This is a genomic window from Acetobacterium bakii (genome assembly GCF_001263355.1).
Taxonomy (GTDB): domain Bacteria; phylum Bacillota; class Clostridia; order Eubacteriales; family Eubacteriaceae; genus Acetobacterium; species Acetobacterium bakii.
Genome location: NZ_LGYO01000019.1, coordinates 43,177 through 100,847 on the forward strand (window position 1 = coordinate 43,177; position 57,671 = coordinate 100,847).

At 41.2% G+C, this 57,671-nt stretch carries 57 protein-coding genes (1 of these 57 running past the window's edge); 49 read left to right on the plus strand and 8 right to left on the minus strand.

Going from position 1 to position 57,671, the window contains the following annotated elements; all coding sequences use genetic code 11:
- Positions 1 to 335 precede the first annotated feature (335 nt).
- From hisB to AKG39_RS08090, 5 genes are read right to left on the minus strand one after another with little or no spacing between them, the layout of a single operon-like run.
- Complete coding sequence (gene hisB, locus AKG39_RS08070; protein WP_050739874.1) at positions 336 to 923, minus strand: imidazoleglycerol-phosphate dehydratase HisB; 588 nt, start codon at positions 921 to 923, stop codon at positions 336 to 338.
- Positions 913 to 1,977, minus strand: a complete 1,065-nt coding sequence (gene hisC, locus AKG39_RS08075; protein WP_050739875.1) for a histidinol-phosphate transaminase — start codon at positions 1,975 to 1,977, stop codon at positions 913 to 915. The genes hisB and hisC overlap by 11 nt, the downstream gene beginning before the upstream one ends.
- The gene (gene hisD, locus AKG39_RS08080; protein ID WP_050739876.1) at positions 1,977 to 3,257 is read right to left on the minus strand and encodes a histidinol dehydrogenase; all 1,281 of its coding nucleotides are present in this window, start codon (positions 3,255 to 3,257) and stop codon (positions 1,977 to 1,979) included. The genes hisC and hisD overlap by 1 nt, the downstream gene beginning before the upstream one ends.
- A gap of 12 nt (positions 3,258 to 3,269) precedes the next feature.
- Positions 3,270 to 3,890, minus strand: coding sequence for an ATP phosphoribosyltransferase (gene hisG, locus AKG39_RS08085; RefSeq protein WP_083439468.1), 621 nt, complete (start codon positions 3,888 to 3,890; stop codon positions 3,270 to 3,272).
- Positions 3,891 to 5,147 carry an ATP phosphoribosyltransferase regulatory subunit gene (locus tag AKG39_RS08090; RefSeq protein ID WP_050739877.1) on the minus strand — a complete coding sequence of 419 codons (1,257 nt, stop codon included), beginning with the start codon at positions 5,145 to 5,147 and terminating at the stop codon, positions 3,891 to 3,893.
- A 396-nt stretch (positions 5,148 to 5,543) separates the two neighbouring features.
- On the opposite strand from AKG39_RS08090, the gene AKG39_RS08095 reads away from it, so the two are divergent.
- From AKG39_RS08095 to AKG39_RS20675, 5 genes are all read left to right on the plus strand, one after another.
- Positions 5,544 to 6,191 (plus strand): HAD hydrolase-like protein, encoded by a 648-nt coding sequence (locus AKG39_RS08095; protein WP_050739878.1) that lies wholly within the window; start codon positions 5,544 to 5,546, stop codon positions 6,189 to 6,191.
- A 350-nt stretch (positions 6,192 to 6,541) separates the two neighbouring features.
- On the plus strand, positions 6,542 to 7,426 hold the full coding sequence (gene rsmA / locus AKG39_RS08100; protein WP_050739879.1) for a 16S rRNA (adenine(1518)-N(6)/adenine(1519)-N(6))-dimethyltransferase RsmA: 885 nt from the start codon (positions 6,542 to 6,544) through the stop codon (positions 7,424 to 7,426).
- A 178-nt stretch (positions 7,427 to 7,604) separates the two neighbouring features.
- Entirely contained in the window at positions 7,605 to 8,504 is a 900-nt protein-coding gene (locus tag AKG39_RS08105) for an ABC transporter ATP-binding protein (protein ID WP_050739880.1), read from the plus strand.
- Positions 8,501 to 9,301, plus strand: coding sequence for a hypothetical protein (locus tag AKG39_RS08110; protein ID WP_050739881.1), 801 nt, complete (start codon positions 8,501 to 8,503; stop codon positions 9,299 to 9,301). The genes AKG39_RS08105 and AKG39_RS08110 overlap by 4 nt, the downstream gene beginning before the upstream one ends.
- Positions 9,302 to 9,556: 255 nt before the next feature.
- Positions 9,557 to 9,688 (plus strand): hypothetical protein, encoded by a 132-nt coding sequence (locus tag AKG39_RS20675; RefSeq protein ID WP_278277927.1) that lies wholly within the window; start codon positions 9,557 to 9,559, stop codon positions 9,686 to 9,688.
- On the opposite strand, the gene AKG39_RS08115 is transcribed toward AKG39_RS20675, so the two are convergent.
- A complete protein-coding gene (locus AKG39_RS08115; protein ID WP_050739882.1) occupies positions 9,678 to 10,571 on the minus strand; it encodes a fumarylacetoacetate hydrolase family protein in 894 nt (297 codons plus the stop codon). The genes AKG39_RS20675 and AKG39_RS08115 overlap by 11 nt on opposite strands.
- A gap of 285 nt (positions 10,572 to 10,856) precedes the next feature.
- Between AKG39_RS08115 and pyrB the strand changes: the two genes are divergently transcribed.
- From pyrB to AKG39_RS08155, 8 genes are read left to right on the plus strand one after another with little or no spacing between them, the layout of a single operon-like run.
- Entirely contained in the window at positions 10,857 to 11,786 is a 930-nt protein-coding gene (gene pyrB, locus AKG39_RS08120; protein WP_050739883.1) for an aspartate carbamoyltransferase, read from the plus strand.
- Entirely contained in the window at positions 11,779 to 12,213 is a 435-nt protein-coding gene (locus AKG39_RS08125; RefSeq protein WP_050739884.1) for an aspartate carbamoyltransferase regulatory subunit, read from the plus strand. The genes pyrB and AKG39_RS08125 overlap by 8 nt, the downstream gene beginning before the upstream one ends.
- Positions 12,214 to 12,229: 16 nt before the next feature.
- A complete protein-coding gene (locus tag AKG39_RS08130) occupies positions 12,230 to 13,402 on the plus strand; it encodes a dihydroorotase (RefSeq protein WP_050739885.1) in 1,173 nt (390 codons plus the stop codon).
- Entirely contained in the window at positions 13,377 to 14,237 is an 861-nt protein-coding gene (gene pyrF, locus AKG39_RS08135; RefSeq protein ID WP_050739886.1) for an orotidine-5'-phosphate decarboxylase, read from the plus strand. Before AKG39_RS08130 ends, pyrF begins: the two co-directional genes overlap by 26 nt.
- A complete protein-coding gene (locus AKG39_RS08140; protein ID WP_050739887.1) occupies positions 14,228 to 14,929 on the plus strand; it encodes a dihydroorotate dehydrogenase electron transfer subunit in 702 nt (233 codons plus the stop codon). Before pyrF ends, AKG39_RS08140 begins: the two co-directional genes overlap by 10 nt.
- Positions 14,922 to 15,827, plus strand: a complete 906-nt coding sequence (locus tag AKG39_RS08145) for a dihydroorotate dehydrogenase (protein ID WP_050739888.1) — start codon at positions 14,922 to 14,924, stop codon at positions 15,825 to 15,827. The genes AKG39_RS08140 and AKG39_RS08145 overlap by 8 nt, the downstream gene beginning before the upstream one ends.
- Before the next feature lie 32 nt (positions 15,828 to 15,859).
- On the plus strand, positions 15,860 to 16,435 hold the full coding sequence (gene pyrE, locus AKG39_RS08150) for an orotate phosphoribosyltransferase (protein WP_050739889.1): 576 nt from the start codon (positions 15,860 to 15,862) through the stop codon (positions 16,433 to 16,435).
- Between the two features lie 49 nt (positions 16,436 to 16,484).
- Positions 16,485 to 17,006 carry a type 1 glutamine amidotransferase domain-containing protein gene (locus tag AKG39_RS08155; protein WP_050739890.1) on the plus strand — a complete coding sequence of 174 codons (522 nt, stop codon included), beginning with the start codon at positions 16,485 to 16,487 and terminating at the stop codon, positions 17,004 to 17,006.
- 58 nt (positions 17,007 to 17,064) lie between these two features.
- Here the strand turns inward: AKG39_RS08155 and AKG39_RS08160 are convergent, their stop codons facing one another.
- Positions 17,065 to 17,811, minus strand: coding sequence for a MerR family transcriptional regulator (locus tag AKG39_RS08160; protein ID WP_050739891.1), 747 nt, complete (start codon positions 17,809 to 17,811; stop codon positions 17,065 to 17,067).
- Positions 17,812 to 18,005: 194 nt separating this feature from the next.
- On the opposite strand from AKG39_RS08160, the gene AKG39_RS20010 reads away from it, so the two are divergent.
- Positions 18,006 to 18,173, plus strand: coding sequence for a hypothetical protein (locus AKG39_RS20010; protein ID WP_160316160.1), 168 nt, complete (start codon positions 18,006 to 18,008; stop codon positions 18,171 to 18,173).
- A gap of 205 nt (positions 18,174 to 18,378) precedes the next feature.
- Here AKG39_RS20010 and AKG39_RS08165 read toward each other — a convergent pair whose 3' ends face one another.
- Positions 18,379 to 19,134, minus strand: coding sequence for a peptidylprolyl isomerase (locus AKG39_RS08165; RefSeq protein ID WP_050739892.1), 756 nt, complete (start codon positions 19,132 to 19,134; stop codon positions 18,379 to 18,381).
- A gap of 273 nt (positions 19,135 to 19,407) precedes the next feature.
- Between AKG39_RS08165 and AKG39_RS08170 the strand changes: the two genes are divergently transcribed.
- The 35 genes from AKG39_RS08170 to secD all read left to right on the plus strand — a co-directional run.
- On the plus strand, positions 19,408 to 19,827 hold the full coding sequence (locus AKG39_RS08170; protein ID WP_050739893.1) for a MarR family winged helix-turn-helix transcriptional regulator: 420 nt from the start codon (positions 19,408 to 19,410) through the stop codon (positions 19,825 to 19,827).
- Between the two features lie 29 nt (positions 19,828 to 19,856).
- Positions 19,857 to 22,244, plus strand: a complete 2,388-nt coding sequence (lon, locus tag AKG39_RS08175; RefSeq protein ID WP_050739894.1) for an endopeptidase La — start codon at positions 19,857 to 19,859, stop codon at positions 22,242 to 22,244.
- Positions 22,245 to 22,562: 318 nt separating this feature from the next.
- Positions 22,563 to 24,464 carry a DNA mismatch repair endonuclease MutL gene (gene mutL / locus AKG39_RS08180; protein WP_050739895.1) on the plus strand — a complete coding sequence of 634 codons (1,902 nt, stop codon included), beginning with the start codon at positions 22,563 to 22,565 and terminating at the stop codon, positions 24,462 to 24,464.
- A 1-nt stretch (position 24,465) separates the two neighbouring features.
- Positions 24,466 to 25,434, plus strand: a complete 969-nt coding sequence (gene miaA, locus AKG39_RS08185; protein ID WP_050739896.1) for a tRNA (adenosine(37)-N6)-dimethylallyltransferase MiaA — start codon at positions 24,466 to 24,468, stop codon at positions 25,432 to 25,434.
- 36 nt (positions 25,435 to 25,470) lie between these two features.
- Complete coding sequence (locus AKG39_RS08190; protein WP_050739897.1) at positions 25,471 to 26,781, plus strand: methionine gamma-lyase family protein; 1,311 nt, start codon at positions 25,471 to 25,473, stop codon at positions 26,779 to 26,781.
- 25 nt (positions 26,782 to 26,806) lie between these two features.
- On the plus strand, positions 26,807 to 26,998 hold the full coding sequence (locus AKG39_RS08195) for a DUF896 domain-containing protein (RefSeq protein WP_050739898.1): 192 nt from the start codon (positions 26,807 to 26,809) through the stop codon (positions 26,996 to 26,998).
- 12 nt (positions 26,999 to 27,010) lie between these two features.
- Positions 27,011 to 27,421, plus strand: a complete 411-nt coding sequence (locus tag AKG39_RS08200) for a hypothetical protein (protein WP_050739899.1) — start codon at positions 27,011 to 27,013, stop codon at positions 27,419 to 27,421.
- A 12-nt stretch (positions 27,422 to 27,433) separates the two neighbouring features.
- Positions 27,434 to 28,867, plus strand: a complete 1,434-nt coding sequence (locus tag AKG39_RS08205; RefSeq protein WP_050739900.1) for an aminopeptidase — start codon at positions 27,434 to 27,436, stop codon at positions 28,865 to 28,867.
- Positions 28,868 to 29,140: 273 nt separating this feature from the next.
- Positions 29,141 to 30,472, plus strand: coding sequence for an electron transport complex subunit RsxC (gene rsxC / locus AKG39_RS08210; RefSeq protein ID WP_050739901.1), 1,332 nt, complete (start codon positions 29,141 to 29,143; stop codon positions 30,470 to 30,472).
- Between the two features lie 11 nt (positions 30,473 to 30,483).
- Entirely contained in the window at positions 30,484 to 31,437 is a 954-nt protein-coding gene (locus AKG39_RS08215; protein WP_050739902.1) for an RnfABCDGE type electron transport complex subunit D, read from the plus strand.
- Complete coding sequence (locus AKG39_RS08220; protein ID WP_050739903.1) at positions 31,437 to 32,054, plus strand: RnfABCDGE type electron transport complex subunit G; 618 nt, start codon at positions 31,437 to 31,439, stop codon at positions 32,052 to 32,054. The genes AKG39_RS08215 and AKG39_RS08220 overlap by 1 nt, the downstream gene beginning before the upstream one ends.
- 15 nt (positions 32,055 to 32,069) lie before the next feature.
- The gene (rsxE, locus tag AKG39_RS08225) at positions 32,070 to 32,663 is read left to right on the plus strand and encodes an electron transport complex subunit RsxE (RefSeq protein WP_050739904.1); all 594 of its coding nucleotides are present in this window, start codon (positions 32,070 to 32,072) and stop codon (positions 32,661 to 32,663) included.
- 12 nt (positions 32,664 to 32,675) lie between these two features.
- Complete coding sequence (gene rsxA, locus AKG39_RS08230; protein ID WP_050739905.1) at positions 32,676 to 33,254, plus strand: electron transport complex subunit RsxA; 579 nt, start codon at positions 32,676 to 32,678, stop codon at positions 33,252 to 33,254.
- Between the two features lie 12 nt (positions 33,255 to 33,266).
- On the plus strand, positions 33,267 to 34,268 hold the full coding sequence (locus tag AKG39_RS08235) for an RnfABCDGE type electron transport complex subunit B (RefSeq protein WP_050739906.1): 1,002 nt from the start codon (positions 33,267 to 33,269) through the stop codon (positions 34,266 to 34,268).
- 190 nt (positions 34,269 to 34,458) lie between these two features.
- Positions 34,459 to 35,127 (plus strand): RadC family protein, encoded by a 669-nt coding sequence (gene radC, locus AKG39_RS08240; RefSeq protein ID WP_050739944.1) that lies wholly within the window; start codon positions 34,459 to 34,461, stop codon positions 35,125 to 35,127.
- A gap of 74 nt (positions 35,128 to 35,201) precedes the next feature.
- The gene (gene mreC / locus AKG39_RS08245) at positions 35,202 to 36,014 is read left to right on the plus strand and encodes a rod shape-determining protein MreC (RefSeq protein WP_050739907.1); all 813 of its coding nucleotides are present in this window, start codon (positions 35,202 to 35,204) and stop codon (positions 36,012 to 36,014) included.
- Positions 36,015 to 36,521, plus strand: a complete 507-nt coding sequence (gene mreD, locus AKG39_RS08250; RefSeq protein ID WP_050739908.1) for a rod shape-determining protein MreD — start codon at positions 36,015 to 36,017, stop codon at positions 36,519 to 36,521.
- A gap of 28 nt (positions 36,522 to 36,549) precedes the next feature.
- Positions 36,550 to 38,610 carry a penicillin-binding transpeptidase domain-containing protein gene (locus tag AKG39_RS08255; protein ID WP_050739909.1) on the plus strand — a complete coding sequence of 687 codons (2,061 nt, stop codon included), beginning with the start codon at positions 36,550 to 36,552 and terminating at the stop codon, positions 38,608 to 38,610.
- 2 nt (positions 38,611 to 38,612) lie between these two features.
- Complete coding sequence (locus AKG39_RS08260) at positions 38,613 to 39,524, plus strand: RluA family pseudouridine synthase (RefSeq protein ID WP_242990247.1); 912 nt, start codon at positions 38,613 to 38,615, stop codon at positions 39,522 to 39,524.
- A complete protein-coding gene (locus AKG39_RS08265) occupies positions 39,521 to 41,731 on the plus strand; it encodes a transglycosylase domain-containing protein (protein WP_050739911.1) in 2,211 nt (736 codons plus the stop codon). Before AKG39_RS08260 ends, AKG39_RS08265 begins: the two co-directional genes overlap by 4 nt.
- 15 nt (positions 41,732 to 41,746) lie before the next feature.
- Positions 41,747 to 42,100, plus strand: a complete 354-nt coding sequence (locus tag AKG39_RS08270) for a cupin domain-containing protein (protein ID WP_050739912.1) — start codon at positions 41,747 to 41,749, stop codon at positions 42,098 to 42,100.
- Positions 42,097 to 42,738, plus strand: coding sequence for an endonuclease III (nth, locus tag AKG39_RS08275; RefSeq protein WP_050739913.1), 642 nt, complete (start codon positions 42,097 to 42,099; stop codon positions 42,736 to 42,738). The genes AKG39_RS08270 and nth overlap by 4 nt, the downstream gene beginning before the upstream one ends.
- A 101-nt stretch (positions 42,739 to 42,839) precedes the next feature.
- Positions 42,840 to 43,982 (plus strand): ABC transporter substrate-binding protein, encoded by a 1,143-nt coding sequence (locus tag AKG39_RS08280; protein WP_242852575.1) that lies wholly within the window; start codon positions 42,840 to 42,842, stop codon positions 43,980 to 43,982.
- 98 nt (positions 43,983 to 44,080) lie between these two features.
- Positions 44,081 to 44,962, plus strand: a complete 882-nt coding sequence (locus AKG39_RS08285) for a branched-chain amino acid ABC transporter permease (protein ID WP_050739914.1) — start codon at positions 44,081 to 44,083, stop codon at positions 44,960 to 44,962.
- A 3-nt stretch (positions 44,963 to 44,965) separates the two neighbouring features.
- On the plus strand, positions 44,966 to 45,970 hold the full coding sequence (locus AKG39_RS08290; RefSeq protein ID WP_050739915.1) for a branched-chain amino acid ABC transporter permease: 1,005 nt from the start codon (positions 44,966 to 44,968) through the stop codon (positions 45,968 to 45,970).
- Positions 45,970 to 46,728 carry an ABC transporter ATP-binding protein gene (locus AKG39_RS08295; RefSeq protein WP_050739916.1) on the plus strand — a complete coding sequence of 253 codons (759 nt, stop codon included), beginning with the start codon at positions 45,970 to 45,972 and terminating at the stop codon, positions 46,726 to 46,728. The genes AKG39_RS08290 and AKG39_RS08295 overlap by 1 nt, the downstream gene beginning before the upstream one ends.
- An 11-nt stretch (positions 46,729 to 46,739) precedes the next feature.
- Complete coding sequence (locus AKG39_RS08300) at positions 46,740 to 47,444, plus strand: ABC transporter ATP-binding protein (RefSeq protein WP_050739917.1); 705 nt, start codon at positions 46,740 to 46,742, stop codon at positions 47,442 to 47,444.
- Between the two features lie 193 nt (positions 47,445 to 47,637).
- Positions 47,638 to 48,930, plus strand: coding sequence for a trigger factor (gene tig / locus AKG39_RS08305; protein ID WP_050739918.1), 1,293 nt, complete (start codon positions 47,638 to 47,640; stop codon positions 48,928 to 48,930).
- A 33-nt stretch (positions 48,931 to 48,963) separates the two neighbouring features.
- Positions 48,964 to 49,581: an ATP-dependent Clp endopeptidase proteolytic subunit ClpP gene (clpP, locus tag AKG39_RS08310; protein ID WP_050739919.1), complete on the plus strand. Its 618-nt coding sequence runs from the start codon at positions 48,964 to 48,966 to the stop codon at positions 49,579 to 49,581.
- A gap of 11 nt (positions 49,582 to 49,592) precedes the next feature.
- Positions 49,593 to 50,861, plus strand: a complete 1,269-nt coding sequence (gene clpX, locus AKG39_RS08315; protein WP_050739920.1) for an ATP-dependent protease ATP-binding subunit ClpX — start codon at positions 49,593 to 49,595, stop codon at positions 50,859 to 50,861.
- Between the two features lie 144 nt (positions 50,862 to 51,005).
- Entirely contained in the window at positions 51,006 to 53,387 is a 2,382-nt protein-coding gene (gene lon, locus AKG39_RS08320) for an endopeptidase La (protein ID WP_050739946.1), read from the plus strand.
- A 212-nt stretch (positions 53,388 to 53,599) separates the two neighbouring features.
- The gene (yihA, locus tag AKG39_RS08325; protein ID WP_050739921.1) at positions 53,600 to 54,184 is read left to right on the plus strand and encodes a ribosome biogenesis GTP-binding protein YihA/YsxC; all 585 of its coding nucleotides are present in this window, start codon (positions 53,600 to 53,602) and stop codon (positions 54,182 to 54,184) included.
- Between the two features lie 60 nt (positions 54,185 to 54,244).
- On the plus strand, positions 54,245 to 55,180 hold the full coding sequence (queG, locus tag AKG39_RS08330) for a tRNA epoxyqueuosine(34) reductase QueG (RefSeq protein WP_050739922.1): 936 nt from the start codon (positions 54,245 to 54,247) through the stop codon (positions 55,178 to 55,180).
- Positions 55,181 to 55,261: 81 nt separating this feature from the next.
- Complete coding sequence (gene gltX / locus AKG39_RS08335) at positions 55,262 to 56,737, plus strand: glutamate--tRNA ligase (RefSeq protein ID WP_050739923.1); 1,476 nt, start codon at positions 55,262 to 55,264, stop codon at positions 56,735 to 56,737.
- A 54-nt stretch (positions 56,738 to 56,791) separates the two neighbouring features.
- Positions 56,792 to 57,671: the 5' portion of a protein translocase subunit SecD gene (gene secD / locus AKG39_RS08340; protein ID WP_050739924.1), read on the plus strand. Its footprint extends 383 nt past the window's final position; 880 of the gene's 1,263 nt are visible here — the first part of the coding sequence; the start codon lies at positions 56,792 to 56,794; its stop codon lies off the right edge, out of view.

Below are 57,671 nucleotides of genomic sequence, written 5' to 3' on the forward strand. Positions count from 1 at the left end.
TTGTGAAAACTGACATCAAAGCAGCATTTGTTCGATTTTTTGAGTTTCGTAATTATCTGTTTAATTTTGGTAATAGCAATTAGATTCGATGATCCGCGCTGTCGGTTGATATCAACCGACAGCATGGTATTGCAGTTTGTTTTAAAATGCATTTACTCGGCTTTTCGTGGGACAGTCTACACAAAACCTAAAGGCGCTTCGCCGACATGTATTACATCAAGTTGTGTGTATCAAGGCGAACTCCGAAGGTGTCCGATCTTGCGGCACACAACGATTAATACATGTCGGCGAAGCAAAACCGGGAGTAATTGGCTGTCCGGAGCTTCACGGGTTGTTTATTCGATGATTCCTTTGGTTGAAGGGATGCCCTTGTTTTCGGGGTTAATGGCACAGGCTTCTTTTAGGGTTCGGCCCAGAGATTTGAAAATCCCTTCCACAATATGGTGGTTGTTGGACCCGTAAAGGGAAGCAACATGAAGGGATATTTTGCTGTTGCTGGCAAAGGCCATGAAAAATTCTTCTAAAAGCTCGGTTTCAAAATCGCCGATGAACTCCCGGGTGAGGGGAACATCATAAACCAGGTAGCTGCGGCCGCTGATATCCACACAGACGCGGCACAGGGCTTCATCCATGGGGGTAAGCTGAAAAGCATAGCGGTTGATGCCGGCTTTATCTCCCAAAGCCTCATAAAAGGCCTTGCCCAGGAGAATGCCGATATCCTCGATGACGTGGTGGTTATCGGCGGTATCGCCGGTGGCCTTAATGGTTAAATCAAAACCGCCGTGCTTGGTGAAAAGGGTGAGCATATGGTCAAAAAAACCAACTTCGGTACTGACCTCGCACTGGCCGTTGCCATCAATGTTTAAAGATAATTGAATGGCGGTTTCAGCGGTTGTTCGGTTTAATGTTACTTTACGCTTCATTGTATACGACCTCCTTGATAATTGCCAGAATCTTCTGATTTTCCTGAGGTTTTCCCATGGAAAAGCGGATGCTTCCGGGTTGTCGATCGGACTCTTTAAAGTATTTAATGAGGATATCCTTTTTTATCAGGGCTTCATAGATTGCTTCGGCCTGGGGGGCTTCAAAATAAATGAAATTTGAGCCGGAGGGATAAATTTTAAAGGCGTTCAACGCTTTCAGGAAGGCCATGGCCTTTTCGCGCTCGGCTTTAAAAATTTCAAGGTTGCGTAAAATAGTGTCCCGATTTTTAAGGGCGATGACAGCTAGTTTTTGGGTCAGGACATTCAGATTATAGGGGCCTTTCACTTTATAGAGGATGTCAATGATGCTCTTGTTCCCAAGCGCATAACCACAGCGAATGCCAGCCAAACCAAAGGCTTTTGAAAGGGTTCGCAGGATTAAAAGGCGGGGATAGAATTTAATTAAATCCACCCCGGACTTGCCAAAAAATTCAATGTAGGCTTCATCTAAGATCACCAGCGAGGGCACCGCATCGAGTACTTTTATGATTTCTTCCCTGGAGAAGGTATAACCGGTAGGGTTGTTAGGGTTGCACATATACAGTAGTTTGGCATTGTGTTCACAGGCTTCGGCAATCATGGTGTCAATATCCGGTACATGCTCGGGTAGATCATCGACGCGAATATGTCTGGCATCGGCAATGGTTGCCCAGATATCATACATGGCAAAAGACGGGGAGTGGGAAACAATGACGTCACCGGGATTGACAAAGGCCTGATTAATCATGGCAATGAGTTCATCGGAACCGGATCCGCAGATGATCCCTTCTTCGGGAACACCGGTATAGGCATGGAGCTCTGTTAATAATTCGGGAAAACAGGCCTCGGGGTACCGATTTAAATCGGTATTGCATATTTCATCACAGAATTTGCGTTTTAACACCATTGGAAAGTCATAGGGACTTTCATTGGCATTCACAATTATTTCATACTGTGGGGCATCGACTTTATAAGCGTTAAGGTTTTTAATATTTTCTCTGATTAGTTTATCCATTATTTTTCAAACCGCCTTTCAACTGCTTTGGCATGGGCATCCAGACCTTCGGATCGGGCAAAGGTGGCTATTTTTTCATAGACATTCTCCAGGGCATCCTGACTATATGAAAGAATACTGGACTTCTTCATATAGTCATAAACACCCAGTGGGGATGAGAATTTTGCGGTGCCTGAGGTGGGCAGGGTATGATTTGGTCCGGCAAAGTAATCGCCCAGGGGCTCTGGTGTATAGGGCCCCATAAAAATAGCCCCGGCATTTTTTACCTTTTCCAGAGAATTCATGGGATTTTCGATGAGCAGTTCCAGATGTTCTGGGGCGATTTCATTGGAAAGTGAAAAAGCTTCATCCAGATTTTTAACAATAAAAACAAAACCAAAATCATCCACAGATTTTTTAGCTATAAGCTTGCGATTCAGGTCTTCTTCAATTTGTCGATAAACTTCTTCAATAACCTGTTCGCCAAGGACTTGTGATGTGGTGACCAAAATAGGCATGGCCAATTCATCATGTTCAGCCTGGGATAGCAGGTCGGCGGCTGCATAGACCGGGTTGGCATTTTCATCAGCAATAATGAGTACTTCACTGGGACCCGCAATCATATCAATGTCGACTTTCCCAAAAACTTCCTTTTTGGCCGTGGCCACGTAAATATTTCCAGGGCCGACAATTTTATTCACCGGTTTTATGGTTTCGCTGCCATAGGCCAGGGCAGCAATTGCCTGGGCCCCCCCAAGCTTATAAATTTCATGAACACCTGCAATTTTAGCGGCGGCTAAAATGGTCGGATTGATTTTTCCGTCCCGTCCGGGAGGGGTGACCATCACCAGGGATTGCACCCCGGCAACCAGGGCGGGAATGGCATCCATTAATACGGTGGAGGGGTAATTTGCTTTTCCGCCCGGCACGTAGAGGCCAACCCGTTCAATGGGAGTGATATGCTGCCCCAGAATAACCCCAGGCAGAGGGGCATAGGTCCAGGTTTTCTCCAGTTGCTTTTCATGGAAGGAGCGAATATTGATAGCAGCCTCTCGCATAATATCCAGCAGTGATTCAGGAACAGCATCATAGGCTTCTTGAATTTCTTCCTCAGTCACCTGAAGATGGGTAAGCTCGCACTTATCAAGGGCTTTGGTGTAATATAAAAGGGCGGAGTTGCCGTCTTTTTTTACGCCCTTGATGATTTCCAGGACCGCATTTCGGATATCATCCTGTTCTTCTTCATTGCGTTTCAGAAGTTTAATCAAGTTTGTGTTTTTATTGTAATTAATAAGTTTCATTTCTATTCCTTTCTAAAGCTGGGTTTCGAATGTCCGAATGATGGGATCAATCAGCTCTCGTTTGGTTTTTAAGCTTACCTGGTTCACAATCATTCGCGAACTGATGTCGCAGATTTCTTCAAGCACCACCAGTCCGTTCTCTTTGAGGGTATTTCCGCTTTCAACGATGTCAACAATACAATCCGATAAGCCGATAAGGGGTGCCAGTTCAACCGAACCATTTATTTTTATGATATCGACCAATTGATTTTTAGCGTTAAAGTAATTTTTGGCGATGGTGGGATACTTGGTGCCCACCACCATTTTTTTCCCATAGGGCAGAGGACGGTCTTCAAATCCCGCAACACACATTTTACAACGGCCTATGTTTAGGTTTAGCAGTTCATAAACCTGGGCAGGGTGTTCTAACAATACATCCTTACCGACAATTCCGATGTCCGCAGCGCCTTTTTCCACGTAAGTGGGAACATCCGGAGATTTCACCAGAAAAAACTCGATGGTACCGGTGGTATCCGTAAAAATAAGCTTTCTGCTTTTTTCTGAATATTCCTCAAAAATATAACCAAGAGCAATTAATAATTCGATGGCCTTTTTAGCAACACGACCCTTTGCCAGGGCAAACCGGATAACCATTTAGTTTACCTCGCTTTCGAAAGTTATGGCTTCCAGAGAAATGTATTGATCATTTTCAACAATACAAAGCTTTCCCTGGGATAAAAAGTAAATTTCTGCATTTTTATATAATGGGTTTTCTCTAATAGATATGACATGATAGCCCCAGTCGGATTTGATCATAAAGACTTCAGTAATCTCGCCCTTTGCTCTTAAATTATTGGCCAGATCATAGGCCGCTGATTTGTCATCATACCCATAAAAGATTACATGGTTCTTTTGAGTATCCATTGGTAACAGGTTTTCCTGTTCCATGTAATCAATCACCTTCATCAAGTCAATGGCAAAACCACAGGCAGGTCGGGGAATCCCGAATTTTTCCGAGAGGTTGTTATAACGGCCGCCGCTGATCACCGGTTCACCCCAGTTATTGATATAACCCTTAAAATTAATATCCGTATAGTAGTTCATCTGATTGGTAAAACCAAGGTCGAAGCTGACATAGCTGGCAAGGCCCATGACTTCCAGGTGACAATAAATTTCAGCGATCTTTTCGACAACCCCGGCCATGTTTTCGTTTAGACAAAGCGTTTTCATTTCTTTTAGCACCGCTTTCGGTTCGCCGTAGAGCGAGGGCAGCTTGATAATAATCGCTTTGGCCTCAGCGCTTAAATCAAGGGGTTTAAGAAAGCAGGCAATGTCATCGATGTTTTTATTTTCAATGTATTGAAAAAGCATTTCTCTTTCAAAGGAAGATAAAGCCAATTCCTCAAAAAGATAATTGATGAATCCCACATGGCCAAGATCAATATGAACATCCTTGACCCCATTCTCTAAAAGAGAAAGAATGGCAAGACCAATGACTTCGCCATCGCACTCGGGGCTGTCATTGCCAAAATATTCAATGCCGATTTGAGTGATTTCTTTTTTAATCATTTCAGGACTTGAAAAATTTCGGTAGATATTAGTTTGGTATGCAAATTTAATGACCTCATCAGCGTTGGGATGGTTCATCGCTGCCATTCGCGTCACCGGCAGGGTGGCATCGGGTTTTAAAACCAATACCTTTCCCTGATGATTCACGAGCTTAAACAGATCATCGCTGGGAATTGAATCTTCTCCGACATAGAGATCATAGGTTTCAAAGGTAGGTGTGGAAATTTGATGATACCCATAGAGACGATAGAGGGTGGTCAATTTATTAATAATTTTTTCAAGTGAATAATAATCCTGATGTTGAATATTTTCAAAGCCATCAATGGTAGAATTTAAAAGCATGAGCACCTCCAGCACTTCATTACGTTAGTTTGGTAAAGCGTTATTTATAGTTTACCACTAATTTTTAATTTGTCAAAGCATTTAATCGGTTTTTAATCCTTATTAATTATAGTATACTTATGATTTCAAGGCAAATAACTTTGTGTATATGGCTGTCCAGTTAAGATTGGACTTTTGAAATACCGGAATCGAACAAATTACTTAAGGGTGGGATTGATTTAGCAAAAAAAATCTATTGGACTAGGGAACTTTATAGTATACTATAAATGATATGAAATTAAATTGAATATTGGCCCATGTTTTTTTGAATGACTTTAAAATCATTGAGAATAAACTGATGGTATAAATCGAGGGTTATTAGTACAATCCCTAAATCAAAAAAAAGAGGAGTTATCTATGACCTACAAATGTGTGGTTTTTGACTTTGACGGCACACTTGCCGACACCGAAGAAAAAGCTTTCAATATATACAATAAACTTGCATCCAAATACAAATACAGCCCGGTGACCATGGAAGAGTTGCAGCACATCAAAAATCTTCATATGAAAGAAATTTTGGAGATTGTGGATATTCCTTTTTATCGGTTGCCCAGAGCTTTGAGCGAAGGACAAAAGCTTATGCGAGAAGAATCCAGTGAAATTTGGGCTTTTTCTTCGGATATTCATTCCTTTTTTACCGAACTGAAAAAAGATACCGATCATGTAGGTATATTAACCTCCAATATAAAAAAAACTGTGATTGAATTTTTAGATACTTATAATCTACGGGAAGAAATTGAATTTGTTATGTGTTCGGCGTTAATGTCTAAAAGCAAAAAAATAAAAAAGGTGCTGCGAAAATATGACCTTGATCCCTCAGAAATGTTATACATTGGGGACGAAACCCGCGACATCGATGCCTGTCATAAGGTGGGAGTTGATGTTGTTGCGGTGAAGTGGGGATATAATACACCCCTAGCTCTTGAACGCTGTCATCCAACTTATATGATTGAAAACCTGTGGGATGTCATTGACATTGTTAAAAAGAAAAATACATTCGCATAAATATTTTGATAAATTTCGGACTTTTATTAAGGTTATGTGCTGGAGGATTCAGGCGCATCCTTCGACTTGATGTGAATAACATGATGAAACAGCGTGACTCAAAGTCGTTTGTGATCCCCAGAGACATTTGTTTAACCGACAAATGTCTTTTTTAAGTGTTCCTAAAATTCACAATATTATGGATAATTCTTAATGTTTTAAACTGAAAAATCACTTCAAAAATTAAAAGAATTATGGACAATGAAAATAATCTGCTCCAAAAGACTTCACGCAATGGAGAATTAAGGGTATAATAAATCAATTGCGCCAGGTGCTATTTTAGGCATAGCGCATAAAAATGAAAGGATATTATGGAAAAATTAACATCACCACGTGTGATTGAAACTATTTTAAGAAAAAACGCATTGCATTTTAATAAACGTTTTGGACAAAATTTTCTTATTGATGAAAATATTGTCAGAAAAATTGTTGATGCCGGGGAAGTCGGGGAAGAGGATCTTGTTTTGGAAATAGGTTCCGGAATCGGAACTATGACCCAGGTTCTGAGTGAGTGTGCCAAAAAAGTTATTACGGTAGAAATTGATAAAAAACTTATTCCAGTACTTAAAGAAACATTGGCAGATTGTACCAATGTCGAAATTATCCAGGGTGATATATTAAAAACAAATATTCGTGAAATCCTAGGCGATGATTTAGGAAAGATGCCGCTTAAGATTATCGCAAACTTACCTTATTATGTGACTACTCCAATTATTATGGGTTTCCTGGAGTCGGATTTACCCTTTGAGGGAATGACCTTTATGATACAAAAGGAGGTAGGAGAACGTCTTTGCGGGAAACCGGGAACAAAAGCCTATGGTTCATTAAGCATTGCAGCTCAGTTTTACTCGGATGTAACCATTGATTTTAATGTGCCATCCCATGTTTTTATGCCCAAACCAAAAGTGGATTCAATTGTGGTTTCATTTAAGAAGCTGGCTGAACCAAGAATTCATTTAGAAAATCAGAAGCTGTTTTTCTCGGTGGTGAAAGCCAGTTTTTTGAATCGACGAAAGACTTTGATTAATGGTCTCTCAATGAACACGAATTATGAAAAGGAAATCATCCTTGAAGTGCTCAAGGAGTGTGCCATTGAACCAGGTATACGAGGAGAAATGTTAACAGGATCCGAGTTTGCAAAAATTGCAAATGGCCTTTATGCATATGGAATACCCGAAGAACCGGTTAGCAAGTAGGCATATTCTATTAAAAAAAATTAAGTGTTTTAAATTCAGGCAGTAGTGAAACTTACAAATACTAAACTATTTTGCTTTACTGTTGGTTTACAAAAATAATTCAGGTAAACTGACAGTAAAACTCAGAGCAGTTTCAAAATTACCTGAATATTTTAATTTTATGCGAGGAGAAAACAGTATGATAGAAGTGAAAGATACCACGCTCAAATATTCAAATGGAAAAGGCATATTTGACTTGAATTTTAAAGTCAAAAAGGGCGAGGTTTTTGGTTATATTGGACCAAATGGTGCAGGTAAAACCACAACGATTCGCATGTTGCTGGGATTCAGTCGTTCGAATAAAGGGGTTGCAACCATCAAGGGGCTTAATTGTGCAAAGCAAACCGCATCAATTCAAAAAATACTCGGATATGTTCCCGGAGAGATTGCATTTTTTGAAGAAATGCGGGGAAACGCATTTCTTAATTTTATGACACAGATGCGGGGAACAAAGCAAGCAAAGGGACTCAAAATAAGGGAATCTTTAATTGAGCGTTTTGAATTGGATACCCGGGAAAAAATTGAACGAATGTCAAGAGGAATGAAACAAAAGTTGGCTATTGTTGCTGCTTTCATGCATGACCCTGAGATATTGATTCTCGATGAACCCACAAGCGGCCTGGATCCCCTGATGCAAACGCGTTTTGTGGATTTGATTTTAGAGGAAAAAAGACGGGGAAAAACGATTTTAATGTCTTCACATCGATTTGAAGAGGTTGAGCGTACCTGTGACCGGGTTGGGATCATAAAAGAGGGACGAATTATTGAAGAAAATGATATCATTGCATTGAAGTCAGCGGAAACCAAGTCTTACCTGGTTAAATTTGGCACCCCTCCGAATCTTGAGGAATTAAGACGCTATGGTTTTAGTTTTAAACAATTTACTGAAAAGGATTTCGAAATTTTTTCGCCTGGAGATCGGATTGGTCTTCTGGTAAAGGTGCTTGCCAATGAAAAAGTTCTTGTTTTCAATTCAAACACTCAAACATTGGAAGAAATTTTTCTTAAACACTATGGCAAGGAGGCAAAAAAAGCATGAGTTTACCATTATTTTTAAAAGATATAAAAAATAATATTGTTTTGTTGCTTGTTTTTGGGATTTTAATGTCGATTTATCTGTCGGTTATTATTTACATGTATGATCCAAGCGGTGCAGGTGCCCTAATGGATATGTTGTCACTACTTCCCGTGAGGCTGGTAAATGCTCTGGGCTTTCCTACAGTTGATACCGGTTTAACCGGATTTATCGCCGGCTTGTACTATGGTTTTTTAATCTATCTTTTCCCCATGGTGTATTGTATTGTCCTGGGGAATCGTTTGGTTGCAAAATGGGTTTATGAGGGTTCATTTATAAGTTTGCTGTCAACACCAAATAGCCGTATTAAAATCATTGTAACCCAGGGTGCATATATGCTTTTTTCGATAATCTTACTTTTTTCGATTCTCTATTTTGTTGGAATAGGCGTCAGTGAAAATTTATTCAAAGGACTGTTGGATATTTCTGTTTTTGGAAAACTTAATTTTTCGGCCTGTCTCATGACTATGGCCATCGGAATGATTTGCTTTTTCTTTTCCTGTATTTTTAACGATACAAGACTGTCCCTGGCCTTTGGCGCGGGGATTCCCGTGTTATTCTTTTTACTGAATATGCTGGGTGGGCTTTCAGAAAGAACCGCATTTCTAAAAGATTACTCACTGTATAGTTCCTTTAACGGAATGAACCTTGTCAGCGGGACCGTAAATGCTGGAACGATTAATTCATTCTTTATAATGGTTATCCTGCTTCTGTTCGCCGGCAGCATCGCAATTTTCCAATTTAAACGCCTTCCGATTTAAGGGTGAAAAAATACGTCAGATTCTTCTGGTGGGTGAGTGGTGACAAACCTCGTTGCGGACATTTATTTATCGTTGTGTGCTACAAGGCGTACAGTCTAGCGACTGTTCGCCTTGATGCACACAACTGATGAAATAAAAATCCACAACGAGGTTTGTCAAATTACTTTGTCTTCAGTTTCAAAAGCCACTGAAATCTGGCGTTTGAGTTTGCAGATAAAGCTGAAAAGTAAGTCCTGGGGACAATCGTAACATCAGTTGTCGGCATCATGGCGAACAGGCTTTGCCTGTCCGATCATGCAGCCGACAACGATTTACCATTGTCCCCAGGACGAGTTTGTCAACGAACTCAGACGTCAGTGGAAGCTGGCGTTTTTTTTTATTCGATAATGTTTTTGAGGATGCCGATTTTTTCGATTTCGGTTTCGATCACATCGCCGTGCTGTAAAAACTGCGGAGGATTCTGGGCAATGCCGACGCCGGCAGGGGTGCCGGTGAGGATAATGTCACCGGGAAGCAGGGTCATCCCCTGGGAAAGATCACTGATAATGGTGGGAATGTCAAAAATCATATTGCCGGTGTGAGAATGTTGTCTTACTTCACCGTTGACACGACAGGTCAATTCAAGGTCAAAGGGAATGGGCAGGTTGTTTTTATGGACAATAACCGGGCCCAGGGGGCAAAAGGTATCCAGGCTTTTGCCTTTGTACCATTGGGAGTGCTTCTTTTGAAGATCTCTGGCAGTTATATCATTGGCGATGGTGTAACCGAAGATATAATCTTCAGCTTCATTTTTTGAAATATTTAACCCTTCCTTGCCGATGATGATGGCGAGTTCCGCTTCATAATCAATTTGCTTGGTGGTTTTGGCATGAGATAAAATCACCGTGTCAGGACCGGTAATCGAGGTTGGCAGCTTGGAGAAATAAATGGGACTTTCAGGAACATCACCCATGGAAGGGATGTTTTTGATTTCCTTGGCATGGTCAGCGTAGTTTTTACCAAGACAGAAAATATTCCGGGGCGGTTTAGGGATCGGTGCCAGCAGTTTTACCAAACCAAGATCGATACCCAGGTTTGGATTTTGAGCAATAATATTGGAAATCTTCGATAATAAGTCATCGGTGGCCAGGGGGATAAAATCGATTAAACGCTCGGGAAGCTTGATTCCCATGAGTTTGCCCAGGGTTGTTATGGGCAAAACTTTTTTTGTGTCTTCGGTGAGAATACCACCTTCACTAAAAGCGTTATACTGATACGTTACGAAATACATAATAAAATCCTCCTTGTTTTTTTTCATCATATCATTTTTTGAATTGGAATTCTACAGAAATTATCTGAATCTTCCACTTGCTTTTAGTTAAAGAGCATTGACAATTTCCGGGATTTAAATTATTATTAATGTAAATAAGTATGCTAACTTTTAAAGAGCGTGGCTTAAAGGGTATAAAAAAAAATACATTGAAGAAGGAAAAAATGCCTCTCACAAAGTATGCCGCTATTTTTTTAGGCGGCTTGTTTTTTGCCCATAAACAGAGAAAATGATAGGAGGAACACTATGTTAAAAGGAAGACATTTGATCGAACCTGGCGACTTCCAAATAGAAGAAATTGAATCGATAATGCAGCTGGCTGATAATATTATTACAAACCCAAAGGGTTATTCTTTGGTTTGTAAGGGGAAATTATTAGCCAGCCTTTTTTATGAGCCCTCCACCCGGACACGTTTCAGCTTTGAAGCTGCGATGCTGCGTTTGGGCGGAGAAATTATCGGATTTGATGATCCCAACAATTCATCGGTTTCAAAAGGCGAAAGTTTGGGGGATACCATTCGTACCATTGAATGCTATTCAGATATTGCGGTCATCAGACATCCCCGAGAAGGAACCGCTCGACTTGTTTCAAAGTTTGCCAAAGAAATGCCGATTATTAATGCCGGAGATGGGGGACATGAGCATCCGACCCAAACCTTAACGGATTTATTAACCATCCGAAAATACAAAGGCGGTTGCGATAACCATGTGGTAGGGGTTTGCGGTGACCTTCTTTTTGGGAGAACCATTCATTCCCTGGTAAAAACATTGAACCGCTATGAGGGGATTACGTTTATCTTTATATCACCAAAAGAATTGAAAATGCCGGAGAATATTCTTCATCAATTGAATCCCGATTCCTATCGGGAAACGACCAACCTGGATGATGTCATCGGAGAACTTGATATTCTCTACATGTCCAGGGTTCAGCGGGAACGTTTTGTGAGTGAGGAAGAATATCTGCGGTTGAAGGATTATTATATTCTCGATAAAAAGAAAATGAGAAAAGCCAAGGAAGATATGATTGTCATGCATCCTTTACCACGGGTAAATGAAATTGCCATCGAGGTGGATGATGATCCCAGGGCTGTTTACTTTAAACAGGCCAAGTGTGGGATGTACGTACGGATGGCCCTGATTGCAAAACTTTTAGGTGTGGAGGATAACAATGATTAATGTATCGAAGTTGAAAAAAGGCATTATTATTGATCATATTGAAGCAGGACATGGTTTCGAAATATATAAAGAGTTGCATCTTAATGATATTGATGATGTGGTGGTGCTTTTGAAAAATATTCCCAGTAAAAAAATGAAACAGAAAGACTTGATCAAAATTGAAACAGATCTGCCGATTGATATGAATGTGTTAGGCCTCATCGATCCCAATGTTACCATTAACTTTGTTAAGGATGGGGAAATGTACAAGAAAATCAAACTGACCCTGCCGAAGGTTGTTGAGGGAATTATGAAATGCAAAAATCCCAGGTGCATTACCCAGCACGAAGAGGTTAAGGAAATTAAGTTTTATCTGGTAAATGAAGATAAAAAACAATATCGCTGTGAATATTGCGACGCCTACACGACATTTATGGAAAAAGAATAATGAGAAGGAGGGTCAGATGAAAACACTGATCACGAATATTGAAATTATTGATGCCAATGGACAGAGGCCTGGAAAAGTTTTAATTGAAGACGGCAAAATTAAAAAAGTTTACAAAGAAAATGGCTCAGTACGATCAGCCTTTGATGAAGAAATCGATGGCGGTGGGAATGTTCTGATGCCAGGATTTATTGACATGCACTGCCACCTCAGAGACCCTGGTTATGAGTATAAGGAAACCATGGAAACTGGCATGAGAGCTGCTCTCAAAGGCGGATTTACTTCATTGGTTGCCATGGCCAACACCAATCCCATCATTGATAATTCCGAGGACCTGCGCAACAACCGTGTGAAAGCTGCCGGGCTAAACCTGTGTCAGCTTATTCAAGTATCGGCATTAACCAAGGGCTTTGGTGCTGAAGATATGGTGGATTTCGATGCCCTTAGGCCATTTACCAATGTTTTTTCCAACGACGGTGTTTCCATTTTAAATGAAGAGATTATGATAAACGGTCTGGAAGCGTCCATCGCCTATGATTTTATTCTGCTGACCCATTGCCAGCCGGAAACTTCTTTGGTGAAACGGGATGTAGCCCTTTTGCAAAAAGTGGGAGGACATCTCCATGTCTGTCACATCAGCAAAAAAGATACCCTGGACGTTATTCGTGATGCAAAAGCAAAGGGCTTGGATATCACCTGTGAGGTTACTCCGCACCACCTTTTTGCCTCAGCCATAGAATATAAGGTCAATCCGCCTTTTCGAACCTATCCGGATCGTCGTGCCTTAATCGATGGGATTAAGGAAGGCATTATTGATATGTGCGGCACCGACCATGCTCCTCATTCAGATGAAGACAAGATAAAAGGGGCTCCGGGAATCAATAATTTTGAAATCGCCTTTTCCATGTATTATACGGTCTTTAATCAAAACGGTATTGGTGTCGAAAAGCTCAGCGAGATGCTAAGCCTCGCACCGGCAACGCGGATGGGTTTAAAGGCCGGTCTGATTAAAGAACGGTATCCCGCGGATTTGGTTTTAGTTGATCTGAATTGGGAAGGCAAAATAAATCCCAAGGAATTTATTTCAAAAAGTAAAAACAATCCTTTTGGGGGTGAGACCCTAAAGGGAAAAATATTAATGACCATGGTGAAGGGAGACGTTAAATATGACAATTATGGATCGACTTTATAAAGAAAGCATAGCGAAGGGACCAATCTGTGTTGGTCTTGATACTACGTTAAAATTCTTACCACAGTATCTGATTTCCAAAGACTGGTCCGATGGCGAAAAAATAACCGAATTTAATAAGAAAATAATTGATGCCACCGAAGACTTGGCAGCTACCTACAAGGTGCAAATCGCCTGTTATGAAGCCTTGGGTCTGGATGGCCTAAGCGCCTACAGCGCAACAGTTAAATATGCACGCAACAAGGGTAAAATCGTGATTGGAGATGTGAAACGCGGGGATATTTCATCCACCGGGGATCAATACGCCAAGGGACATTTTAGCGGAGATTTTGAAGTGGACATTATGACGGTTAATGCCTATATGGGAGAGGATGCGGTGTCTCCTTATTATCCCTATTTGAGAGATCATAGCAAAGGACTTTTTGTCCTTCAACGCACCTCCAACCCGTCGGCAGTGGATGTTCAGAACCTCAAGGTCGGGGATCAATCCGTTTATCAGATCATGGGAGACAACATTGAAAAATGGGGGAAAGATTTTATGGGCGAAAGTGGTTTCAGTGCCATCGGCGCAGTGGTTGGTTTAACCCGGCCCGAAGAATTTGAAGCCATTCAGGATCAGTGTCCCCACACTTTCTTTTTGGTCCCCGGCTATGGCGCCCAGGGAGGCACCGGTGAGGATATTGCTGAAATTCTAAAAAGGTCCCGTTGTGCGGTAGTTAATTCATCAAGGGGACTGATAACCGGCCATCAAAAGGCCGGCTGTGAGGATGAAGGCTTTGCAGACTATGTCAGAAAAGCCACTCTTGCCATGAAGGAGGATATTCTTCAATGGCTATAATCCAAAGCAATGAATGCATTAGCCCTGATATTTATAAAATGAGCGTTACCTTCAGTGGTACTGTTTTACCCGGTCAATTTTTTATGCTCAGAGCCTGGGATAAGGATCCATTATTGTCACGACCCATCAGTGTTCATGATTATGTCCCCGGCAAAGTAACATTTTTATACCAGGTTGTCGGCAAGGGCACCAAAATATTGGCAAAACTGAAAACTGGTGATAATGTCGAAATCCAGGGTCCCTACGGCAATGGTTTTCCGGAAATCACCGGCGATCTTTGCGTGGTCGGTGGCGGGATTGGGGTAGCCCCTCTTTACTATCTGGTGAAGCACTACAAAGAAAAAAAACCAAATGGCAACTGTCGTGTTTATTTAGGCTTCAGAGAAAATGCTTATTGTGTGGAAGCCTATGAGGCCATTGCCGATGAAGTGATTTTGGACATTGGCGGGATTATCACCAACCAGCTCCGGGTGCAGCCCGACGAAGTCGTTATGACCTGCGGACCGGAAATTATGATGGCCTCGGTGGCCAAAACCGTCCCCCTTGAAAATGTGGTGTATGTCTCCATGGAGGCTCATATGGCCTGTGGCATTGGGGCCTGTTTGGGCTGTACCTGTGAGACAAAGTCCGGGAATAAAAAAGTTTGCAAGGATGGTCCGGTGTTTTTACGAGAAGAGGTGTTTTATGTCTAATTGTCTGGAAACAAAATTCAATGACATCCTCTTTAAAAATCCGGTGATTCCCGCATCCGGAACCTTTGGATTTGGCCGGGAATACGAAGCCTTTTATGATTTGAATAAATTAGGCGGACTTTGCAGCAAGGGCCTGACGCTGGAGCCAAAATCCGGGAACAGGGGCATTCGCCTGTGGGAAACCCCGGCCGGGCTGATGAATAGCATCGGTCTTGAAAATCCCGGTGTCGATGCCTTTATCAAAAATGAATGGCCCCATCTCAAGGACATAGATACGGTGACCATCATCAATGTGGGCGGTAAAGACGAAGAATCTTATCTGACTGCCATCAAAAAGCTCAATGCCATTGACGCCAAGCTCATCGAGCTGAACATATCCTGTCCCAATGTAAAAGCCGGCGGCATGGCCTATGGCATCAAGGCAGCCACAGCCGGGGAGATCACAAAAAAAGTTGTGGCAATTTCCCGGCACCCGGTGATGGTGAAACTGTCGCCAAATGGCGAGGCCATCGCAGACATTGCCAAAGCCTGTGAAGAAGCCGGAGCCCAGGGAATTTCTTTGATTAATACTCTCCAGGGTATGGCCATTGATTATAAAAAGAAGGCCGTTGTTTTTGACAACCTTTACGCCGGGCTGTCCGGCCCGGCAGTGAAGCCCATTGCTCTTAGAATGACCCATCAGGTGTGTCAGGCAGTGAGGATTCCGGTGATGGCCATGGGTGGCATCAGCAATTGGGAAGATGCCCTCGAATTTATAATGGCAGGCGCTACCTGTATTCAGGTTGGAACCATGAATTTCAATAATCCCCTGGCACCCATCGAAATGATTGAAGGACTGGAAGCCTATTGTCAAAAAGAAGGTTTAGCCAATATTTCAGAAATCCGTGGTATTATATAAATTACAAAATAAAATACGAAATGAGGAATCATATGAGTAACGAAGTATTAGACATATTAAAATCAACCGATGCCTTTTTAGAAGGACATTTTTTGTTGTCCTCGGGAAAACACAGCGACCAGTATGTACAATGTGCAAAGGTATTGCGTTTCCCGGATGAAGCGGCAAAGGTCCTGGCCCCGGTGGTTGAACAATTAAAAGCTCTGGACATTGATAAAGTGGTAGGACCCGCCATGGGCGGCGTCATTGTTTCCTACGAAATCGGCCGGCAATTGGGCAAAGAATCCATTTTCACCGAACGTAAAGATGGTGAAATGGAACTGCGCCGGGGTTTTGAAATTAAGCCCGGTGAAAAAGTGATTATTACCGAAGATGTTGTAACAACCGGAAAATCAACCATTGAAACAAAAAAAGTATTGGAAGCCATGGGCGCTGAAGTATTGGGGGTTGCCTGTATTGCCGATCGCCGTGCGGCAGGGGTTGAAATCAACATGCCCATTTATTCAGCCATTAAGCTTGAAATTACAGCATGGGAACCCGATGAATGCCCAATCTGCAAAGCCGGAAAAATTCCGGTTGTAAAGCCAGGCTCACGAGGAAATGCGTAAAATTTAGTTTAAGCTCTCAATGAATTCTAATTAACAGGAGGAAAAAATTATGAAAAACACAAAGATAATTGCATTAGTCAGTAACGATTTTGAAGACCTGGAATTATGGTATCCTGTCCTTCGTTTACGTGAAGAAGGGGTTACCGTTCATGTGGTTGGAGAAGTAGCAGGAAAAAAATATATTGGAAAATATGGCGTTCCCTGTGTTTCTGATCTGGCCTATACGGATATCAATCCTGAAGATTATGACGGTATACTGGTTCCTGGAGGCTGGGCACCTGATGCCATCAGACGTTTCCCGGTGGTACTTGATATGATACGAAACTTCGATGCGCGCAAGCGGGTGATTGGAGAGATTTGTCATGCTGGCTGGGTGCTTATTTCAGCAGGAATTCTTAAGGGAATCAATGTGACCAGCACCCCGGGAATTAAGGATGATATGACCAATGCCGGGGCAATCTGGCATGATACCCCTTCCATCATTGATGGCCATATTGTATCAAGTCGCCGTCCCCCAGATCTGCCAGAGTACATGAAGGATTACATCAAGGTATTAAGGCAACAGAAATAAAATACACTAAAATAATATGACCCTCTCGTCAAAACTTTGATGAGAGGGTCATATTATTTTATTTTGTTGATTTTGAACAATAAACCGTTATGGCGTCACTCATAAACGCAGCCAGCCCTTTTCCGCGTTCGTCAATGTTTTGGGTGAATCGTTCGTCTCCCACATACATAAGTCCTAATCCGGCTAAAATTTCATCCGAACAATCGTAATAATGCTTGCTGATGTGTTGCTGCCATTGAGCCACAAGATCCTGCACTTCAGGATCTTGTGGGGATTTACTTTTATTGGCGAGAAAATCCGCATAGATTTTTTCGGCTTCTTCATGAATTATTTGCCAATTTTCTGCTGTGTACCCATTAGTTTTTTTCTGGCTCTGGGTATATGCTTCAGTGTTCCCCCAGCGTTCATGCACTTCTTTGGCATATTTCTTTTTTGATTCTTCAATTTCGGCCATATCAAATGCTTTAAAACTCATATTTTCTTCTCCTTTTATTTTTTTATCTAATATTGTAATAAGATTATCCAGACGATTTCGCTTAAGTGTGAGCAGTTTACGTTGCTTTCTTAAAGCATCCTCTTGATCAAAATCAGGATTTTTAAGAATGCCTTTTATTTCGGCAATGGAAAAATCCAGTTCTCTGAGAAAGAGAATGTGCTGGAGTCTTTCAAGACAAGCTTCATCATAATAACGATAGCCATTGGGAGCAATTTCACTGGGTTCAAGAATTCCCTCACCATGATAATAGTGGAGGGTGCGCACACTGACTCCAGTAAGATTAGCCACTTCTTTAACGGTTGTTTTCACGGGATCATCTCCTTACAAAATCTATCATAAACCATGACCTAAGGTAAGAGTCAAGGATTATATCTGATTATACAATGAATTTTATTAAAATAATTAGACAGAATTAAGTGTGGATTAATGGATAAGTGGGTATAATCAAAAATAATGAGGTTGCCTTAAGGCAAATTTGAAATAAATTTCAGGAGGAAAAAAGAATGTTTTATCATGGAAAAAATGAAGAAGGTCAATGTTACATGTCCAGTCATAAAGAAAAAATCATACCCTGTATTGCGGTATTGATTGCGGTTACCTTTACGGTTGCCGGATTTATTTGCATGAAAAAGTGGGATGAATCAGGCTGCTGTAAAAAGATGGGCAAATAGAAGAATAGGAAAAAAAGACAGAGATGTGATCTCCGTCTAAACTTGTCGGCATGTCCGTCCTGGGGACAATGGTAAATCGTTGTCTGCTGCATAATCGTGCAAGCGATCGCCTGTTCGCAATGATGCAGACAACTGATGTTACGATTGTCCCCGGGACTACACGTTTACAGTCACAAACAGAGATGTGATCTCCGTCTTTTTAAATTTATATTCCGAATTGAACGTCAACCGTGTATTTTTTCTTAAGGTCTTCTACTTTACCGATAAATGCCTTGTTTTGTTTTTCGCGTAATAAAAAGCTGCGGGCATTATCTTTTATGGCATCATAGGGAATTGTTTGGGTTTCTTTTCGGTCAGTGAGTTTGATCACGTGATAGCCGAACTGAGTTTTAACTGGAACTTCAGTCATTTCGCCAATTTCCAAAGCAAATGCAGCTTCTTCAAATTCTGGCACCATTTGGCCTCTGGAGAAATAACTTAAATCCCCGGCATTGTCTTTTGAAGGGCATACAGAATATTCTTTGGCGGCATCTTCAAAGGATTTACCCGCTTTAATTTCTGCAATGATATCAATGGCCTGTTGTTCAGTCGGCAGGAGGATATGACTTGCGCGAACGCTGTCAGGTGCAATGAACTGTTCAGGATTTTCATTATAAAACTTCTCAACATCTTCATCCGGGATCGTGACATCCATCATAAACTTGGCGATCATATGGGTTTTAAGGAGCTTTTCTTCAGCGTCTTTGACCATTTTTTTAAATTCTTCGCTTTCATCGACTTTAGCTTCTTTAGCTTCTAAATAAAAAAGTTCCTGGGCGATGAGCTCTTCTAAAAGCTGGCGACGACCTTCACGGCTTAAAAACTGATTTGCCTGTTCCTGGGGTAATTGTTTGATTAAGGCATCTAAATCAGAGGAGTAAATAGTTTTTCCTTCAACAGTTGCCATAGGGGTTCTTTCCATAATAGTCTCCTTAATAATAGTTATTAAATTTCTTCTCTAAAGATCATAGCCTGAGTGTCGATTTTTGTCAATATCTACACAATAAAGGTTAGAATTTTGAGATATTTAAAAGATTATCTTAAGGCTGACTTAAAATTATTATTGAAGTTTTGGGATAAGCTTAATAAATAATTTAGTGATTGTCTTTCATCTTGACAATTGTAAAGGAGAAGACTATACTTATGACAAGTAGTTAGGTTGAAACTAACTAATAAAATTTGATTAGGTGATGTTATGGCATGTAAGAAATTTGAATTATACCAGGCCTATCTTAAATTGCTCCAAATGGAAGCAGAGTTTCATGATAATGAAGAATGCCAGTGTCAGGCGCAGGATATGACGTTGAAGCAGATTTACTACCTGCGAATCATCGATCAGAAGGACAGGGTGACTTTTAGCCAGCTAGCGTTGGAAACCCTTAATTCAAAGCCGACGATTACTGAATTGATCAGCAAGTTTATTTCAATGGACTGTGTTTACAGAGAACGTTCTGCTGAAGATCGCAGGGTCTACTATATTTGTCTCACACAAAAGGGCAAATCTATTGCCAGAGCACAGGAGCGAACCCAAATGCGCTTTGTAGATCGTATTAGAAACAGTCTTTCAGAAGCAGAACTCAATGAATTTATCACCCTATTAAACAAAATCCTTTAGCCAATAAGCTGAGGATAAGGAGGAAAAAAATGAATACTTTAGAAATTAAAAATGCACCACTCATCCCAATAACAGAAACCGTTATTTACCCCGGCATAGCCAATCGGATTTTCGTCAACGAGGATATTGGAAATAATATAAAAGAACTCATCGTAAAGGATAATACTCTTGCCATCGGATTGTCAACCAAAGACTATAGAGGGCTTGTACAATTAACAGCGGATTCATTTTACCGAATCGGTGTTTTGATGAAATTTGATAAAATACAAAAATCAGATAACGGTTTTATCATTGATATTACCACCATCAACCGTGTTAAGGTATTGGATTTTACCTTTGAAGAAAAACAAATTACCGCTAACTACACGATGCAGGAAGATATCTTAGATGTGAATGAAGATGAAGAACAGGAAATGATCATTTACATCAAGGGGTTAATGAAAGAACTCAGCCATAATTTTAAAGGTGCCGAATACTTTGTAAGTATCCTGGATGGGCTACAATCATTAGAAGAAATTATGGGATACACTGTTCCGATGATGGGCCTTCCCTTGAAAACCAAGCAAACATTACTTGAGATCGACTCTTTAAAAGAACGGACCCTTAGTTTTATTGACTATATTATCCGGGAAAAAGATTCGGTTCATTTGCAACTGGAAATCAGTAAGAAATATTCTCAGAGAAAAGATAAAAACTACCGGGAAGCCATGTTGCGTGAACAAATGAAAAATATTCAAGCCGAACTTGGCGAGCTGGAAGGTGATCTTGATGAAGAGATTGACTATCGCAAGCGTGTTCAGGACTCGGATATGCCGTCAGACATAAAGAAAATTGCTTTTAAAGAAGTACGCAAAATGGAAAATGCCCAACCCAATAGTGGCGAAAGCAACGTCATCATGAATTATTTAGATCTTTTGCTGGAACTCCCCTGGACCAGTGAAATCAAGGAAATTGATATTGAACATGCTCGTCAGGTATTGGATGCACACCATTTTGGCATCGACGATGTTAAGAAAAGAATCATCGAGCATTTAGCGGTTATGAAGCTCAAGGAAGACAAACAGGGATCGATCCTGCTGTTAGTCGGACCTCCGGGTACCGGAAAAACCAGCCTTGGCAAGAGTATTGCCGAAGCACTTAATCGAAAATACGTGAGAGTAAGCCTGGGTGGTGTTCGCGACGAAGCTGAAATTCGGGGACATCGAAAAACTTATCTGGGTGCCATGGCAGGCCGGATTATTAAAGGAATCAATAACGCGGAAGCCAAAAATCCGGTGTTCATTTTAGATGAAATTGATAAAATGGGAATGTCTTATAATGGCGACCCCGGATCAGCCTTACTTGAAGTACTGGATCCTGAACAAAATTGTACATTTACCGATCATTATCTGGAAGTGCCCTATGATTTGTCTGAAGTTTTCTTTATTGCAACAGCCAATGATTTAAGCACCATTCCGGCTCCATTGCTTGACCGAGCAGAAATCATTCAGCTTTCAAGTTACACCAACGGTGAAAAGAAGCGGATCGCGATTGATCATCTGTTGCCAAAGGTTCTGATGGATCATGGTTTAACCGATCAAATGCTGCAAATTGACGATACTGCCATTGAAGCCATTGTCGAAAATTATACTGCCGAAGCCGGCGTTCGTGGGTTAACCAAACAGTTATCAAAAATTGCTCGTGTGGTTTCCGCAAAAATTGTGTCAAAAGATGTGGAACTGCCGTTTGTTGTAACAACAGAAAATATTGGAGATGTGTTAGGAAACAAAACCCGTCGTCATGAAAAAGCAGGGGAAAATAATAAACCTGGTGTTGTTACCGGTATGGCATGGACCGCCGTTGGTGGAGAGATTCTCTTTACCGAAGCAAGTTTAATGCCAGGTAGCGGAAAATTGACGCTCACCGGACAACTGGGAGATGTTATGAAGGAAAGTGCAACCATCGCCATGAGTCTTATTCGGTCACGATTAGGAGATCTCACCAATGGTTTCGATTTCTTCAAGTATGACACCCATATTCATGTTCCTTCAGGTTCCACCCCGAAGGATGGTCCATCAGCAGGTGTTACATTAACCACTGCTTTAGCTTCCCTGATTTTAGGAAAAGCTGTGGATTCAAAACTTTCCATGACCGGTGAAATTACCCTGAGTGGACAGGTGCTTCCGGTTGGCGGGATTAAAGAAAAGGTTATTGCTGCACAACGCAGCGGTATTACAAAAATCCTTCTGCCTAAGGAAAATGAGAAAGATGTAGTGGATATTCCGGAAGAAGTTCGGGATGCTCTTACCATCATTCATGTTTCCACCATTGAAGAAGTTTTACGCGAAGCACTGGGCATTGAATTGCCTGAATGCAAAACAGTATTTAATCAACCTGATGGCGGCTCAAAAGTTCATTTGAACCTAAGCAAAAAATAAATATAAAACCCTAAAGGTGTTTGTCTTCGGACAACACCTTTTTTTAGCGGGAATTAATAGATGCAGATAGGAAGCCCTTAATAGGTAATTGAGAAATTCAGATGAATCGAACAATGGTTGCTTTGATGTCAGTTTTCACAAACAATTTTGTAACGTGTAGACGAACAGGCGATAGCCTGTACGTCGTACAGTGTAAAAATTGTTTCGTGTAAACTGGCAGCGAAGCTCACGGCAGTTTGGCAATTACCTAATACACATAAATAAAGGAGGCTAAAATTTCTTAGTGAAATTATTTTTCTAAGTGTTATAATATTAGTTATGAAAATTAAAATGTTAAATGCGGATACAATTAATAAAATAGCAGCAGGTGAGGTGATTATCCGGCCAGTTTCAGTCATTAAAGAACTGGTGGAAAATGCTATTGATGCGGGTGCAACCCGAGTTACTGTTGTTATTGAGGCCGGCGGGAAAAATTTGATGATCGTTAGGGATAATGGCTGCGGGATTGCCTACAATGAAGTACCTTTGGCTTTTAAACGCCATGCCACCAGTAAACTGATTTCGATCGATGATTTAGAGTCCATTGAATCCCTGGGATTTCGGGGAGAGGCTCTGTCCAGCGTTTCGGCAGTTGCCAGGGTCCAGGTAACCACCTGTAATGAAACTGATGAGGTTGGCAGCATGTCTCTTTTTGAAGGTGGGACACTCATCAATCAACGCGTGTGTTCATATGGTAAAGGCACAGAAATGAAGGTTTGGGATCTTTTTTATAACACGCCGGCCCGGCGAAAACATCTGGAAAAGGATAAAAAAGAAGAAGTGTTAATTCGGGATCTCCTTGAGAAACTGGCTCTATCCAATCCAGGAGTTGCTTTCCAGGTAAGCAGTAATGGCCGAAGTGTACTAAGTACAACAGGCTCTGGAAATATGCTGGATGTGGTAAGTATCCTTTATGGAGGGGAGGTCGCTGCGAAACTCATCCCCATTCATTTTGAGAATACTCCCATGAAACTGACCGGATTGATTGGCGATTTGACAACCATGAGAAGTCACCGGGATGATCAGATATTTTTCATAAATGGACGTTATGTGAAAAATCCAAAGCTATCTCAAGCCCTTGATGGTGCATATGAAGGTTACATTATGAGGCATCAACATCCCTTTGGCATCATTTTTTTAGAGCTTCCGGGACGGATGCTGGATGTAAACATTCATCCGGCAAAAACTGAAATTAAAATATTAAATGAAAGCCTGGTGATGCTTTTATTCAGACAGGGAATCCGGGAAACTTTGCGACATGCAAACTTAGTAGTGGACATTGCTGATGGTTCGAATGCAAGTTCTGAAATTGAGAAAACTGCAATTATAAAAAGCAGCGAAGAAAAAGAGCTGCAAGAAAAAATACTGATACCCAATCATTCATTAGAAAAGCGAACAAAGCCTATTGGTAAAGCGGTGGAAATTCCAGAGCAGATCCCAGACAAACGCCAAACTGAAATAGTGTTTTCAGAACCTGGGTCACAAAGAAAAATGAATGATCAAGTGGCTGAAAGAACCGAAGTTTTAAGAACCCATGATACCAAATCAGGGCCTGAAATTCGGATAGTGCGTCCCGATTTTAGAAAGATGAAGATTATCGGACAGCTTTTTAATACCTACATTCTTTTGGAAGGGATCAAGGAGATTTATCTCATCGATCAGCATGCTGCCCACGAGGCCTTTTTAACCCGGGAGTTGGAAAGCGTTTTTGATCACGGAGCACTTATTCCCAGTCAGGGTCTGATGGCAGCGGTAACATTGAAAATACGACCCAAAGATATGCCAAGGATTATAAATGTTTTGGATACCTACAAAAGACTAGGTTATGACTGTGATGTGTTCGGTGAGGACAGTTTGATTATTCGCAGTGTACCAGTGTTTTTGGGTGAACCTCAAAGCAGTAGACTGCTGGAAAGTCTTATTAATGAAGACCTTTTTGAAATTGAAGAGGATCATTCCGAAAAACAATGGCTTTATTCTTCGGCGATTAAAGATAAAATCATCCTTATGGCATGTAAAGCCGCCATAAAAGGCGGACAGCCTCTTAGTAACCAGGAGATTCATCGATTACTAGAGGATTTAATGGGTTTGGACAATCCTTTTACCTGTCCCCATGGCCGACCGGTTATTACAAAGCTTCAGGAATACGAATTAATGAAATTATTTAAGCGGGTGGTATGAAATGATTGAAAATAAAAAGCCTGAGGTGCTGGTTTTGGTGGGTCCCACAGCCAGTGGAAAAACGGCCCTTGGGATAGCACTGGCAAAGGCACTGAATGGAGAGATTGTTTCAGCCGACTCCATGCAAATTTACAAATACATGAGTATCGGAACAGCAAAGGTCACAATAGCTGAAATGGATGGGGTACCCCATCATTTGGTTGACTGTATTTTACCGGATGAAGAATTCAGTGTGGCGAAATTCAAGGAAGCGGCACTCACCTGGATACATGATATTTTATCCAGGGGAAAGCTTCCCATTGTTGTTGGCGGAACAGGTTTGTATATTAATGGACTTACTTTGCCCTGGGGATTTCGCGAAAAGGATGAAGACGAAGTGGTGCGTTGGCAATTGGCTGCGGAAGCGGAAATGCTTGGATGTGAAGCGTTGTTTGAACGGCTAAAGGAAGTTGATCCAAAAACAGCTCAGACAGTTCATCCCAATAACGTGAAACGGGTCATCCGTGCCCTTGAGATTTTTGAGGTTACCGGGAAACCAAAGTCTTTTTTTGACGAAAAAGCAAGTACCGAGGAGCTGCCTTATACCTATGAGATTATCGGTTTAAAATGGCCGCGTGACGTATTGTATGAGCGGATTAATCGTCGGGTGGACAATATGGTGACAAAAGGTTTGATCAAAGAAGCTCAGGATTTGTTGGAACGTGGATACAGTTGGAGTTTAGTGTCATTAAAAGCTATTGGATATAAAGAGTTAAGACCTTATTTAGAAGGTAAAGCAACCTTGGAAGAAATGTTAACCATTCTTAAACAGAATACCCGACATTTTGCCAAACGCCAAATGACCTGGTTTCGTAAGGATGACCGTATTCATTGGGTAGAAGCGAATGAAGAACGGGATGTGAACGATCTTACAAATGAATGTTTGGATATTTTAAAAAACTCCTGTTTTATGGATTTAACCAAGCAATAAAAGCTAAGAATTGTCGAAAGAAAGAGAGTACTATTTTTGAATAAGAAGCAGGACATAAAAGAATATCTGGAAAAAGAATTTAAGATAGAACCAGGGGTTATTGATTTTGTGAATTCAATGGAAAAACGATTCGCTAATTCGCTGGAAGCTTTGGATACAATGGGTGAGTTGCACCAGTACCGGGTCATAAAAGCCATGCAAAAGGCGGGTTTAAGTGATCGCCATTTTGCTGTAGCTACGGGCTATGGCTATGATGACATCGGCAGAGAAATCGTGGAAACTATTTTCGCCGATGTTTTTGGAGCAGAGGATGCATTGGTACGGCCCCATATTTCGTCGGGAACCCATGCTATTTCTCTGGCACTATATGGAGTTTTGAGACCGGGGGATCATTTATTGGCAATTTCAGGGTCGCCTTATGATACCATTCGCACAGTTATTGGATTGGGGAAAAAAAATTTGGGAGAAGGTACACTTAAGGATTTTGGAGTAACCTATGATCAAATTGAATTACTTGAAGATGGCAGCTTTGATGAGGCTGGAATACTAAAGGCCATTACCTCAAAAACAAAAATGATTTATCTACAGCGCTCTACGGGATACGGGTGGCGGAAGGCTTTAACTATGGATGCCATAAAGAAGATTATTTTAAAGATCCGATTGGTAAAAGCAGATGTGATTATTTTTGTTGATAATTGTTATGGTGAATTTTTAGATACTGTCGAACCGGTAGCCATCGGTGCAGATTTAATGGCGGGTTCGCTAATAAAAAATCCAGGTGGTGGATTGGCACCCACAGGTGGATATGTGGTTGGACGTTCAGATCTTGTTCATCTGGCCGCCTGCCGATTGGCCGCACCAGGAGTAGCAAGGGAAACAGGAGCAACACTGGGAATTAATCGAACCTTTCTACAGGGATTGTTTTTTGCCCCTACGGTGGTGGCCCAGGCGCTTAAAACCGCAGTACTTCTAGCAGCCTGTTATGAAAAGCTGGGCTTTTTAGTCTGTCCGGGTTCAATGGAATATCGCAGTGATATTATTCAAAGCATTAAATTGGGAAATCCAGAGGCAGTGAAAGTGTTTTGCAGAGCTGTGCAAGAAGCCGCACCGGTGGATAGCCATCTGACCCCTGAACCATGGGATATGCCCGGTTATGAGGATCCAATTATTATGGCCGCCGGAGCGTTTATCCAGGGTTCCTCCATCGAGCTTTCTGCAGATGCCCCCATGCGAGAACCCTATATTGTGTATTTTCAGGGTGGATTAACCCATTATCATGGAAAACTTGGAGTTTTATTAAGTATACAGAGATTATTAGATAGAAAGATGATTGAAATTAATATTTAAGGGAATATATGAAAGGTGATATGGTATGATAACTAAAGAAAAAATCGAACGAATCAATATACTAGCAAATAAGAAAAAGATAATGGGGTTAACTGAAGAAGAGCTCGATGAGCAACAATCCCTTCGTGCTGAATACCTTCAGGCTGTTCGTGAAAATTTCCGAGGACAGTTGGATTCAATTATTATTGTGGATGAACCACAATGTGATAATAAATAAGGAGGAAGAAAAATGGAAAAAGATGGTAGAGACGGAAGCTATGAACATGCTGAGGAATTAAGCAATCAAGAAAAAGGTGTCACCGACGGAGGTGTCACATCTTATCAAAGAGCTGAAAAATTAGGCGAGAAAAATGTGGGAGAACAACATGAATTTATGGCCGATTCAGAGAATTCAAAAGAACGTGTTCATGGAGACGAGCATCCTCATAAACGAGCAGCCGCTCATAATGATGCTTTTGTAACTGATGAAAAAGAAGGCATTTATGAAAAGGCTGAAGATTTGGCCAGCAAAGAAAAAACAATAGAAGCTGAGGGTTCAGGAATTTATCGAAATGCTGAAGAATTGGGAAAAGAAACGACGGAAGAAATCCATGAATTTATGGCAGACGATGGCGACGAAACTGAAAAGCAGACAAAATAAGGAGAACAATATATGATTGGTGAAGAAAAAGAAAAAAGCCCGGGTACACTGTTACAGGAACAATTGTCAAAAACATGGCAGAGTGCCTGGAAAGACCTCAGTGATGAGGATGTTCTGGGCACTAAGACAATCAGTGACGAGTACCTTGGTTACATTACCAATGGCAAAACTGAACGGCAATGTGCCCGGATCAGTGTTGAAATGGCTGAAGCCGCAGGTTTTAAATCCCTTGAACACTATTTAAAGATTGGAAAAATTGCTTCCGGAGATAAGGTCTATACTGTTCATAAGAAAAAAGCAGTGGTCTTATTTATCGCCGGATCGGATTCCATTGAAAATGGCATGGCGATTGTGGGTGCTCATATCGATGCGCCTCGTCTGGATTTAAAACCATCACCTTTATATGAATGTGAGGATATGGCTTATTTTAAAACTCACTACTATGGAGGTATTAAAAAATACCATTGGGTGACTATTCCACTAGCCATGCATGGCACCGTCGTAAAAAAGGACGGTGAAACCATTGATATTTCCATTGGTGAATCGATGAGTGATCCGGTCTTCTGTATTACCGATCTATTACCACATCTTTCTCAGGAACAAAATACGAAAAAAATGAATGAAGGTATTACCGGGGAAGGATTAAACATTATTGTTGGGACTTTGCCTTTTAATGAAAAAGAGATTAAAGAAGGCGTCAAGCTTAATGTTTTGAAATTTCTCCATGAGAAATATGGCATGGTCGAAGAAGATTTTGCAACAGCCGAGCTTGAAGTTGTCCCCGCTGGGGCTGCACGAAATGTGGGCTTTGATGAAAGCTTAGTCGGCGGATACGGACAGGATGATCGCATTTGCGCATTTACAGCACTTAAAGCTATCATCGATCGAGAAAATCCAAAACGGACCCTGTGTGTTATTTTAGCTGACAAGGAAGAAATTGGAAGTTACGGTAACACCGGTATGCAATCTCAGTTTTTTGAAAATGCCGTGGCGGAGGTCATTGACCTTATGGGCGTTAAGAAACCAGAACTGGCAATGCGACGTTGCTTTATGCATTCAGAAATGCTTTCTGCAGATGTCACCGCTGGTGTTGACCCTAATTTCACAGGAACACACGATAAATTCAATGCCCCGTATATTGGAAAAGGAATTGTTCTTTCCAAGTATGGTGGCGCCAGAGGAAAGTCAGGCTCCAATGATGCCCATGCAGAGTTTTTAGGTAAAATGAGAAAAACTCTTGATGATGTCGGAGTGGTGTGGCAAATGGGCGAGTTGGGTCGGGTCGATCTTGGCGGCGGAGGGACCATTGCTCATATATTAGCAGAATATGGCATGGATGTTCTCGATTGCGGTCCGGCCTTATTAAGTATGCATTCACCGTTTGAATTGGCATCTAAGGTTGACCTATATATGTGTTATAAAGGTTATAAGGCTTTTCTTGATTAGAATGAATCAAAATAAGGGCCATGCGATTTAGTATACGTTAGTTTTCACTTAAATAAGATGTTGTAGAGAATGGTAAAATGGTTACTAAAAATTATCTTTTAGTAACCATTTATTACCATTTTTTTATTTGTTTGATTATATAGAGTATTATTTTGAACAAATTTTTCTAATGGTATAGAAAAAAAATAAAATTTATGTTATGATACTGCCCATATATACAAGTATATCTATTTGTCTTGTGTAAAATCTTATTTAAGGGGTGTTTGACTTATAATGAATTTTAAACATGGAACCTTTAAGGGGGGAATCCACCCACCCTACAGGAAGGAAAGTACAGCCGATGTGCCATTGGGATTTGGAGTAAAGCCAGATACAGTTATCATACCCATGTCCATGCACATTGGAGCACCATGTACGCCGATCGTTAAAAAAGGCGATCAGGTTTACCTTGGTCAAAGAATTGGTGAGCCAAATGGCTTTGTATCGGTGCCGATACACGCAAGTGTTTCCGGAAAAGTAATCGCTGTCGAGGAAAGACCGCATGCCAATGGAGATCGTGTGATGGCTGTTGTGATTGAATCAGACGGTCTGGATACTGTTGATCCCAGTATTAAACCATATGGTTCGCTGGAAGAGCTTGATGCGGATGCCATTAAAAAAATGGTTGTAAATGCAGGAATCGTTGGACTTGGCGGAGCAACCTTCCCAACCCACGTAAAGCTGGCAATTCCACCGGATAAAAATGTGGATTGTGTGATCCTCAACGGTGCTGAATGTGAACCTTATTTAACAGCCGATCATCATTTGATGCTGGCGCATGCTGAAAAGGTTGTCATGGGGCTTAAAATTGCCATGAAATCTGTTGGCGTTAAAAAGGGCTTTATCGGTGTTGAAGATAATAAAACCGATGCCATTGAAGCACTGGGAAAAGCCATTGGAAATGATGCCAGCATTGAAGTCTATTCACTGCATACCAAGTATCCCCAGGGTGCTGAGAAACAACTCATTGCTGCGGTAACCGGCCGTGAAGTGCCTTCCGGTGGATTACCAGCCGATGCGGGTGTGGTGGTGATGAACGTTGGTACTGCAGCTCAGATTGCTGAAAGCATGACTACGGGAATGCCGCTTTATAAACGTATTCTTACCTGTACCGGGGATGCCATTAAAACCCCGCAAACCCTGGAAATTCGTGTTGGTGTTTCATTTCAATCCGTTATCGATCAGTGCGGAGGATTTACTTCCGAACCTGGAAAAGTTATATCAGGCGGGCCAATGATGGGCGTTTCTCAATTTGAGACGGTGGTTCCTGTTATGAAGGGAACTTCAGGAATTTTATGTTTAACAAAAGAATCTGCCAACATTGCAGAGCCATCCAATTGTATTCATTGCGGTAAGTGTGTTGGTGTCTGTCCAATTCATTTGCAGCCACTTATCATTGCAGAGTATTCGCTGCGAAATAAGTGGGATAAAAGTGAAGCAAATAATGCCATGGATTGTATTGAATGCGGAAGCTGTTCTTTCATTTGTCCTGCAAAAAGAACACTGGCTTCATCGATCCGTGTTGCAAAACGAGAAATAATCGCCCAAAGAAGAAAAGGAAATTAGGAGGAGTATTGATGAATGAATTAAACCTTACAGTGTCCTCATCCCCTCACATTCGTGCGAAGCATTCCACAGCGAGTATTATGCAAAATGTCATTATTGCTTTATTACCAGCTTTGGCAGTGGCCGGATATGTTTTTGGGGTATGGGCGTTAGCACTCGTTGCCATCTGTATTATTTCTTCTGTTGTAACAGAAGCAGTTATTCAAAAATTATTAAAAAAACCAATAACCATAAATGACTGGAGTGCGGTTGTTACCGGTGTTCTACTGGCTTTTAATTTACCGGTTAATGCACCCTGGTGGATTGCAGTCATCGGTTCTGTTTTTGCAATTGCTATTGTAAAACAGTGTTTTGGTGGTTTAGGACAAAACTTTATTAACCCTGCTTTGGCAGCGAGAGCTTTCTTATTAGCTTCCTGGCCGGGACATATGACAAGTACAGCCTTCATTCCATTGTCTGACACCGTTACAACGGCAACACCTTTGGCATTATTGAAAGCCGGAGACCTTGCCAATATGCCTTCTACCTTTGATCTATTCACAGGACTGAATATTACTGGCTGTATCGGTGAGATTTCAGCACTGGCATTGTTGCTCGGCGGCTTATATCTTATTTATAAAGGCATTATCAGTTGGAGAATTCCATTTATTTATATTGCAACTGTTGGTATTTTTGCTCTTTTATTGGGTCAGGATCCATTAGTGCATATCGCTTCAGGTGGTTTGATGTTGGGTGCTTTCTTTATGGCAACCGATTATGCATCATCACCGATCACGGTTAAAGGTCAGATCGCCTACGCCATCGGCTGTGGTTTGATTACTATGATTATCCGTCAGTATGGTGGGTATCCAGAAGGAGTGTCCTATTCCATCCTCCTGATGAATGTTGCCACACCTCTCATTGAACGCTTCACCAAGGAAAGAATCTATGGTGTGGCTAAGAAGAAAAAGGAGGTAAAAGCATAATGGCAAATATAGTGAAAATCGACTGGAAAGAAGTTATTAGACTCGGTTTAATTCTCCTTGCAATTTCAGCGGTGGCAGCCTGTCTTCTGGCTTTAACAAATTATGTGACCGCCGGGACCATTGAACAGATGAATGCCGATGCCAACACGGCAGCACGCCAGGAAGTGCTTGCAGAAGCCACCGATTTTGAGCAGGTCCCTGCAGAGGAATTGGCAAAAATAGGAACTGAAATCGGACTTGAAAAACCTGAGGAATTGATGGAAGCCTATATCGGAAAAAATGGCAGTGAAGTTGTTGGATATACTGTGAAAACGGCACCCTCAAATGGTTATGCTGGATCAGTAGAAATGTTAACCGGGATTTCAGCGGATGGTGTTATTCAGGCAATTACCATCTTAAAACAAAATGAAACTCCGGGCTTGGGCGCGAAATCAACCGAACCTGAGTTTAAAGATCAGTTCAAAGAAAAATCAGCATTAGAAGAAGTTACGGTTGTGAAAACCGCTCCTGCAACAGGGAATGCGATACAGGCAATTACCGGTGCAACCATTACATCTAAAGCTGTTACTTATGGGGTAAACATAGCAAATCAAGTTTATCAGATTCTGTCGAAATAGGAGGGGAAAGTAAAGATGAATTTTGTAAAAAATCTTACCAGAGGAATCATACGAGAAAACCCGACCTTTGTACTAGTTTTGGGAATGTGTCCAACCCTTGCGGTTACCACATCAGCCATTAATGGTATGGGTATGGGTTTGGCAACCTTGGTTGTACTTGTCGGTTCCAACGTGGTTATCTCGGCAATGCGAAAAATAATTCCCGATAATATCAGAATACCTGCCTTTGTTGTCATCATTGCTTCCTTTGTTACCATTATAGGAATGTTGATGAAGGCCTATGTGCCGGCACTGGATGCGGCTTTGGGAATATATATTCCATTGATTGTTGTTAACTGTATTATATTAGCCCGTGCGGAAGCGTTTGCTTTCTTTAACGGTGTAGCCGATTCATTTGCGGATGGACTTGGTATGGGTCTTGGTTTTACCCTGGCTCTGACGATTCTTGGCGGAGTACGTGAAATCCTTGGTGCCGGAAGCATTTTCGGATTTTCACTCTTTGGTGCCGCTTATGAACCAGTATTATTAATGATCCTTCCTCCCGGGGCTTTTTTAACCCTTGGTCTTATGATTGGCCTCATTAATTGGAAATCTAAGAAGAAGGCGTAGGGGGAGATAACAATGAGCTTAATATTTATTCTTATCAGTACAATTTTTGTAAACAACTTTATACTGTCACGTTTTTTAGGTATCTGTCCATTTCTGGGAGTTTCCAAACAAGTTGAAACTGCCATTGGTATGGGCGTTGCTGTAACCTTTGTTATGGCGCTGGCTTCGGCTATTACCTTTGTGGTTCAGTATGCCATTTTAGATCCACTAAATCTTGGGTATCTGCAGACCATTGCGTTTATTCTGGTTATTGCCGCATTGGTACAATTTGTGGAAATGATCATCAAAAAAATGAGCCCGTCCCTATATCAGGCACTGGGTGTTTATTTACCGCTGATTACAACAAACTGTGCAGTTCTTGGGGTTGCACTTTTGAATATTCAGTATGAATATAACTTTATTGAAACAATATTTAACGGCGTTGGTGCCGCTATCGGCTTCACCCTTGCAATTGTTCTCTTTGCAGGTATTCGTGAACGTCTTGAAACATCAGCAGTGCCAAAGGCTCTGGAAGGATTCCCGATTGCGTTAATAACCGCTGGTTTAATGGCGATTGCATTTTTGGGATTCTCCGGAATGCAATTGGGTTAGGAGGGTATGGAAATGTTAAATGCGATTTTAGTTCCAGTAGGTATCCTCGGTTTATTCGGTTTAGTTTTCGGTGTTGGCCTGGCCATAGCCGCTAAAGTATTTGAAGTGGATGTTGATCATCGTTTTCCTATCGTCAGAGCGGCTCTGCCCGGTGCAAACTGTGGCGGTTGTGGTCTGCCCGGCTGTGACGCATTGGCCCTGGCAATTATTAACGGCGAAGCAGGTGTTGATGCCTGTCCAGTCGGCGGCGCTTCGGCGGCTACTGCCATTGCTGAGATCATGGGCATGGAGGCCAGTACAGCTGCCAGACAAATAGCAACAGTTATTTGTCAGGGTACCTGTGAAACAGCGCCAAACCGTGCAGAATATTATGGCGAAATGGATTGTCGTGAAGCCATGATTGCTTCAGGCGGTTCAAAAGATTGTCGTTACGGTTGCATGGGTTATGGAACCTGTAAAGCTGTTTGTCCATTTGATGCCATTGTTATGGGAGAAGACGGCTTGCCAAAGGTTGATCCGGATAAATGTACTTCCTGTGGTAAATGTGTCGAAGCCTGTCCTAAGTCCATTATGGTTTTAGTACCGGCAACCCAGGACGTTATTGTTAAGTGCCACAGTGCGGCAAAAGGCAAGATTGCCAAGCAGGCTTGTTCAACTGCCTGCATTGCCTGTGGTGCCTGTGTAAAGGCATGTCGTTTTGATGCAATTAAGGTAGTTAACAATTGTGCAATCATTGACTATGATAAGTGTACTCAATGTTATGAATGTGTTGATAAATGTCCAATGAATACTATTTCAGGGGATGTTGAGTTTGGGAAAAAATCGGCTTATATCATTGATGAAAATTGTATCGGTTGTGGTCTTTGTGCTAAAAATTGTCCGGTTGAAGCAATCACCGGAGAAATAAAGAAATCGCCCTATATCATTGATCATGATAAGTGTATCGGCTGTGGTATTTGTTTTGAAAAATGCAAAAAAAATGCTATTGAAATGCGCCCTATTAATAAAAAATAAGAAGTGCATTAACCACTTTGAGTCATTATGACTCAAGGTGGTTTTTTTATTTTTAAAAAAAACTGTTTTTAATGAGAAATTTAGGAAATTAGTATAAAATAGTATGGCAATCTGGTAAAATAGTAGTAATGATCGACTATGGAGGTTTGCGTTGAAGGGAAAAGCTGAATATCATATTTGTATAAAAGAAATGCCGGAAAGTGAGCGGCCCCAGGAAAAAATGATGCATTATGGTGCGGAAACCTTAAGCAATGCAGAACTTATCGCTATCATTATTCGCACGGGAATACCCGATGCAACCTCCGTAGAGGTAGGACAACAGGTGTTGAAGTACTTTGAAAATGACCTGTCACAATTTTATAATATGGATATATTAGAGCTTGAAAGAAATAAAGATCTTCCGGGCATTGGAAAGGTCAAGGCATGTCAGATCAAGGCCGCCATCGAGCTTGGAATTCGGGTGAATCGAAAGAACCCCATGGAATTCAAGGTCACTTCACCCCAAAGTGTGGCAGACTTATTAATGGATGAAATGCAGTATTTGAAGCAGGAATGTTTTAAAATACTCTTACTGGACACTAAAAATAAGGTGCTTAAAGTTGAATGCATTAGCCAGGGGATTCTCAATGCGTCTCTGGTTCATCCAAGAGAGGTTTTTGTTAAAGCCATTAAGCAGCATTCTGCAGCCATTATCCTGGCGCACAATCATCCATCAGGAGATCCGGAGCCAAGTCCGGAAGATAAAAACATTACAAAAAGGCTACAGGAAGCCGGGGAACTTTTGGGGATTCCGGTATTGGATCATATTATTATTGGTAGGGGAACCTATATGAGCTTTAAACAGGAGAAAATTATTTAATTTCTTGCAAAATAAATGTTTTTAAAATACAATAAATAGGTTAAACGATAATTATTATAGTAGGGGGCGTTCCTTTGGGCTGGTTTTCAAAATATCGAATTGGTATCATCATTTTTGTAGTGTTTCTTGTTTTAGTCGTATTTATTGGTCTGCTGACCTCGAACCGTACTGTGACAACGCCTTTAGAAGGCAGTGTTTCCGCGGTGGTATCACCTTTTGAAAAGTTTACTTATGTGGTATCACTTAACTTAAAAAAATTTGTCAGTGATATTTCGGAATTTGGTCAGTTGAAAAATAAAAATGAAGAAGAGCAAATAAAAATTGATGAATTAGAAAAAAAGCTTGCGAATTATGAATTGACCATGAATGAAAATATTGCTTTGCGGGGAATGATTGGGTTTCAAAATGAGCATCCTCAATACAATGTACTGCCTGCAGAAGTGATCGCCATTGATCCGACAAATGGCATTTCATTTATGACCATCAATCGTGGCTCCAATGATGGACTGAGTGTTGATATGACTGTGATGTCGGGAAATGATTTAGTTGGTAAAATTACCGAGGTTTCTTTAACTACCTCAAAAGTAAAAACAATCATCGACCCAATGAGCACCATTAATGGTCGATCCACACGTTCTGGAACCTATGTTAGAATTGAAGGCGATTTAGATAATGGATTGATTGGTTATATTGAACCGGGAATGGATGTTGTTACCGGCGATTTGGTGGTAACATCAGGACTCTATGGCACTTATCCCGGGGATTTGTTTATTGGAACTGTACAAAAGGTTGAGAAACAGGATGGTTCTTTAGAACTTAAAGTATCAATAAATCCCGGTGTCGACCTTCGTACCATCAATGTCGTTTCAGTACTACGGCAGGTTTAAATGATGAAATATGCAGTTCTATTTTTAATATTGATTGTTGAACTTATTTTTAGCAGCACCGTACTTCAATTTTTTTCTTTTTTTGGGAGTGCGCCAGAGATGTTACTCATAACGATTATGCTTTATAGCATAATTTTTCGAGGCAAGGAAGGGCTTGTATTGGCAGTGATCATTGGTATCCTATCAGATATTCTTTATGGGCCATTCATAGGGGTAAATACCATTGCTTTTTCGTTGGTTGCAGTAAGCATTTATTGGGTTTCTTCTAAATTCAGTCAACAGTCAATACTTACGAGCGTCCTTTGCCTGGCTTTAACGTTGATTATTTACAATGGTTTAGTTTATATTTTGTTATTATTATTTCAGGGTGGGATACCCTGGATGATTTATTTAAGGCGATTTAATCTCCAATACTTAATTATTAATCTAATTGTTATGTTGATAATGCGTTATTTTATATTAAAGTTATCACAGCACCCGGATTTTACTTCGGATGTGCTGGTGTAAGAAAAGTGACCCATGAAATGGTGGATAAATGATAATAAGAAATGAAAAACTCCGATATATATTTTTAAAAATCCTGATTTTTATAATCAGTGGAATTTTTATTTTTCGTCTTGCCGATTTACAATTGGTCAACGGTGAAAAATATCGAAAGATAGCAGATAATAATATGGTTAAGCAAATTGAAACAGAAGCTCCCCGGGGTACGATTTACACCTCGGACATGCAAATTCTGGCATCAAATCGTATCGGTTATGCAGTTGATATAAGCTTCATAAATGTTGATGATAGTGTTTTAAATGCTTCGCTTTTGAACTTATCCGGAATTCTGCTAAGACATGGGGAAAAAATAAAAGACACATTTCCAATTAATATGGATAGCGATGGGAATTTTGCATTTTCTTTCGATGATGCTGATTCAGAAAAAAAATGGAAAGAAAAAAATGGATTTACTGCTGAACAAATGGGTTTTACAGCCAGAGAATGCTTTGATAAGCTATGCTTAGAATATGGTCTGACACCAGAGTATACTAATGAAGAGGCCAGACAGATCATTGTGTTTAGAGAAAAATTTCGTGATCACAGCTTTAGTTCCTGGGATCCAATACGAATCGCCACGGACATCAAGCGGGATACTGTTTACGAAATAGATGCCAATAAGGAATCTCTTGTTGGGGTATCCGTAATTGATGAACCGGTGCGAAGCTATCCGTTTGGAACAACCGCCGCTCATCTGCTTGGGTATGCTGGGAAGATCAGTGGAGATGAATATTTGGAAAATGAAGATTCAGATGAAAATTATAGCTTGGAAAGCACAATTGGTAAAACCGGTTTAGAGGTTGCCTTTGAGAATGAGCTTCGCGGCGAAACCGGTAAAGAAATGACTGTAATTGATTACCAGGGACGACCCCAATATGATATTATGGATACTAATATAGCGGCAATACCGGGAAACAGTGTTGTTACCACCATTGACCTGGAATTTCAACAGGCTGTGGAAAAGGCCCTGGGAGACCATCTTGACTATTTGCAGACCAGTGGAGCCGCACCAGAAGCTGCTTCAGGAGCGGCCGTGGTCATCGACGTTAATACCGGAGCAGTGTTGGCAATGACCAGTATGCCTACCTATGACCCCAATCTTTTTACAACAACCATCAGTGATGAAGTTTGGAATAGTTTGAATATACCAAGTGATGATCCTGTTTTTCCGAGGCCATTATATAACAACAGTACATTGACCGCACTTCAACCGGGTTCCACCTTTAAGCCTCTTATGTCGGTTGCAGCCTTAGAATCCGGAACCATTACCGGTGAAACAACATTTTACTGTAATGGGACAGATCCCCATATTCCAACGTTCACCTGTTTAGGTAATCATGGAAGCGAAAACGTCGTTGATGCACTTAGAGATTCTTGTAATGTATTTTTTTATGAAACAGGGTATAATATGGGCATTAATCCGATTGTCGATTACTCAGAACAGTTTGGATTGGGAAATCCCACTGGAATTGAGATTTATGAAACATCGGGAACGCTTGGCGGCCGGGATAATAAGGATGATGAATGGACGGATGCCGACACTATGAATACTTCCATTGGTCAGGGAGGCAGTTCCTTTACACCACTTCAAATGGCTAACTATATTGCGACACTAGCAAATGGGGGCAGCCATTACCAGGCCTATCTTGTTGAAAAGATCCTTAATAACAATGAAGAAATAGTTTTTGATCATGAACCAACCCTTATTAATCAGGTTAAAATAGATCCTGAAAATTTGGCTCTTGTTAAAGAAGGTATGAAAGAAGTGGTTACAGACGGGTTTGCAGCCTCCTATTTTTATGGTTTTGATCATGAGGATATCGGCATCGCCGGCAAAACCGGAACGGCTGAATATGGTGATAATTCTGTTGAGAACACATCGTGGTTTGTATGTTTTACACCCTATGAGTCTCCTGAAATTGCTGTTGCCGTGATGATTATTCAAGGCGAAACAAGTTCGAACGCGGTGCCTGTGGCCAGAGAAATTGTAGATGCTTATTACGCACTTAAACCGGCAACTGATGCAAATATTACCAAGGAGGTTACACCATAAGTTTGGTTTATAAATATTGTGTTACAGAAAATCATGAAACGAACCTCCGTGAGGAGTTGGCAAATAGGTATGATTATTCAAGTCGATTAATTCGACAAATAAAAAGAGAAGGTAAAATTCGGCTTAATGAAAAAGAGTGCTTTCTTGGGGATCTCATTAAACTTGGAGATTTCATTGAGATTGTGATGCCGCATGAAAATATAGATGGTACTCCAATCAAGGGAGATCTTGATATAATCTATGAGGATGATGAACTTCTAGTGGTTAATAAACCTGCTTTCTGTGTGACTCATCCATCAAAAAGCCATCATTTAGACACGTTAACCAATTATATCAGTCATCACTGGGAAAAAATTGGAGTATCCGCAAAGATTCGTTTTATAAACCGACTGGATCGAGATACCACGGGACTTGTAGCCATAGCAAAAAACAAATATGTCCATCATTACATTCAGAAACAAATGGATGAAGGAACTGTCATAAAGGTTTATTATGCCTTTGTCAGCGGAAAACTTCCTGATAAAAGCGGGACCATTGATGCACCGATCGGCCAACCCTTTGCGGACAGTATTCATCGGGTCGTAATGGATCAGGGAAAATCTTCGATTACCCATTATCGGGTGCTGGAAGAATATCCACAGGCATCCCTGGTGGAATTAATTTTAGAAACTGGTAGAACCCATCAAATACGGGTACATTTACAGCATATTGGGAATCCGATCATAGGAGATCCTCTGTATAACAATAAAACAGAGAACTCCTATGGTATGAACCATCAGGCGCTTCATGCAAAAACCCTGACATTATCACTGCCGATGAAAGAGGATTTAACTTTTGAGGCAGATCTGAATATTGAATTAAAAGAGCTCAGGAATAATCTTGAGAAATATGAAAAGAAAAAGGTGATAGAATGAGTAAAAATCAAACTAAAGGTATGAAAAGACGAAAGAAAAAAGGTCATATTGGCGTTAAAGTTTTAGTCGTCTTGTTGATCCTCGGTATTCTGAGCGTCGGTGTTGTTTATTCCATTTATGCGGCTAATCGCATGGATATCTCGGAATATGAATATCAGGTTAAGGATAAAACTGAAATTTACTCAGCGGACAATGAAATAATTGCTGAATTGTATACTAAGAATCGGACTAATGTCACCATTGACCAAATTCCGGTTACCCTGCAACAGGCTCTGATCTCAGTCGAGGATTCACGATTTTACGATCATTTCGGTATTGACCTAATGGGGATTACCCGGGCCTTTTTCTCCAATATTGCCAGTAATGGTATCGGCGAAGGTGCAAGTACCATTACCCAACAGCTTGCCAGAGTCTTGTTTTTACCGGATATTGCCACAGAGCAAAATTTCAATCAGTCCTTTATCCGTAAATTAAAAGAAATATCCATTGCCCTTCAATTAGAAGAAAAATATACCAAAGAACAGATTCTGGAAATGTATTTCAATGAATATTATTTTGGTTCCGGTGCCTATGGGATTGAAGAAGCTTCACAAACCTATTTTAATAAAAGTGTTTCAGATGTGAATTTATCTGAAGCGGCAATGCTTGCCGGGCTGCCTCAGGCACCAAGCGCCTATGCGCCAAATTCAGACTTTGAGGCCGCAAAAAAACGTCAGCTGGAAGTTTTGGAACGGATGGTTAAAGAAAAATATATTACCCAGGAAGAAGCTGATGCAGCAGCGGCAGCGGAAATTGTAATCAGAGATCCGGCAACCATCAACAACGATGATCAAATTAAGGACGGCTACGAAGCGTTTGTTGGTAAAGCACTGACTGAATATGCCCAAACCCAGGCTTCAGCAGTTATGCAGGAACGTGGAATAACAGAAGATCAGGCAATTACATATATTAAAGAGAACATTGCCAATGGTGGTTATCGAATTTATACCACCATCAATACTTTTTATCAGGAAGATGCCATCGAAAGTCTTAATGATGGGTTGGATAACTATGGAATGGACACAGAAACTGGGAGTATCGTTACCGTTGATTTAGACGGAAGTGTCATGGCGTATTATGGTGGGAATACTCAAATTGATATGGCAAATACCCCAAGACAGCCAGGGTCTAACATCAAGCCGCTTTTTTATGCGGCAGCAATGGATAAAGGGCTGATTTCACCTTCAACAATGATTCTCGATGCCTATACTGATTTTGGTGGGTATGCTCCCAAAAACTATGATGGTGGTTATCACGGAACTGTTTCGGTAAGAACAGCTTTAGTTAATTCTTATAACATTCCGGCAGTAAAGGTTTATGATAAGGTCGGACCCGATGCGGCGGTTTCCTTTATGGAACAAATGGGCATCTCCACCTTTGAAGATACGGATTATAACCTCGCGGTGGCACTTGGAGGGATGACTTATGGTATCAAACCACTTGAGATGTCAGCGGCCTTTAATACACTTAATAATGGCGGGGTATATAATGCACCCTATTTCATTACTAAAATTGAACAGACCAACGGAAAAGAAATTTATTTGAAAGACACTGCTAATTTAGTAACTCGTAAGGTTATGACTGACACCACGGCAACAAACATGATGGATATTCTTACAGATGTTGTTGATAACGGAACAGGAAGCGCTGCTTCCCAGATTTATCCAACCGCCGGTAAAACCGGGACGACCAATGATAATAAAGATTTATGGTTTACCGGGATGACTGGAAATCTGACAACCGCAATTTGGATCGGAAGCCCGGATAATTATGTTATCAGCGGCGGAAGCTACATTCCTGCCGGAATTTACGGTACGTATTTAAGACAAATTATTAACGAGGACTTGTTAGCAACTACAACTTTGGATCGAACCTCTGAAGAAGGCGGAACAACCGCTGTCAAGTCAATTGACAGCGGAACCACAACTACAGATAAAACAACGACCACGGAGCCTAAGAAAACAGAAACAACGACTCCAACGGTGCCAACCCCGGAGCCAACCCCGGAACCGATAACGCCAACGGAACCGGTGACGCCAACGGAACCGGTGACACCAACAGAACCGACAACTCCGACAGAACCGACAACGCCAACGGAACCGACAACGCCAACGGAACCGACGACGCCGACGACGCCAACGACGCCAACAACCCCGACAACTCCGTAACAGAAAGGAAAACTCATGATAATTAAAAAAACATCGCTTGTAACAGAAACGAAAGATAACATGCGAGGAGGTAATGGCGCACCGGTCATTACCCATGTTATTGGCGGCGAGATCCTTGGCAATAAAGGTCGCTTATATTCGAAAATTGTGATGCAGCCAGGAGATTCGATTGGATACCATCAACATGTCGGCGAGCAGGAAATATATTATTTCCTTAGTGGCGAAGGCATGGTGAAGGATAATGAAGAAACAATAAAAATTTATCCGGGGGACGTCATGATTACACCGGATCATGGCTACCACAGCATTGAAAATACAGGAACTGAGGAGCTGGTTTTTATGGCTTTGATCCTCAATGCCGATGCATGATAAAAAAAACAAGAGATGAAATTTTAGCCACATTGGAAAGCCTTTACGGGCAAGAAAAATGTGGCTTGGATTTTGGGACCCCATTTGAATTATTGATTGCAACCATCCTTTCAGCACAGTGTACTGATGTACGGGTGAATATTGTGACAAAAGAACTGTTTCCTGCCTATAACACGCCCGAAGCCATTTTAATGTTAGGTGAAAAGGAACTTCTTAAAAAAATTAAAACCTGCGGGTTGGCAAATACCAAAGCCAGGAATATTATTTTGACCTGTAACCGGCTTTTGGGTGAGTATGGGGGAGCCATTCCCAAAGGCATGGAGGAACTCACCACCCTTCCCGGGGTCGGACGTAAAACAGCGAATGTGGTGATGAGCAATGCGTTTGGGATTCCCGCCATTGCAGTGGATACCCATGTTTTCAGGGTTTCCAAACGCCTTGGTCTGGCCAGAGGGAAAAACGTATTGGAAGTGGAAAAGGAATTAATGAAAAATATTCCCAAAGAGCAGTGGTCCCAGGCCCACCACTGGCTTATCTGGCATGGCAGAAAATGTTGCACTGCCCGCAATCCAAACTGCGAAAATTGTGCACTGCAGCCGTTATGCAAAGAGGGTAAGAAAAAGTTCAAAGATACATAATACAAAGTACAGTTTAAAACAATTATTTCTTGTAATTTCCTTAAGAATGGTTTATGATAGTTCCTATAAATAATCATTGAAAAGAATGAGGAGGAAAAGAAATGAAAAAAAGAGTTGTAAGTGTTTTGCTTGTTGGAATGCTTGTTGCTTCCATTTTTACATTTGCGGGATGTTCATCTACTGGAAGCAGTAATGATGTCATTAAGCTTGGTTTTATTGGACCAACCACTGGTGATGCTGCAATTTATGGAAGTTCAGCAGAAGCCGGAGCAATGCTGGCTGCAGAAGAAATTAATGCGGCAGGTGGTATTGATGGCAAGGATGTTGAAATCATTGCCTATGATACCAAGGCTGACCAAACTGAGGCTGTTAATGCATATAACCGCTTAAGAGATCAGGATGGTGTCATCGCTGTTATTGGTGGAACCCTAAGTGGCGAAACGTTGGCAATGAAAGACATCATGGTTTCGGATAATATGCCTGTATTATCACCAACTGCAACAGCAGTTGAAGTTACTCAGGATGCACCAAATATTTTCAGAGCATGTTTCCTTGATGACTATCAAGGTGCTGCAGCTGCAAATTTCTCAGCTGATACATTAGGTGCAAAAACTGCCGCATTATTAGTGGGAGCTGGAAACCCCTATTCAGAAGGCGTTTCTAAAGCTTTTGAAACAGCATTTGTGGCAAAAGGCGGTTCCATTGTCGGTACCGAATCTTACGGCACAACCGATAAAGATTTTAGTGCCCAATTAACAAAAATTAAAGAAATGAATCCAGCTGTTGTGTTTGTTCCGGATTACGTACAAACAGTAGGACCAATTCTTCAAAAGGCCAAAGAAATGGGAATTACCGCAAAATTTGTGGGCGCAGATGGTTGGGATGGCGTACAGGTAGAATATGCTGATGCCGCTCAGGGAAATTACTTTACAAACCACTATGCAGCGGATTCACCATCGCAAACAGTACAGGATTTTATCACTGCTTATACAACAAAATATGATAAGGTTCCAAACTCGTTTGCAGCTTTAGGTTATGATGCAGTTTACACCATGGTTTCTGCCATTAAAACTGCCGGATCTACAGAAGCAGAATCAATTATTACTGCATTGGCAGCCACTGAACATGCAGGGGTAACCGGAAATCTCAAGTTTAATGAAAACGGAGATCCTAAAGATAAAGAAGTTACCATTATCAAAATTGATGGCGGAGAGCTTAAATATGAAGCGACTGTTGTAAATTAATAAATATTGGTACAAATTTCATATTGCATTAAAACACAGGGGATATAGAAGAGATTGATCTCTTCTATATCCATTTTATTATTGTAGAAGGAGGAGACATTGTGAATTTATTTCTGCAACAAGTGATCAATGGTCTTAATGTGGGCAGTATTTATGCGCTCATTGCCATTGGCTATACCATGGTTTACGGAATTATTAAACTGATTAACTTTGCCCATGGAGAAATCATGATGTTCGGTGCATATTTTGCATTTATTGCAGCTACCAGTTTTCAGATGCCTGTTTGGGCGGTGCTTTTATTATCAATGACAATTATGGCCATTATTGGCGTAGCCATCGAATTCGTTGCCTACCGACCACTTAGAAATGCCCCAAGATTGTCAGCACTTATTACAGCCATTGGTGTGAGTTTATTTTTGCAGAACCTTGCTCTGATTATTTTTAAGCCTGAACCAAAGGTTATGCCAAAAATATTTCCGGAAATGATTATTAAGATTGGCAGCATTGAAATTAGTTCAACCACGCTTATCACTATTGGATTGTCATTGGTATTTATGGTTTTATTGGATTTATATATTAGAAAAACGAAACAGGGTCGTGCCATGCGTGCCGTATCAGAAGACAAGGATGCTGCGATTCTTATGGGAGTAAATGTCAATCGGACCATTTCATTAACCTTTGCTCTGGGTTCAGCCTTAGGTGCACTGGGCGGGGTACTTTATAGTGTAGCTTATATTCAAGTTTATCCCACCATGGGCGTCATGCCAGGACTAAAAGCATTTATCGCCGCCGTATTGGGTGGAATTGGGATTGTTCCGGGAGCCATGCTAGGCGGTTTCATTATTGGTATGGTCGAAACTTTGACAAAGGCATACCTATCAACCACCTGGGCTGATGCCATTGTTTTTGGGATTCTGATTATTGTTTTGCTCTTTAAGCCAACCGGAATTCTTGGTAAAAATACGAGAGAAAAGGTGTAGGGAATGGATAAGAGTAAACGCAGAGCCTATATCATTAACACCATCGCAATTATTGCCCTTTACATAATCTTTTTTGTATTGATTCAAACACAAACTATGAACAAATATTTTATTGGGATTGCAATCCTTACCTGCATCATGATTATTATGGCAATGAGTCTCAATATCGTTGCTGGGTTTTTAGGTCAAATGGCTTTGGGTCACGCTGGCTTCATGGCCATCGGTGCCTATTCGTCAGCCAGTTTTTCAATTGCACTGTTTAATAGCGGCACTGAATTGCCGAACATCGTGGTGCTTATTTTGGCCATGGCGGTTGGCGGAACGATTGCAGGTATTTTTGGAATACTCATTGGAACGCCGACACTAAGGCTGCGGGGAGATTATTTAGGAATTGTTACCATTGGTTTTTCAGAAATCATTCGGATCTTCTTCGTCAATTTTCAGCCAACCGGAGGCGCTGCGGGACTAAAGGGAATCACTAAACTGGTTAACTTTAATAATGTCTATTGGATTACGATCATTGTAATCATTTTGATTTTTACATTGGGACGCTCAAAGCAGGGCCGTGCGATTATTTCTATCAGAGAAGACGAAATTGCTTCGGAATCCGCTGGGATCCCAACCACCCGCTATAAGGTACTGGGATTTTCAATGGCAGCATTTTTTGCGGGTATTGGGGGAGCCTTATATGCTCACTATCAGGCATTTCTGGAACCAAGCAAATTTGGGTTTATGTTCTCCATCGAAATGTTCGTTATCGTTGTTCTTGGTGGTCTGGGAAGTCTGACGGGGTCCATTATCTCAGCCATTGTTCTAACGATACTACCGGAAATGCTTCGCGGTTTTGCCGAATACCGATTACTGGTTTATTCCCTGGTTCTAATTATCATGATGATTTTTCGACCTCAGGGAATTTTCGGCCGGTCTGAATTCTCATTGACAACAGCCATTGATGCACTGATCCTTCGAAAAAACACAAAAAATACCGTAGACGGAGGTGAATCATAATGCCGGTACTATCAGCAAATAATATTACCATGCAGTTTGGTGGTTTAACAGCGGTGGATAAGTTTAATCTGAATCTGGAACCCCATGAGTTAGTCGGACTCATTGGACCAAACGGCGCCGGAAAAACGACGATCTTTAATATGCTTACAGGGGTTTATGTTCCGACCAGTGGGGATATCATCCTGAATGGTCAAAGCATTATTAAGAAAAGCACCCATGATATTGTAAGTCTTGGTGCCAGCCGAACCTTTCAGAATATTCGCCTGTTCAAAGATTTAACCGCTGTTGAAAATGTGAAGATTGCATACCATAATTTCATAGATTATAATATGATCCAGGGGATGTTTCGAACAAAAAAGTTTTGGATCGAAGAAAAAAAGGCTCAGGAAGAATGCCTAAAGCTTTTAGATATTTTTGATATGGGTGAATATGCCAATACATTGGCAAAGAACTTACCCTATGGCCAACAGCGAAAATTGGAAATTGCCAGAGCTCTGGCCTCTGACCCAAAAGTATTAATGCTTGATGAACCGGCCGCGGGAATGAACCCAAACGAAACCGAAGAGCTGATGAACACCATCCATTTTATCCGCAATAAATTTGATATCACTGTTTTACTCATTGAACATGATATGAAGCTGGTGATGGGAATTTGTGAACGGATTATCGTTGTTGATTATGGAAAAACCATTGCCGAAGGCACACCGGATGAGATTAAGAATAACCCCGAGGTCATTCGTGCTTATCTGGGAGATTAGGAGGCTTTAAAATGCTCAAAGTAAAAGACTTAAATGTACATTACGGAAAAATTCACGCCATTAAAGGGGTTAGTTTTGAAGTGAATGAAGGGGAAATCGTAACCCTTATTGGTGCCAACGGTGCCGGAAAAACGACAATTCTTCAAACAATTTCAGGGTTGCTCAAACCAACTGAAGGCGTAATCACCTTTAATGGTGAAAATGTTAATAAGATGCCGGCACATCAAATTCCGGTTATGGGAATTGCCCATGTTCCCGAAGGACGTCGGATCTTTGCTGATATGACGGTTTATGAGAACCTCATCATGGGAGCATATATTCGCAATGATAAGGAACAGATTGATGAGGACATGGAGAAAATATTTCTTAACTTTCCGCGACTTAAAGAAAGAATTAAACAGATCGCCGGAACCCTCAGTGGTGGTGAACAGCAAATGCTTGCCATGGGCCGGGCATTGATGACACGACCCAAGCTGATTCTTTTAGATGAACCTTCAATGGGTTTAGCCCCGCTTCTGGTAGATGAAATTTTCAACATGATCCAAACAGTAAATGATGCCGGAACAACCGTGCTTTTGGTGGAGCAAAACGCAAATAAGGCATTACACATTGCCAACCGAGCTTATGTATTAGAAACCGGACTCATCAAACTCTCAGGCAGTGCCAGAGATTTATTGGTGAATCCGGAAGTTCAGCAGGCTTATTTAGGCGGTTAAATCCAAAATGAAAACTGTCTTAAACTGTCTCCTATGGAGGCAGTTTTTTAATGGTATTGACGCTTTTTTTGGTCATATCATCTAAAAATTTTCTTAAGTACCTGCATTTTGGTTCTTGATAAGGAAATATTCCTATGATATACTGTAAAAATTGAATGATAATAATAATTAAATGAAAGATACGGAGGATAATATGAGCACAACAGTAGAAAGTATAGAAAAAAATATTGCAACCCTAAAAATTGAGATTAGTCCAGAGGAATTTTCAAAGGCTGTCAAAAAGTCGTATGATAAAAATAAGAAACGTTTTTCAGTTCCTGGTTTTAGAAAAGGCAAAGCTCCTAAAAAAATTATCGAATCTTATTACGGACAAAATGTATTTTTAGAGGATGCCATTGATTTTGCATTCGCACCAGCCTATGAAGGCGCATTGAAGGAAACAGAAATCAAGCCAGTGACACGCCCGGATCTCGAAAACATTGAGAAAATGAGCCAGGAAGAAGGCGCTACCTTTATTGTCAAGGTTGGGGTAAAGCCAGAGATAACCTTAGGCGAATATAAAGGGGCTGAAATTGAATCCCTGGATCCAGTTATTTCCGAAGAAGAAATGACAGTTGAGCTTGCAAAAATGCAGGATCAAAATTCCCGTTTGATTACCCTTGATGAAGGTGTTGTTGCAGATGGTGCCACGGTTACCATTGACTACGAAGGATTCCAGGATGGCGAACCCTTTGCTGGCGGAAAAGATATGGATTATGATTTAGTTATCGGCAGCGGTTCATTTATACCGGGATTCGAAGAGCAGCTCATCGGTGCAAAGCTCGGCGAAGATACAACCGTAAAAGTAACCTTCCCGGAAGACTATCATGCCGAAGACCTTAAAGGAAAAGAAGTGGAATTTAAGGTTGCCATAAAAGCGCTTAAAGTAAAAGAATTACCAGAATTGGATGATGAATTTGCTAAAGATACCAGTGAATTTGATACTCTGGAAGAATTAAAAGCGGATGTTGAAAAACGACTTAAGGAAACAAAAGCTACCCAATTGAAAGGTCTAGCTGAAGCGGCGGTTGTGAAATTCGCTGTGGATCAGGCGGAGATTGATGTTCCTTACCTTATGGTTGAAGAAGAAGTTGATCGCAATCTGGAAAACTTTGAAACACAAATGAAACAACAAGGAATTTCAATGGATGATTATTTCAACTTCACTAATGTTAACCGTGATGATTTTAGAAATAACTTAAAAGCGGATGCTGAACTCAATATTAAGACTGAGTTGGTACTTGCAAAAATAAGTGATATTGAAGCGGTAGAAGCCACAGATGAAGAAATTGACGAAGAAATCAAGGTTTATGCAGATGCTTATGGCCATGATTTTGAGGAATATAAAAAAGGTTTACAGGATCGTATGTTAGACTATCTTAAGTCAAATATCAAACGTCGTAAAACCGTGGATATGCTAATGGAAATGGCTATTGTAAAAGCTTAAGAAATTTAAATGAGAAAGTGGGAAAAATCGTTCATGTTAAATAGTAAAACCAATCAACCAATTATATTAAATAATCTTGTTCCCATGGTTGTTGAACAAACAGGCCGGGGAGAACGCTCTTATGATTTATTCTCACGGTTGTTAAAGGAACGTATTATCTTTTTAAATGGAGAAATTAATGAAAATATTTCATCGCTCATTGTTGGTCAGCTTATCTATTTAGAAGCTGACAATGCGGAGAAAGACATCCAGATATATATAAATAGTCCCGGCGGATCGGTAACAGCTGGGATGGCTATTTTTGACACCATGAATTATATTCGTTGCGATGTATCCACACTATGTGTCGGATTAGCAGCATCGATGGGGGCATTTCTTCTGGCAGCAGGAACCAAAGGAAAACGATATTCTCTGCCTAATAGTGAAATCATGATTCATCAACCTCTTGGCGGAGCCCAGGGACAGAGTACGGATGTCGAAATTTACGCTAAACGCCTGATAAAAACACGTGAAACATTAAATACTATTCTCAGCGAACGCACAGGACAACCATTAGAAACCATTGCTAAGGATACAGACCGTGATAATTTCATGGATGCTCCGGAAGCAATGGCCTACGGTTTGATTGATGAGATATTAGTATCAAGATAGGAGGCTGAAAAATGGCTAGAAATGAAGATGGCATCGAAAATGCCCGTTGTTCCTTTTGTGGTAAAAGTCAGTCCCAGGTTAAGCGGATGGTTGCAGGTCCAGGAGTTTATATCTGTAATGAATGCATTGATCTTTGCGAAGAAATCATGGATGTTGATGATTTACCGGAAGAATTTAATTTTGCAGATGTTCCAAAACCCAGAGAGATAAAGAAAAAATTGAATGAATATGTCATTGCTCAAAACAGAGCCAAACGAGCGCTGGCAGTGGCAGTGTATAATCACTATAAACGCATTACCTCACTGGATGAGAATGATGCCGAGGTAGAGCTGGGAAAAAGCAACATCCTGCTCATTGGGCCAACCGGATCAGGAAAAACATTGTTGGCTCAAACCCTGGCAAGGATATTGAATGTGCCATTCGCAATTGCAGATGCCACATCCTTAACCGAAGCCGGATATGTCGGGGAAGATGTTGAAAATATATTATTGAAACTTCTTCAAACCGCAAATTTTGATGTTGCCAAGGCAGAAAAAGGAATTATCTATATTGATGAAATAGATAAAATCGCCCGTAAAGGCGATAATCCTTCGATCACACGAGATGTGAGCGGCGAAGGTGTGCAGCAGGCGCTGCTTAAAATACTAGAAGGTACGGTTGCCAACGTACCGCCACAGGGTGGTCGTAAGCATCCGCATCAGGATTTCATCCAAATCAACACCAATAATATTTTGTTTATTTGTGGTGGTGCCTTTGATGGTATGGATAAGGTGATTGAACAACGGACAGAAAAAAGTTCAATGGGCTTTGGGGCTGATATCAGAAATTCCAAAGAAAAACAGATTGATCAGGGACTCTATAACGTTCAACCCCAGGATCTTTTGAAATATGGTCTGATCCCCGAATTTATTGGGAGAATTCCGGTTATTGCATCTCTTCAGCATTTAGATGAAGAAGCCTTGATCCAAATTTTAACAGAGCCTCGTAATGCTCTGGTGAAACAATATATTAAAATGTTTAAAATTGAAGGGGTCGAACTTGAATTTCAAAAGGAAGCTTTGGTTGCGATCGCCAAAAAAGCTTTGGAAAACAAAACCGGCGCCCGTGGACTTCGTGGGATTATTGAGAATATTATGCTTGATATTATGTTTGAGGTACCGTCCAACGAAAATATTGAAAAGGTCATTATTACTCAGGATGTGGTGGAAAAACAAGTTGAGCCTATTATGATCATTGGGCAAAAAAATGATTGTGAAGAATCCGGCAACAAAGTAGTTTGATAAAAAAGCCGTTGGGCTTTTCCAGACCGTTCAAAAGCCCAATTACTTATTGGTACGAAGGTGCCCTGTATTTGAAGTTTTTGGTGCGGTCTGTTGTTTTTTAAAAATACTGGCTAATAATAAACAGGTGGGGAGTTGATAAATTTGAGTATTGAAAAAAAAGAAATTATCGAAGAAAAAAACGGACATGGCGGGATCATCGAACCTGAATTATTTGTTCAGGAAAAGGAAACCATGCCACTTATTCCTTTGCGTGGAATGAGTGTTTTTCCTGGAATGGTGGTCCATTTTGATGTGGGTCGTGAAAAATCCATTAAGGCTCTGGAAGCGGCCATGGAAAAAGATCAAATGGCTTTTTTAGTCACTCAAAAAGAAGTGATTAAAGAAGATATTATTCCTGCAGATTTTTATACGGTGGGCTGCAAAGTTAAAGTAAAACAGCTGTTAAAAATGCCGGATAACCTTGTTCGTGTTTTAGTTGAGGTTCAGGAACGAAGGGAAATTGTAGAATTCGAAAGCCTGGAACCCTATTTTTTAGTATCGACAAAGCCGGTGCGATCGGTTTATTATGACACAAAAGAAAACCGTACTCTTATTCGAATGATTCGCGAATCATTTGCCAATTATATGAATGTGACCAGAAAAGTTGCCACCGATCTTATTTTGGCTATGGACTCACTGGACGATCCGGATCAGCTCATTGACATTATCGGTGCCAATCTTTTTCTGGACCTGGAAGATAGCCAGCGGTTGATTCAGGAAACCGACGTTAACCGACGGTTAGTCATTGCTTATGAAATATTAGTCGAAGAAGTTGAAATGATTAAAATCGAACATCATATTGATGAAAAAGTCCGTGGGGAGATGTATAAGCACCAACGGGAGTATTATCTTCGTGAACAGATTAAAGTCATCCAGGATGAACTGGGTGAAGGTGACATCCAAAACGAAATTGAAGTTTATAAGGAACGTCTGGATGCCCTCGAAGTTGAAGATGAGGTTCGGGATAAGGTTTTGGGTGAATTGAACCGATTAAACAAGGTACCTCAAGGTTCATCGGAAGCCGGACTGATTCAGACCTATGTGGAATGGATATTGGATCTGCCCTGGAATACCCTAACCGAAGAAACTGTTGATGTTTCACTGGCACGAAAAGTTTTGGATGAGGATCACTTTGCTCTTGATAAGGTAAAAGAACGAATTCTTGAATATATCTCAGTATTGCAGCTTTCCCATGGCATGAAATCCCCAATTATTTGTCTAGTAGGTCCGCCGGGGGTTGGTAAAACTTCTATTGCAAAATCAATTGCCCGGGCCTTGAATCGCAAGTATGTAAGGATGTCTTTGGGCGGTATGCGGGATGAAGCCGAAATTCGCGGCCATCGACGAACCTACATTGGTGCCATTCCGGGACGAATCATTTACAATATCAAAAAATGCGGCACTCGAAATCCCCTCTTTCTACTGGATGAAGTGGACAAACTCGGCCAGGACTTTAAAGGGGATCCTGCTTCAGCATTGCTGGAAGTTTTGGACCCGGAACAAAACAATACCTTTACGGATCATTATATGGAATTGCCATTTGATCTTTCCCAGGTACTGTTTCTGACCACCGCCAATTCGTTGTCAACCATACCACGGCCTTTGCTTGATCGGATGGAAATCATTGACGTAAATGGTTATGTGGAAAGTGAAAAAGTTGAGATTGCAAAAAGATATCTGATCCCCAAGCAGCTTGAAATACATGGCTTGAAAAAATCAACCTGTAAAATCAGCGAAGGGGTTATCAAAAATACCATTGAATATTACACAAGGGAATCCGGTGTGCGTGAATTAGAACGTAAAATCGCCCAAATTTGTCGGGTCGCCGCCAAGGAAATTGTTGAGAATGATCGAAAAAGCATTAGTATTACACAGAAAAATCTTGAAAAATTCCTGGGAAAACATCAATATTCTTTTGAAACGGTAGGCGATAAAAAAGAGGTAGGGGTTGTTAACGGCCTTGCCTGGACACCGGTTGGCGGAGATACCCTGCAGATTGAAGTAATTGTGGTGGATGGTACCGGAAAAATCGAAATAACCGGTCAGCTCGGCGATGTCATGAAAGAGTCTGTTAAGGCAGGAATCAGTTATATCCGTTCTAAAGCAGATGCTCTGGGAGTAAGTTCAGATTTTTATTCTAAAAAAGACATTCACTTACACGTACCCGAAGGCGCGGTGCCAAAGGATGGCCCATCCGCCGGGATTACCATTGCCACCGCATTGGTTTCCGCGTTAACCAATAACCCGGTGCCGCAAAATCTGGCCATGACTGGGGAAATTACCCTAAGAGGCCGAGTTTTGCCCATTGGCGGACTTCGCGAAAAACTCACAGCCGCCCACCGGGCGGGTATTAAGGAAATAATTTTACCCAAAGAAAATGAAAAAGATCTTGAAGATGTGCCAAAAGTCGTCTTGGAAGCCCTTCATATTCAGTCAGTGGCATCCATGGCCGAGGTTATTGAGATTGTCTTTAACCAATTATAAAACAAAAAGTTTGATCATTGAGCAGGATAGATAATTTTATCACTTACACATAAAAGCCCGTTGCATTTTATGTGGGATTCGAATTAAAAGGCAACAAAAACGTCGGACAACTCCTGGAGTGTCCGACGTTGATGTGTGAAAATTCTTTAACCTACCAGGCAGGGCATCCTGGATCCTCAATTATCGATTGAACATTAGAAACGGAGTAAATTATGAAAGTAACAAAAGCAGAGATTGTCATCAGTGCTGTGGCAGAGCATCAGTATCCTGTTGATAATCTGCCGGAAATTGTCCTTCTGGGACGATCCAACGTTGGAAAGTCATCATTTGTAAATACCCTTATTGAACGAAGAGGGTTGGCACGCACCAGTTCCCAGCCCGGAAAAACACAGACCATGAATTTTTATCGAATTAATGATCTTTTTCATTTTGTAGATATGCCGGGTTATGGTTACGCTAAGGTTTCAAAAACCGAACGTGAAAAATGGGGGAAGATGATTGAAAAATATTTAAGGCAGCGGGAAAATGTTGCTTTGATTTTTCAACTCATGGACGCTCGCCACGAACCCTCCGAGGATGATCGCCTGATGCATGAATGGTTAAGCTATTATGGGTTAACCCCGGTGATCATTGGGACCAAAGCAGATAAAATTTCACGAACGAATCAAAAAAAATCAATCAATCAAATGGCCAAAAAACTTGATTTGCGAGACACTCGTGAGATTATCTTTTTTTCCACTGAAACAAAGGCCGGGAAAGAAGAAGCATGGAATCGGATTGAGTCAGTATTGGAATAAAATTTTGAGCTGCCTTCAGGCAGCTCTTTCTCGTGAAGGATTGAATCCGGAGAGGTAGACATGAACGAAGAGAAAATTAGAAAAATTGCAGAGAACCAGGGCATTGATCTGATAGGCTTTTTTTCGGTTGCGCCTTTAAGCGAGTGTCTTTCGCATCTTGAAAAGCGGGTCGAACAGGGATTTTCGACCGGTTTTGAAGGGGGCACACCCCAGGAACGCATCGATTATCTGAAGCATTTTTCTAAAGCAAAATCAGGAATCGTCATTGGCGTCAATTATTACCAGTCAATTCACAGACCAGACGATGAGACATCAAGAGGTGCGGTGGCCGCGGTAGTATGGGGGCGAGATTATCATGAGGTCCTCAGGGAAAAAATGAGAGCTTTAATGGATACCTTGAATCAGGATCAGATCGTAGCCGGCAAGCCAAAGATTGGGTACGAAGCCTATGTGGACAACAGCCCATTGGTCGACCGTGGTTCGGCCTACCGGGCCGGGCTGGGATTTTTTGGGAAAAACAATTGTCTGATCAATAAAACTCTTGGCAGCTATTTCTTTATTGGTCAGATTCTGGTTGACACTGACATTGAGTTTAGCTCCACCGCAGCCATTGAAAATGGCTGCGGAGATTGTCGTCGCTGCCTTGATGCCTGTCCCCACAACGCCCTGGGTGATGGGTTTAGTCTAGACCCTTCCAAATGTGTGGCCTTTCTTACCCAGAAAAAAGAATTGACTCCAGACGAAGAAAAGCGGATAAGCACCTACCTTTACGGATGTGATTTATGCCAGCAGGCCTGTCCCTACAATCAGGAATTGGAAAAAACTAAAGAAGAGCGCTTTTGGACAGATGATGAAACGGCTTATCCCAAAATCGAGGCGCTTCTCAAGCTGTCGAACAAGGAATTTAAAAATCAGTTTGGCAAAACCGCCGCAGGATGGCGGGGCAAAAAAATCATGGTCCGGAATGCCAAACTCTTTGAGAAAAATAAAAAATAAGAATGATAAATTGAGAGTTAAATGCTATAATAACAAAGTTAATGAAATTTTTAATATTTTTTATCAAAATTGGAGGTTCAAATGGTACGCAATCGATTTGCGCCGAGCCCAACAGGAAATGTTCATGTTGGAAGTCTTCGGACAGCACTATATAATTATTTATTTGCAAAGAAAATGGAAGGCGTTTTTTTACTCCGCCTGGAAGATACAGATCAAACCCGTTTTGAGGATGGGGCAGTGGAAAATCTCCTGAACGCTTTAAATATTACCGGGGTTATTCCCGATGAAGGTTTGATTAAAACCGGTGATGAGGTGGTCCAAAAGGGCGATGTTGGACCTTACATTCAGTCACAACGGCTGGATATCTATCAAAAGCACCTAAAGACTTTGTTGGATAATGGTCAGGCCTATTACTGCTTCTGCACCAAAGAACGCTTGGAAGAAGTCCGGGAAGCACAGAAAGCCGCAGGAGAAACACCAAAATACGATGGCCATTGTCGGGAGCTTAGCCCAGATGAGGTGCAAACCAAAATTAAGGCTGGCATTCCTTACGTGATCCGTTTAAAATTACCCGAAAATCATGTCATCCGTTTTGAGGATGGGGTCCGCGGCACCATAGAAATGAATACCAATGACCTGGATGATCAGGTGCTTCTTAAAACCGACGGGTTTCCCACCTATCATTTGGCAGTGGTCATCGATGATCATCTGATGGGAATTACTCACGTCATTCGTGGCGAAGAGTGGTTGCCGTCAACCCCAAAGCATGTCTATTTATACCAGTGCTTTGGTTGGGAGGCACCACAGTTTGTTCATCTGTCAAACATCCTAAACGCCGATCATAAAAAACTCAGCAAGCGCCAGGGAGACGTGTCCGTCGGCGATTTTTTAGCCAAAGGCTATTTGCCCGGAGCTCTGGTGAATTATCTGGCCCTGCTAGGCTGGAGTCCTGAGGATGAACAGGAAATATTTTCCATGGATGAACTGATCCAGGCCTTTGATCTGTCAAGGGTGAATAAATCAGGGGCTGTTTTTGATCGATCCAAACTGAATTGGATGAATGCCCATTACATCAAGGAATTGCCCATTGCGACACTGGTTGAAAAGCTGGTTCCTTTTTTGATCGAAGCAGGCTATCTCCATTCAGAAGAGATAGAATCACGAAACGACTGGCTTGAAAAAATCGGTGAACTTCTGAGAGATCGGATTGAGTATTTTGCCCAGGCAAAGGAAGAATTAGCCCTGATTTTTAAAAGCGATTTTGTGGTAAATGATGAGGAAGCCCTGGAGCTGCTTCGGGCAGACTCCACCAAATGTCTTTACCGTGCGCTGGTTGAAAAAATTACAGCGACTGAGGTTTTGGATGCTGCCCGGGGGAAGGCAATTCTCAAGGAAATTCAAAAGGAAGAAAAAATCAAAGGCAAGCTGTTGTATATGCCAAGCCGTATTATGATTACCGGGGAGATGCATGGTCCGGATCTTACATTAATTATGGACGTCCTTGGCAAAGATGAAATACTGACCCGTTTAAATGGGGTAAGGTCGGTTATTGAGTAAAAATAAGAGTAAATTGCTAAATAGAATTATTTTAAGGACGAAGGAGAAAAACGTGTGGATAAACAGAAAGTAAATAAAAAAATTCTGGCTCAATTAATCATCATTACACTGCTCATTTTTGGTGTTGGTTATGTGTTGTTTAGCGGGGTCACGGTTGGCGTTTATGATATTGGTAAAATTAGCAATAATATGAATTATGGTTTAGATTTAACCGGTGGGGTAAATGTTGTCCTCGAAGCCGAGAATACAGAGTCCGATCCGGTCACACCGGAAAAAATTGATTCGGCGATTTTGACCATCCGGCAGCGAATCGATTCTATTGGTGTATCCGAACCGACTATCACAAAACAGGGTGATAATCGTATTCGTGTTTCTATTCCTTCGGTCAGTGACCAGGAAGAGGCACTTAACCTGATTGGCAAAACGGCCCAGCTGGAATTTTTGGGTCCGGACGATACGGTGATTTTAACCGGTAAAGACGTGGTCGATTCCAAAGGCGTTATGCAAACTTCAAGCAGCGGAATCGAACAAGCTGTGGTTACCCTCAAATTCAGCGAAGAAGGCACCAAACTTTTTGCTGATGCCACTGAAAAATATCAGGGGCAGGTCATAAAAATCAAACTTGATGATGAAATTATTTCAGCTCCAACCGTTAACGTGGTGATTACCAATGGCGAAGCGGTTATTGAAGGCATGGGGGATATTGATGAAGCCGGAAATCTGGCCTCTCTGATCCGCGGCGGAGCACTTCCAGTTAAGCTTGCGCCGGTTGAAATTCGGACCGTTGGTCCGACTTTGGGACAAAACTCCTTAAATGACAGTGTTTTTGCAGGCCTCATCGGGATTAGCCTGGTACTTATTTTTATGCTGGTTGCGTACAGGGGATTGGGTTTTATAGCCGATCTGGCACTGATTATTTATATTATGATTTTTC

What these genes read in the sequence shown, in the direction of transcription:
- AKG39_RS08170 (WP_050739893.1), top strand. Translation starts at nt 19,408, where the DNA reads ATGGCATGTAAGAAATTTGAATTATACCAGGCCTATCTTAAATTGCTC.
- lon (WP_050739894.1), top strand. Translation starts at nt 19,857, where the DNA reads ATGAATACTTTAGAAATTAAAAATGCACCACTCATCCCAATAACAGAA.
- clpP (WP_050739919.1), top strand. Translation starts at nt 48,964, where the DNA reads ATGTTAAATAGTAAAACCAATCAACCAATTATATTAAATAATCTTGTT.
- AKG39_RS08145 (WP_050739888.1), top strand. Translation starts at nt 14,922, where the DNA reads ATGTCTAATTGTCTGGAAACAAAATTCAATGACATCCTCTTTAAAAAT.
- miaA (WP_050739896.1), top strand. Translation starts at nt 24,466, where the DNA reads ATGATTGAAAATAAAAAGCCTGAGGTGCTGGTTTTGGTGGGTCCCACA.
- AKG39_RS20010 (WP_160316160.1), top strand. Translation starts at nt 18,006, where the DNA reads ATGTTTTATCATGGAAAAAATGAAGAAGGTCAATGTTACATGTCCAGT.
- mutL (WP_050739895.1), top strand. Translation starts at nt 22,563, where the DNA reads ATGAAAATTAAAATGTTAAATGCGGATACAATTAATAAAATAGCAGCA.
- rsxE (WP_050739904.1), top strand. Translation starts at nt 32,070, where the DNA reads ATGAATTTTGTAAAAAATCTTACCAGAGGAATCATACGAGAAAACCCG.
- pyrF (WP_050739886.1), top strand. Translation starts at nt 13,377, where the DNA reads ATGACAATTATGGATCGACTTTATAAAGAAAGCATAGCGAAGGGACCA.
- AKG39_RS08115 (WP_050739882.1), bottom strand. Translation starts at nt 10,571, where the DNA reads ATGTATTTCGTAACGTATCAGTATAACGCTTTTAGTGAAGGTGGTATT.
- AKG39_RS08165 (WP_050739892.1), bottom strand. Translation starts at nt 19,134, where the DNA reads ATGGAAAGAACCCCTATGGCAACTGTTGAAGGAAAAACTATTTACTCC.
- AKG39_RS08130 (WP_050739885.1), top strand. Translation starts at nt 12,230, where the DNA reads ATGAAAACACTGATCACGAATATTGAAATTATTGATGCCAATGGACAG.
- pyrE (WP_050739889.1), top strand. Translation starts at nt 15,860, where the DNA reads ATGAGTAACGAAGTATTAGACATATTAAAATCAACCGATGCCTTTTTA.
- hisG (WP_083439468.1), bottom strand. Translation starts at nt 3,890, where the DNA reads ATGGTTATCCGGTTTGCCCTGGCAAAGGGTCGTGTTGCTAAAAAGGCC.
- AKG39_RS08295 (WP_050739916.1), top strand. Translation starts at nt 45,970, where the DNA reads ATGCCGGTACTATCAGCAAATAATATTACCATGCAGTTTGGTGGTTTA.
- AKG39_RS08195 (WP_050739898.1), top strand. Translation starts at nt 26,807, where the DNA reads ATGATAACTAAAGAAAAAATCGAACGAATCAATATACTAGCAAATAAG.
- nth (WP_050739913.1), top strand. Translation starts at nt 42,097, where the DNA reads ATGATAAAAAAAACAAGAGATGAAATTTTAGCCACATTGGAAAGCCTT.
- rsxC (WP_050739901.1), top strand. Translation starts at nt 29,141, where the DNA reads ATGAATTTTAAACATGGAACCTTTAAGGGGGGAATCCACCCACCCTAC.
- AKG39_RS08290 (WP_050739915.1), top strand. Translation starts at nt 44,966, where the DNA reads ATGGATAAGAGTAAACGCAGAGCCTATATCATTAACACCATCGCAATT.
- hisB (WP_050739874.1), bottom strand. Translation starts at nt 923, where the DNA reads ATGAAGCGTAAAGTAACATTAAACCGAACAACCGCTGAAACCGCCATT.
- yihA (WP_050739921.1), top strand. Translation starts at nt 53,600, where the DNA reads ATGAAAGTAACAAAAGCAGAGATTGTCATCAGTGCTGTGGCAGAGCAT.
- AKG39_RS08235 (WP_050739906.1), top strand. Translation starts at nt 33,267, where the DNA reads ATGTTAAATGCGATTTTAGTTCCAGTAGGTATCCTCGGTTTATTCGGT.
- AKG39_RS08255 (WP_050739909.1), top strand. Translation starts at nt 36,550, where the DNA reads ATGATAATAAGAAATGAAAAACTCCGATATATATTTTTAAAAATCCTG.
- AKG39_RS08265 (WP_050739911.1), top strand. Translation starts at nt 39,521, where the DNA reads ATGAGTAAAAATCAAACTAAAGGTATGAAAAGACGAAAGAAAAAAGGT.
- AKG39_RS08200 (WP_050739899.1), top strand. Translation starts at nt 27,011, where the DNA reads ATGGAAAAAGATGGTAGAGACGGAAGCTATGAACATGCTGAGGAATTA.
- AKG39_RS08140 (WP_050739887.1), top strand. Translation starts at nt 14,228, where the DNA reads ATGGCTATAATCCAAAGCAATGAATGCATTAGCCCTGATATTTATAAA.
- AKG39_RS08270 (WP_050739912.1), top strand. Translation starts at nt 41,747, where the DNA reads ATGATAATTAAAAAAACATCGCTTGTAACAGAAACGAAAGATAACATG.
- AKG39_RS08095 (WP_050739878.1), top strand. Translation starts at nt 5,544, where the DNA reads ATGACCTACAAATGTGTGGTTTTTGACTTTGACGGCACACTTGCCGAC.
- gltX (WP_050739923.1), top strand. Translation starts at nt 55,262, where the DNA reads ATGGTACGCAATCGATTTGCGCCGAGCCCAACAGGAAATGTTCATGTT.
- queG (WP_050739922.1), top strand. Translation starts at nt 54,245, where the DNA reads ATGAACGAAGAGAAAATTAGAAAAATTGCAGAGAACCAGGGCATTGAT.
- radC (WP_050739944.1), top strand. Translation starts at nt 34,459, where the DNA reads ATGCCGGAAAGTGAGCGGCCCCAGGAAAAAATGATGCATTATGGTGCG.
- hisC (WP_050739875.1), bottom strand. Translation starts at nt 1,977, where the DNA reads ATGGATAAACTAATCAGAGAAAATATTAAAAACCTTAACGCTTATAAA.
- AKG39_RS08280 (WP_242852575.1), top strand. Translation starts at nt 42,840, where the DNA reads ATGAAAAAAAGAGTTGTAAGTGTTTTGCTTGTTGGAATGCTTGTTGCT.
- clpX (WP_050739920.1), top strand. Translation starts at nt 49,593, where the DNA reads ATGGCTAGAAATGAAGATGGCATCGAAAATGCCCGTTGTTCCTTTTGT.
- AKG39_RS08110 (WP_050739881.1), top strand. Translation starts at nt 8,501, where the DNA reads ATGAGTTTACCATTATTTTTAAAAGATATAAAAAATAATATTGTTTTG.
- pyrB (WP_050739883.1), top strand. Translation starts at nt 10,857, where the DNA reads ATGTTAAAAGGAAGACATTTGATCGAACCTGGCGACTTCCAAATAGAA.
- rsxA (WP_050739905.1), top strand. Translation starts at nt 32,676, where the DNA reads ATGAGCTTAATATTTATTCTTATCAGTACAATTTTTGTAAACAACTTT.
- tig (WP_050739918.1), top strand. Translation starts at nt 47,638, where the DNA reads ATGAGCACAACAGTAGAAAGTATAGAAAAAAATATTGCAACCCTAAAA.
- AKG39_RS08125 (WP_050739884.1), top strand. Translation starts at nt 11,779, where the DNA reads ATGATTAATGTATCGAAGTTGAAAAAAGGCATTATTATTGATCATATT.
- AKG39_RS08105 (WP_050739880.1), top strand. Translation starts at nt 7,605, where the DNA reads ATGATAGAAGTGAAAGATACCACGCTCAAATATTCAAATGGAAAAGGC.
- rsmA (WP_050739879.1), top strand. Translation starts at nt 6,542, where the DNA reads ATGGAAAAATTAACATCACCACGTGTGATTGAAACTATTTTAAGAAAA.
- AKG39_RS08300 (WP_050739917.1), top strand. Translation starts at nt 46,740, where the DNA reads ATGCTCAAAGTAAAAGACTTAAATGTACATTACGGAAAAATTCACGCC.
- mreD (WP_050739908.1), top strand. Translation starts at nt 36,015, where the DNA reads ATGATGAAATATGCAGTTCTATTTTTAATATTGATTGTTGAACTTATT.
- AKG39_RS08220 (WP_050739903.1), top strand. Translation starts at nt 31,437, where the DNA reads ATGGCAAATATAGTGAAAATCGACTGGAAAGAAGTTATTAGACTCGGT.
- AKG39_RS08205 (WP_050739900.1), top strand. Translation starts at nt 27,434, where the DNA reads ATGATTGGTGAAGAAAAAGAAAAAAGCCCGGGTACACTGTTACAGGAA.
- AKG39_RS08155 (WP_050739890.1), top strand. Translation starts at nt 16,485, where the DNA reads ATGAAAAACACAAAGATAATTGCATTAGTCAGTAACGATTTTGAAGAC.
- AKG39_RS08215 (WP_050739902.1), top strand. Translation starts at nt 30,484, where the DNA reads ATGAATGAATTAAACCTTACAGTGTCCTCATCCCCTCACATTCGTGCG.
- AKG39_RS08090 (WP_050739877.1), bottom strand. Translation starts at nt 5,147, where the DNA reads ATGCTTTTAAATTCTACCATTGATGGCTTTGAAAATATTCAACATCAG.
- hisD (WP_050739876.1), bottom strand. Translation starts at nt 3,257, where the DNA reads ATGAAACTTATTAATTACAATAAAAACACAAACTTGATTAAACTTCTG.